Source organism: Oryzisolibacter propanilivorax (assembly GCF_900103645.1).
Lineage (GTDB): Bacteria > Pseudomonadota > Gammaproteobacteria > Burkholderiales > Burkholderiaceae_C > Melaminivora > Melaminivora propanilivorax.
In genome coordinates, this window is sequence record NZ_FNHP01000013.1 from 1 (window position 1) to 55524 (window position 55524).

The window sequence follows — 55524 nt, forward strand, 5'->3', positions numbered from 1 at the left end:
TCCCGTGTGAAAGTAGGTCATCGTCAGGCTACCCCCATTCCGCCAATACCAACGCCCTCCCACTCCCAAAGAGTGGGAGGGCGTTCGGCGTTGGGCGTTGGGCGGGCGCGTTCAGGTGGGCGCTGCTGCAGGAGCAGGGGGAGAGAAAAGCCCTTGTTACGTTTATCTATGGACCATCGTAGCCCAGCAGTGTCTTCGGTGATGCGCCCGTTCAATGGCGCCCCACGGCATCGCCACAGCGGCTGCCATGGGTCTGCAATAGTAATATCGGGAGGCTTTGCTTATGCAAAGCTTACGTGCTGTCGCTTGCGCAGTGCCTGCGGCCTGCCCTGAATCTATTGCGCCCCTCCTGCCATGGCTGCCCCCACTACCACCTACTCCATCACCGACCTGGCGCGAGAGTTCGATCTGACTACCCGCGCCATGCGCTTCTACGAAGACATGGGTCTGCTGCAGCCCGCGCGCACCGGGCCGGGTGGCAGAAGCCGCCTCTACAGCGCCAGGGATAGAACCCGCCTCAAGCTCACGCTCAGGGCCAAGCGCTTGGGCCTGTCGCTGACGGAAGCCAAGGAGATCATCGACCTCTACGACAGTCCCCGCGACACCGAGGTGCAGCTGCGCAGATTCCTGCAAGTGCTAGGGCTGCACCGCCAGCACATCGAACAGCAGATCACGGAACTGCAGGCCAATCTGGACGAGGTGTGCGAGCATGAGCGGGAGGCGCAGGACATGCTGCGAAAAATCGAATCCCAGACGGCGGGAAGTCAGGGATAATTGACGTTTACGTCAACGTCAAAATTCCATCTTCACTGCGGAGCTGTTCCATGACCATTGCCACCGAATTGCCTGGCCTGAACTTCCAGCTGGGCGAGGACATCGACGCCCTGCGCGACGCGGTGCGCGTCTTCGCGCAGGCCGAGATCGCACCCCGGGCAGCCGAGATCGACCACAGCGACCAGTTTCCGATGGACCTGTGGAAGAAGCTGGGCGACCTGGGCGTGCTGGGCATCACCGTGCCCGAGCAGTACGGTGGTGCTGGAATGGGCTACCTGGCGCACATGGTGGCGATGGAGGAAATTTCCCGCGCCAGCGCCTCGGTGGGCCTGTCCTATGGCGCGCACAGCAACCTGTGCGTGAACCAGATCAACCGCAACGGCACCGAAGCGCAAAAGGCCAAATATCTGCCCCCGCTGATCAGCGGCGAGCACGTGGGCGCTTTGGCCATGAGCGAGCCCGGCGCCGGCTCGGACGTGATCAGCATGAAGTTGCGTGCCGAGGACAAGGGCAGCCACTATCTGCTCAACGGCACCAAGATGTGGATCACCAACGGCCCCGACGCCGATACCCTGGTGGTCTATGCCAAGACCGAACCCGAGCTGGGCGCGCGCGGCGTCACGGCCTTCCTGATCGAGAAGGGCATGCCCGGGTTTTCCATCGCGCAAAAGCTCGACAAGCTGGGCATGCGTGGCAGCCACACGGGCGAGCTGGTGTTCGAGAACGTCGAGGTGCCCGCCGCGAACGTGCTCGGCCACGTGAACGGCGGCGCGCGGGTGCTGATGAGCGGCCTGGACTACGAGCGTGCCGTGCTCACCGGCGGCCCACTGGGCATCATGCAGGCCGTCATGGACAACGTGATCCCCTACATCCACGACCGTAAGCAGTTCGGCCAGAGCATCGGCGAGTTCCAGCTGATCCAGGGCAAGGTGGCCGACCTGTACACCGTGCTGCAGGCTGGCCGCTCGTTCGCCTACACGGTGGCCAAGAACTTGGACATGCTCGGCGCCGAGCACGTGCGCCAAGTGCGCAAGGACTGCGCCAGCGTCATCCTGTGGTGCGCCGAAAAAGCCACCTGGATGGCAGGCGAGGGCATCCAGATCTTCGGCGGCAACGGCTACATCAACGAATACCCGCTCGGGCGCCTGTGGCGCGATGCCAAGCTGTACGAGATCGGCGCCGGCACCAGCGAGATCCGCCGCATGCTGATCGGCCGCGAGCTGTTCGCCGAGACCTGCTGACCGCGCACGCCGGCCGCGCTCAGACCGCATTCTTCACTCCTCCAAGGACCTGCCATGACCACTCCCTCCATCGACGAACTGTTCGTACACAACCGCGAATGGGCGCAGCAGATGGAGCGTGATCGACCCGGTTTCTTCACCGAGCTGATGGCGCAGCAAAAGCCCCGGTACATGTGGATCGGCTGCTCGGACAGCCGCGTGCCGGCCAACCAGATCACCGGCCTGGAGCCGGGCGAGGTCTTCGTGCACCGCAACGTCGCCAACGTGGTGGTGCCCAGCGACCTGAATGCCCTGTCCACCATCCAGTATGCCGTCGACCAGCTGCAGGTGAAGCACCTCATGGTCGTCGGCCACTACGGCTGCGGCGGTGTGCGCGCGGCCATGGAGGACATGCGCGTGGGCCTGGCCGACAACTGGATCCGCCACGTGAAGGATGTGCGCGACAAGTACGCCAGCCTGCTCGAAGGCCTGTCGCCGCAGTGGCGCCTGGATGCCCTGTGCGAGCTGAACGTCATCGAGCAGGTGGCCAACGTGGCGCACAGCACCGTAGTGCACGATGCCTGGGCGCGCGGCCAGCAGCTGACGCTGCACGGCTGGTGCTACAGCTTGCAGAACGGCCTGATCACCAACGTCGAGGTCACGGTGCCCGGCGCGGGCGGCCTGGACGAGGTGCGCAGGCGCGCCGTCGAGCACGTCGCCACCCGCCAGCGCGGCTGACGCGGCCTGTGCCCGGCGGGCCGTTCCCCTCACGCTGCCGGGCACCCGTTTTTCGCGCCGCGGGTCGACCATGTTTCCCGAACGCCTCGAAGCCCCCCAGGCCTACGCCATCGCGCAGGCCATGCTGGACGGCTTCAACCGCCACTACCGGCTGTTCCGGGCCGAATCGGCGCGTGCCAAGCACCGCTTCGAGACGGCGGACTGGCACGGCCAGCAGCGCGCGCAGCGCGAGCGCATCGAGTTTTACGACCTGCGCGTGAAGGAGTGCGTGCGCCGGCTGGACAAGGAGTTCGGCGCTGGCGCGCTGCCCATGGCGGTCTGGCACCAGGCCAAGCTGCACTACATCGGCCTGTTGGTGAACCATTTGCAGCCCGAACTGGCCGAGACCTTCTTCAATTCGGTCACCACCAAGATCCTGCACCGCACGCACTTCCAGAACGACTTCATCTTCGTGCGCCCGGCGGTCAGCACCGAATACCTGGAAAGCAATGCCCCCGGCGCCCGGCCCACCTACCGCGCCTACTACCCGCAGGGCGGGGCGCTGGAGGACTGCGTGCACGCCCTGCTACAGGACTGCGCGCTGCAGCGCCCATTCGAGGGCCTGCCGCGCGACGTGGCGCGCGTGGCCGCCGCCATCCGCCAGCAGCTGGGCGGCAGCACGCTGCGCAGCAACTTCCAGCTGCAGGTGCTGTCCAGCCTGTTCTATCGCAACAAGGGCGCCTACCTGGTCGGCAAGCTGATCAACGGCCATGTCGAGCTGCCGCTGGCGCTGCCCATCCTGCATGGCCAGCAGGGTGGCCTGGTGATCGACGCCGCGCTGTTCGGCGAGGACGACCTGCAGATGCTGTTCAGCTTCGCGCGCGCCTACTTCATGGTGGACATGGAGGTGCCCAGCGCCTGGGTGCAGTTCCTGCGCACCCTGATGCCGCGCAAGCCGCGTGGCGAGCTCTACACCGCCCTGGGCCTGGCCAAGCAGGGCAAGACGCTGTTCTACCGAGACTTCCTGCACCACCTGCGCTACTCCAGCGACCGCTTTCGCATCGCCCCGGGCATCAAGGGCATGGTCATGCTGGTGTTCGACCTGCCCAGCTTCCCCTACGTCTTCAAGCTCATCAAGGACCGCTTTCCGGCACCGAAGGACACCACGCGTGCCCAGGTCCAGGCCAAGTACCTGCTGGTCAAGCAGCACGACCGTGTGGGCCGCATGGCCGACACGCTGGAATACAGCCTGGTGGCGTTCCCGCGCGCGCGCTTTTCCGAGGAGCTGATCGCCGAGATCCGGCAGCACGCGCCCAGCCAGATCGAGATCAGCGACCGCGATGGCGATGGACAGGAGGAAGTCATCATCCGCCACCTGTACATCGAGCGGCGCATGATCCCGCTGAACATCCACTTGCAGGAATGCTTCGACGCCGGGCTGGAGCAGCCTGACGCGGCCCAGGCGCTGGAGCACGCCGTGGCCGACTACGGCAACGCCATCAAGGATATGGTTGCGGCCAACATCTTCCCCGGCGACATGCTGTGGAAGAACTTCGGCATGACGCGCCACGGCAAGGTGGTGTTCTACGACTACGACGAGATCGAATACCTCACGGACTGCCACTTCCGCCGCGTGCCGGCGCCGCGCAGCGAGGAAGACGAGCTCTCCGGCGAGGTCTGGTGGCCGGTCGGCCCGCGCGACGTGTATCCCGAAACCTTCGCCCCGTTCCTGCTCGGCCATCCGGCCGTGCGCGACGCCTTCCTGCGCCACCACGCCGACCTGCTGGATCCTGCGTTCTGGCAGTCGCACCAGGAGCGCATCCGCGCCGGGCACGTCTACGACGTTTTTCCATACGACCAAGCGCGGCGATTTGCCGCCGGCAGGACGATTGGCGCACAGGTGTCGTCACTGGCGCCTTCTGTGAGAGTTCTTCCGTGAATAACATTCCCAGCTCTCTGAACCGTAGTTCGGTCAAGGATGCAGAGACAGTGATGTCCGCAGTCTGTCCGGATGCGGAGTTGCGGCGGGCGATGCTTCGCTGCCTTTTAGACTCGATTTCTATTGTTGAGCATGTGGCACCAGAAGCCTGGGCCGTGACTTTGTTCGAGGATGGGTTCCGGCTCAATGTCGGCCAGGTGGAGGCATTGACCTGTGACTGGATACGTTGGCCGTTTCCCGCCGCCTCTGCTGCTGACGGGTCTTTTGCTGTTATGGACAACGACCTGCCGGTGCTCAGGATCCTGACCCAAGGAGGTGTACCGGTTGAACAAGACAGTGAAGACACAACGCTTGAGATCTCACCTTCTGCCTACAAGAGTGTGGCACTGCCGCAGCATGTTGTGTCGCTGCGGGTTGAGACACCTGAGCAGCTTGCGTACTGGTATGAAGAGCTGACCGGCGCCCATCGCCGGTATCTATTGCAAGCCCTGCACACGCCCACTGGAAAAGTGCGCTCAAGCACAGCGTTTAAGCGTACCCATTCGTCCGGATTGATCGACTACGCACGAATGTTTTGCTCTGCGGCACCCAATGGTCAGCCGACCGCGGTACCCAGCATGGACGAGCCGGGCAGGACAGAAGCAAGAGAGTTTTATGAAGGCCGTCCCCTCTCTGTTCAGACGACCCGGTACGAGCGGGATCCGAACGCCAGAGGCGCGAGCTTGGCGCAGCATGGCTACTCATGCGCGGCGTGTGGTTTCAACTTTGGCGCCGTGTATGGTCCGGTCGCCGAACATTACATCCAGGTTCATCACTTGAACCCTGTGTCGTCGCACGGCGCGGCGGTTGCGATCAACCCGATCACAGACATGCGGCCGCTATGCGCCAACTGCCATGCCGTGGCGCATTTCAAAAATCCACCCTACACCGTCGAAGAAATCATTTACTTCATCCACAAGGAGCAAACATCATGAACGACCCCATCGTCATCGTCGGCGCCGCGCGCACGCCCATGGGTGCCTTCCAGGGCGACTTCGCCGACCTGCCCGCCTGGGAGCTGGGCGGCGCCGCCATCCGCGCCGCCGTCGAGCGCGCCGGCATCGCACCGGAAAAGGTCGATGAAGTCCTGTTCGGCAACTGCCTGATGGCCGGCCAGGGCCAGGCACCCGCGCGCCAGGCGGGCCACGCCGGCGGGCTGCCGCGCAGCACGGGCGCCGTGACGCTGTCCAAGATGTGCGGCGCCGGCATGGAGGCGACCATCCTCGCCCACGACCAGCTGGTGGCCGGCAGCCGCGACGTGGTGGTCGCCGGCGGCATGGAGAGCATGACCAACGCGCCCTACCTGCTGAAAAAAGGCCGCGGCGGCTACCGCATGGGCCACGACAAGGTCTACGACCACATGATGCTGGACGGCCTGGAGGACGCCTACGAGAGCGGCCGCTCCATGGGCACCTTTGGCGAGGACTGCGCCGCCAAGTACCAGTTCACGCGCGAGCAGCAGGACCAGTTCGCCATCGAGAGCGTGCAGCGCGCGCAGGAGGCGGCGAAATCCGGCGCCTTCCAGGACGAGATCGCGCCCGTCACCGTCAAGACGCGCAAGGGCAAAGTCACGGTGAGCGAAGACGAGGGTCCGGCCAAGGCGCGCCTGGACAAGGTTGCCAGCCTCAAGCCTGCCTTCAAGAAGGACGGCACGATCACCGCGGCGTCGAGCTCCAGCATCAACGACGGCGCCGCCGCGCTGGTGCTGATGCGCGAGTCCACCGCCAAAGAGCTCGGTGCCAAGCCCCTGGCGCGCATCGTGGCCCACGCCATGCACGCGCAGGAGCCCGAGTGGTTCACCACCGCACCCGTCGGCGCGACCGAGAAGGTGCTGAAAAAAGCCGGCTGGAAGGCCGAGGACGTGGATCTGTGGGAGGTGAATGAGGCCTTTGCCGTCGTGCCCATGGCGCTGATGCACGACCTGCAGGTGCCGCGCGAGAAGGTGAACGTGCATGGCGGCGCCTGCGCGCTCGGTCACCCCATCGGCGCCAGCGGCGCGCGCATCCTGGTCACGCTGATCCATGCGCTGCAACGCCAAGGCAAAAAGAAGGGCCTGGCCACGCTGTGCATCGGCGGCGGCGAGGCCACCGCCATGGCGATCGAGCTGGTCTGATCCCGTCTGATCACTATATTTTCTGTAGCTGAAGGCCCTTGTGTTACATGGGCTTGAGGCCTTTTTGATTGGAAACTCATGCCCACAGCCCTGGTGATTGGTGCATCGCGCGGCATCGGCCTGGAATTCGTGCGCCAGTACCGCGAGGCCGGCTGGCGCGTGCTGGCCACGGTGCGGGGCGATGAGGGCCGTGCGCGCGTGCAGGCGCTGGGCGCGCAGGCTTTGACCGTGGACGTGGCCGACCCGGCCAGCATCAGCGGCCTGACCTGGCAGCTCGACGGCGAGCGTCTGGATGTGGCGCTGTACGTCGCCGGCGTCATGCGCCGCCCCGATGCGCGCACGCCACCCACGCGCGAGGACTTCGATGCCGTCATGCATGCCAACGTGCTCGGCGCCATGCAGGCGCTGCCGCAGGTGGCACCGATGGTCGAGGCGGCGGGCGGCGTGTTCGCCTTCCTGTCCTCGTCCATGTCGCAGATCGGCGCGGTGCCGGCCAGCAACGCCTGGCTGTACCGTACCAGCAAGGCCGCGCTGAACATGGCGGTGGCCGCGGCGCAGCACGACTACCCGGCGGCCACCCTGGTGACCATCGACCCGGGCTGGGTGCAGACCGACATGGGCGGAGGCGAGGCGCCGCTGACCGTGCAAGCCAGCGTGCAGGACATGCGCCAGGTGCTGGCCACACTGGCGCCCGAGGACAAGGGCCGGCTGCTGCACCACGACGGCCGCCGCGCCGCCACCTGGTAGCCGCGCCGGCGCAATGATCTTCTTCATCGCTTTGAATCAGGAGACTCCATGCTGCTGACCCAGGACCAGGACATGATCCGGGACGCCGTGCGCGACTTCGTGCGCGAGCAGATCACCCCGCACGCCGCCCAGTGGGACCGCGACCACACTTTCCCGCGCGAGGCGCACCGCGGCCTGGCGCAGCTCGGCGCCTACGGCATTTGCGTGCCGGAAGGCTACGGCGGCGCCGGGCTCGACTATGTGTCGCTGGCGCTGGTGCTGGAGGAAATCGCGGCCGGCGACGGCGGCACCAGCACGGCTATCAGCGTCACCAACTGCCCCGTCAACGCCATCCTGATGCGCTACGGCAGCGAGCGGCAAAAGCGCGACTGGCTCACCCGCTTGGCCAGCGGCGAGTGGCTCGGCGCGTTCTGCCTGACCGAGCCGCACGTGGGCTCGGACGCCTCGGCGCTGCGCACCACGGCGACCCGGGACGGGGGCGACTACGTGCTGAACGGCGTCAAGCAGTTCATCACCAGCGGCCAGAACGGCCAGGCGGCCATCGTCATCGCCGTGACCGACAAGGCCGCCGGCAAGCGCGGCATGAGCGCCTTCTTCGTGCCCACCGACACGCCGGGCTGGCAGGTGGCGCGGCTGGAGGACAAGCTGGGCCAGCACAGCAGCGACACGGCGCAGATCAACCTCGAGAACTGCCGCATCCCGGCCGCGAACCTGATCGGCGCCGAGGGCGAGGGCTACAAGATCGCCCTGTCGGCGCTGGAGGGCGGGCGCATCGGCATCGCCGCGCAGAGCGTGGGCATGGCACGCGCGGCGTTCGAGGTGGCCTTGCAGTACGCCAAGGAGCGCGAGAGCTTCGGCCAGCCCATCTTCAACCACCAGGCGGTGGGCTTTCGCCTGGCCGACTGCGCCACGCAGATCGAGGCGGCGCGCCAACTCATCTGGCACGCCGCCGCGCTGCGCGACGCCGGCCGGCCCTGCCTGAAGGAGGCCGCCATGGCCAAGCTGTTCGCCAGCGAGATGGCGGAAAAAGTGTGCAGCGCCGCCATCCAGACGCTGGGCGGCTACGGCGTGGTCAATGACTTTCCCGTCGAGCGCATCTACCGCGACGTGCGCGTGTGCCAGATCTACGAGGGCACCAGCGACGTGCAGAAGATCTTGATCCAGCGCGCGCTGGCCTGAACGCGGGGACTTGCCTTCAGCGGTCGCTGCTGCGCGCGCGCAGCACCACCGTGATGTCGCCATTGGCCTCGATGGTGGCGCGCTCCACCTCGTGCAGGTGCAGGCAGCCGCCGGCGCGCAGGGCGGCCATCAGGTCCTCGCGCGTCAGCAACTGGCGGCGCAGCAGCCGCTCGTCCACCTGGCCGTTGCGCACCAGCACCTGCGGGCTGCCGTCCACCAGGCGTTCCAGCCACTTGCAACGGTAAGTCAGGTGCGCCAGCAGCACGTGGCACAACAGCAGCGTGGCTGCCGAGATCAGGCCGCCCACCAGCGAGTTGTCGCCGGCGTTCATCGAGTTCTGCACCGCGTTGGACAGCACCAGCAGCAGCACCAGGTCGAACGGCGCCAGCTGTCCGGTCTGGCGCCGGCCCGTCAGGCGCAGGAACACCAGCAGGAAGACATACACCACCACGCCGCGCAGTACGAACTCCCACCACGGCACGCTCATATCGAACATTGCTGCACCTCTCCCACAACCCTGCCGTCGGGCAGGCCGCAGCCAGTCTAGGCAGCGATCGGCCCGCCCGGATGCAAGACGGCAGGCCGGGGAATTGAAGGCAGGCGCTGGCTGGTGGCGCAGCGGGCAGGCGGTGGACAATCCAGCGTCCGTCTGCTGCCCCACCGCGATGAAACCCCTGCCTTGCCCCTGCGGCCATGCAGCCGCTGGCCGCGTGCTGTCCTATGCCGACTGCTGCGGCCGCTACATCGAGCATGTCACCAGCATGCCCGCGCCCGACGCCGAGCGGCTGATGCGCTCGCGCTACAGCGCCTTCGTGCTGCAGCGCGCCGACTACCTGCTGGCCACCTGGCACGCCAGCGCGCGCCCGGCCCGTCTCGATTTCGAGCCGGGCGCGCGCTGGCTGGGCCTGCAGGTGCGCGTCCAGTGCCAGACCGGACCGGATGCGGCCGAGGTCGAGTTCGTGGCGCGCCAGCGCCTGCCCGGCGGCCGCGCCTGGCGCCTGCACGAGCGCAGCCGCTTCGTGCGCGAGGACGGACGCTGGTATTACGTCGACGGCGATATTTTTGAGTGAAAAAGCCCCACAGCCCTTGTTCGACATGGTCCTGTAGCTATCGAAAGCCTAGCTACAGGCAGGTCGGCACGCGCTTCAATCCCACCACATCGCGCCCACGTCGTGGGCGAAGATGGGGTAGTTCATCCACGCCCCGCGCAGGCCCTTGCGCACCACCGTGACCAGGCTGGGGGTGAAGATCCAGGCGTTGGCCGCGTCCTGGGCCAGGTGGCGCTGCAGCTGGCCAAACAGCTGCTGGCGCTGGCGCGGCGAGGTGGCCAGCGCGTGCTCGTGCGCCAGCACGCGAAACGCCGGGCTGTCGTAGCCAAAGTAGTAGTCGGGGTCGGTGTAGATCAGGTAGTCCAGCGGCTCGACATGGTTGATCAGCGTCATGTCGAAGTGCCCGCGGAACGGCCCCTGCAGCCACTCGCTCCAGCTCAGGCGCTGCAGCTCGGCGACGATGCCGACCTGCGCCAGCTGCCTGGCCAGCACGTCGCCGCCCAGGTGCGCGTAGGGCGCGGGCGGCAGCGCCAGCTTCAGCCGCAGCGGGGTCCGTACCCCGGCCTCGCGCAGCAGCGCGCGGGCGCGCTGCGGGTCGTGCGGGTACAGGCTGTCCAGGTGCAGGAAGCCGCGGTCGGTGGGCGCGAAGTGGCTGCCGATGGCGCTGCCATGGCCGTCCAGCACGCGCTGGATGAACTCTTCGCGGTCGATGGCGTGGGTGATGGCGCGGCGCACACGCACGTCACCCAGCGGCGCGCGGCGATGGTTCAGCGCCAGCATGCCCTTGCCCCCCGACTCGCCCAGCAGCATCTGGTAGCGCACGTCGTCCTGGAAGCGCCGCGCGGTGTTGGTGGCGAACTGGAAGAACAGGTCGATGTCGCCGCTGCGCAGCGCCTCGTCGCGCTGCTGCGGGTCGGACATGAAACGGAACCAGGCCCCATCCGGCCGCGCCTGGCTGGCACCGGCGCGCGCGTGCGGGGCGCGCTCCAGGCGAATGCTGTGGCCGCGCAGCCACTGCGCCACGCGGTAGGGGCCGGTGCCCACCGGCGCATGCGCCAGCTGCCCGGCGCTGGCCGGGTGCACGATGACCGCCGGGCCCTCGCCCAGACGAAAGGGCAGGTCCACATCGGGGTGGTGCAACGTCAGCGCCACGGTATGGGCGTCGGGCGTGGCGATGGCGGCGATGTTGTCGAACAGCGCGCGGCGCGACTTGTTGGTCGAGCCAGGCGCCTGCGCGCGCTCGAAGGAAAAGCGCACCGCCTGCGCGTCCAGCGGGCTGCCGTCGTGGAAGCGCATGCCTTCGCGCAGCCGGAAGACGTAGCTCAGCCCGTCGCGCCCCTGGCGCCAGGAATCGGCCAGCAATGGCACCACGCGGCCGCTTTCCTCGATACGCGTCAGGCCCTCCAGCACGTTGTAGTGCACCACCTCGCCCACCGCGGCGGCGGCGGCCATGGTCGGGTCCAGGCTGTCGGGCGCCAGCGACAGGTTCAGCACCACCGCGCGCTGACCGGCCTTGGCGCCGGACGGGGCCTGCGCGCGTGCCAGTGGCGGCAGCGCGCCGCACAGCGCCAGGGCCTGCGCCAGGCAGGCGCGGCGCGTGGTGCGCGTGGGCGCGTCGGGCGGGGGCAGGGACGCAGGGTGGGGCATGGCGCGTGGGCTGCAAGGGACAGGCGACAATGGTAGTCCCCGCCTGCCACCGGCCTCAACCCCCGCGCTGCCCATGCCGCCGAGTCGCCCTCCCGTACGCCGCCGCCTGCCCGGTGGGCTGCTGCGCGCCGGCTGGCTGGCGCCGCTGGGCCTGTTGCTGTTGGCGCTGCTGCTGGCCTGGGGCGCGCGGCTGCTGTACGCCGAGCGCGAGCAGCACTACCGCCACATCATCGAAAGCAGCCTGGCGGCCATCAACCAGCTGCAGGTGCGCAGCGTCGCCAGCTGGCGCCAGCGCCGCCTGGGCGAGGCCGAGGCGCTGAGCAGCGATGCGGTACTGGCGCGCGCCGTGGCGCTGTGGCAGCAGCAGCCGACCCCGGTGCGCCAGGAGCGCCTGCGCGAGCGCCTGGCCGGCCTGGTCGAGCACATGCAGTACGCCGCCGCCTACCTGGTCGACCTGGAGGGCCGGCTGCTGCTGGACCCGCAGGGCGTGGCCGGCGGCAGCCTGCCGCAGGCCGAGCGGGCGGCGCTGGAGCAGGCGCTGGCGCTGGGCCAGGCACAGGCCACCGAGCTGCAGCAGCACGCGCGCTTCGCCTTTCCCTACGTGGCGCTGGTGGCGCCGCTGTACGACGAGTCCGGCCCGGTCGGCGCGCTGTGGCTGGTATTGGACGCGCGCGTCGCCCTGTACCCGCTGCTGCAGGCCTGGCCTGGGGGCAGCCGCACCAGCGCCGCGTCGATGCTGCTGCGGCGCCAGGGCGACGAGGTGCTGTTCCTGAGCCCGCTGCGCCAGCAGGCCGTGCCGCCGGCCAGCCTGCGCTTGAACCTGTGGCGCTCGCCCGACGCGCCCGTGGTGCGCGCCGCGCAGGGCGCGCGCGGCACGCTGTACGGGCACAACCACCAGGGGACGGCGGTGCTGGCCAGCGCCGGCGCGGTGCCGGGCACCAGCTGGCTGCTGGTGTCCGAGATCGACGCCGCCGAGGCCTTCGCCGAGATCCGCTATGGCGGCTGGCTGTCGCTGACGTTGTACGTCAGCCTGTCGATGCTGCTGCTGGGCACGCTGGCGACGCTGTGGCAGCGCCGCGCCTGGCGGCGCGAGCGCGGCTTCAAGGAGCGGGTGCAGGAGCAGATGCGCTGGCTGGAAGCGGCCCAGCGCGCCGCCAGCGTGGGCTACTTCGTGTACGACGCCGAGCGCAAGCTATTCACCATGTCCGACATGGCCAACACCATCTTCGGCCTGCCGCTGGAGTCGGACATGACGCTCAGGCAATGGATCGAGATGCTGGACGGGCAGGACCGCGAGCCCATGCTGCAGGCGCACGCCCGGGCCATCGCCGAGCACCGGCCGCTGCGCGTGCAGTACCGCATCCATCCGCAGGGCGGGCTGCCGCTGCGCTGGGTCGAGGTACGCGCCGAGTTCGGCGACGGCAAGGGCAGCCCGCGCAGCCGCATGACTGGCACGGTGCAGGACATTACCGAGCGCCGCCAGGCCGAGCTGCAGCTGGAGCACTACCGCGCCGCGCTGGAAGCGCAGGTGCGCATCGACCCGCTGACGCGGCTGGCCAACCGCATGGCGCTGGACGAGCACATGGCACAGGAATGGGAGCGTGCCCAGCGCGGCGCCGCGCCGCTGGCGCTGCTGATGATCGACGTGGACCGCTTCAAGGCCTACAACGACCACTACGGCCATGTCGCCGGCGACCGCTGCCTGCAGTCCGTGGCGCGGGCGCTGGCGCTGGACAGCGGCCGCGCCGGCGACCTGGTGGCGCGTTACGGCGGCGAGGAATTCGCCGTGCTGCTGCCCGGCGCCGACGAGGCGCAGGCGCTGGCGGTGGCCGAACGGCTGCGCCTGGCGGTGCGCGCCCTGGGTCTGGAGCACGCCGCCGGCGCGGGCGAGGACGGCATCGTCACCGTCAGTGTGGGCGTGGCCAGCGTGCTTCCGCACCAGCTGGCGCAGCCGCCGGCCGGCGCCGGCATGGACGCCGCGCAGGTGCTGCTGCGCCGGGCCGACGCCGCGCTGTACCGTGCCAAGCGCTGCGGGCGCGACCAGAGCATGCTTTACGGCCCGCACTGTGACAATGAACTGCATGCGCCGGCCGGGCAGGTCGACGGGGAGAACGTGTGAGATTCGAAGCCATCCTGTTTGATTGCGACGGTGTGCTGGTGGACAGCGAGCCGATCACCAACGGCGTGCTGTGCGCCATGCTGAACGAGGCCGGCTGGCCGATCACGCCCACCGAGTGCCTGGCCACCTTCATAGGCAAGACCGTGCGCAGCGAGGCCGCACGCATCCAGGCGCACACCGGCCGGCCGCTCACCGATGCCTGGATGGCCGAGTTCTACGCCCGGCGCAACGTCCGGCTGGCGGCCGAGCTGGCGCCCATCGACGGCGCCATCGACGCCGTGCACGCCGTGCACGCGCGCCTGGCCGGGCGCATCGCCTGCGCCTCCGGCGCCGATCGGCAGAAGGTGGAGATGCAGCTGGCCCAGGTGGGGCTGGCGCCGCTGTTCGCCGGGCGCGTCTTCAGCGGGCATGAGATGCCAGCGACCAAGCCCGCGCCCGACGTGTACCTGGCCGCCGCCGCCGCTGTCGGCGTGGCGCCCGCGCGCTGCCTGGTGGTCGAGGACACGATCACCGGCGTCACCGCCGGCGTGGCCGCCGGCGCCACCGTGGTCGGCTACAGCCCGGGCGGCGCCGGCCACGGCGCGCCCGAGGCGCTGCGCGCCGCCGGCGCCTGGCACATCATCGAGGACATGCGCCAGCTGCCGGCACTGCTGGACTGAAGCCGAAGCCCGGCCCGAACCTTGCTTGCCCTGGCCCATCGCAAACATCCGATGGAGGCACGGCAATGCTGGATCGCAGGCAATGGTTGTGGGGCGCGCTGGCCGGGGGCTGGGCGGCGCCGGGGCTGGCCGCCGGCGCCGCGCCGGACGAACGCAGCGGCGGCGACCCGCTGGGCTCGCTGCAGTGGCCGACGCTGCGCGCGCAGTACCTGGGCGCGGATGCGCCAGTGCGCTTCACCGACGACGTGCTGGTGCGCACCCCGGCCTTCGCCGACGATGCGCTGAACGTGCCGCTGCAGATCGACGCCCGGCCGCTGGCCGCGCGCGGGCCGGCGCTGCGCCGCATCCTGGTGGTGGTGGACCGCAACCCGGTGCGCGAGGTGCTGCAGTTCGAGCCGCTGCGCGCGCTGCCGGTGCTGGCATTCCGGCTGCGGCTGGAGCAGGCCTCGCCGGTGCGCGCCATGGCGCAGACCGAGGACGGCGCCTGGCATGTCGGCAGCGCCATGGCGCAGGCGCCGGGCGGGGGCTGCACCGTCTCGGGCGCGACGCGCATCGACGGCTCCTGGCGCGCCACGCTGAACCAGGTGCAGGCGCGCATCTTCCCGAACGTGCTGCAGGGCAGCCGGCGCCTGCGCGTGAACGTCATGCACCCCATGGACACCGGTCTGGTGGCCGGCATCCCGGCGTTCTACATCGAGCAGCTGCAGCTGCTCGATGCCGCAGGCGAGGCCTGGTGGCGGCTGCAGCTGCACGAGCCGGTGTCGGAAAACCCGTTCCTGACCTTCGAGCTGCCGCTGGCCGGGCCGGAGCGCTTTCGCCTGACCGGCCAGGACAACAACGGCAACCGCATCGACGCCGAGGTGCGCGCATGACCGGCGCGTCCCGGCCGATGTGGGCCGCGCTGCTGCTGGCGGCGGGCACCCTGGGGGCGGGCGCCGTGCCCGCGGCACCTGCCGCAGCCACGCCCGCCGCCGCCCACGCCCCGCGCCCGGACGCGCAGCGCCTGGACTACGACCTGCAGCCGCGCCGCATCGCCGAGGGCACCTGGGTCATCGAGGGCGCGGTGGCCGATTTCGCGCGCGCCAACGGCTGCAACATCATCAACACCGCGTTCATCGCCACCGGCGACGGGGTGCTGGTCATCAACACCGGCCCGTCGCGCCTGTACGGCGAGCAGCAGCGCCGGGCGATCGCGCGCGTCACCGCCGAGCCGGTGCGCCAGGTGCTGAACCTGAACCTGCACCCCGACTACTTCCTGGGCAACCAGGCCTGGGCCGACACGCCGGTGGCGGCGCTGGCCGGCAGCATCGCCGGCCAGCGCGCCGAGGGCGCGGGCTACGAGGACAACCTGTACCGCGTCTGCGGCGACTGGATGCGCGGCACGCAGGCCGAGCCGGCGCGCGTGGCGCTGGACGGTGCGGCACTGGGCCAACTGGCGCTGGGCGGCGGGCGCTTCACGCTGGCGCGCCTGCACGGCCACACCGGCGACGACCTGGTGCTGCTGGACGGCCGCACCGGCGTGCTGTTTGCCGGCGGGCTGGTGTTCGCCGAGCGCGTGCCGACCACGCCGCACGCCGACCTGGCCGCCTGGCTGGTCAGTCTGGATACCCTGGCGCGCTGGCATGCGCAGGGCCGCTTCACCCAGGTCGTGCCCAGCCACGGCCCGGTGCACGCCGGGCTGGCGGGCGTGGCGCAGACGCGCGACTGGCTGCAGTGGCTGCAGCGGCTGATGGAAGGCAGCGCCGAGCGTGGCGTGGACCTGGCCGAGCTGCTGCGCCAGCCGGTGCCCGAGCGCTTCGCCCACTGGGGCGCGCAGCCGGCCGAGCTGCAGCGCAGCCTGGTGCGCTGGTACCCGCAGTATGAGCGCCAGGCGCTGCGCCGCAGCGCCCCGCGTTGACCGGCCACGGTACAGCTGCGCCAATCTGGAACAGCGCCCCTTGCCAGACGGCCCGGCGCCGGGGCGGTACCGGCAGCGGGCACGGATGTTGCTGACCGGAGGGCTGCCCGGCCGCTTGCGCCGGGTCCGGCTTTCCCACCCACCGCCGGTCGCGCTTTCCGTCCCACCCTCCACGAAGACATTGCCATGCGTACTGCTCACCTTCTCACCTTCGGCTGGCTGCTGGCCGCCGGCGCCCATGCCGGCGCCAACACGGGCGACCTGGCCACCGCCGCCGACCTGGCCAAGGCCAGCGGCTGCTACAGCTGCCACGCCGCCAACGAGAAAATCGTCGGCCCGGCCTTCGCCTCGGTGGCCGAGAAGTACGCCGGCGACAAGGACGCGCCGGCGTCGCTGGCGCAGTCCATCCAGATGGGCTCCAAGGGCAAGTGGGGCCGCGCCGCCATGCCGGCGCATTCCGGCCTCAGCGCCGACGACGTGAAGCTGCTGGCCCAGTGGGTGCTGGCCACCAGGCCATGAGCAGCGCCCCTGGCCCGGCGCCGCAGGCGCACCCATGCACGCTGCTGGGCGCGGCGCGGCTGCTGTTGCTGCAGCGCCAGCAGCAGGGCGCTGGCGCCACTGGCACGCAGGCGCCGCCGCGGCCGGGCGCCGCTGCGCCAGCGTGGGACCGGCTGATGCAAACCCACGGCGGCGCATGCCCGGCGCCGGCGCCAGGGTCATCCCGGTGGGGCGGCCGGGGTTGAAAACGCTCCTGGAATGAGAGCTGCAAGCCCTTGCGGAATATGGGCTGGAGGCCGATTTGCCCGACCATGCAGATGCATCGGATGCTGCGGCACGCCCTCACCCCCGCCCTCTCCCAGGGGGAGAGGGAGCAAGACCGGCGCCATCGATCACGCTCTGCCCAGAGAGGGACGAGGGCGACCGGTCGCGCCGGCTGTCGTGCCCTCTCCGTCCGGGCGAGGGCTGGGGTTGGCAGGCCCGCCCCACGCGCTCCGGTCTGGCTCCCTCTCCCTTGGGGCGAGGGCCTGATTCCCGGCGCGCGGCATGCCGTGGCCGCGGCCGGTCCGGCAGGATGTCGCGGGCGCCGCCTCAGCCGCCCCAGATGTCGGCGCTGATGGCGGCGTACCAGGCGGCGCCGTGGCGTGCCTCGTCGGCGCGCAGGCGGGCGCCGCCGTCCAGCGCGCTGGTGCCCACGGCGTGCGGCAGGGCGACGATGCGCCCGGCGCTGGCGCGGTAAACGCCCGAGACCGAGATGCCGTGGCCCGGCCCCAGCAGGCTGTAGCAGGTATTGGCGTACCAGGCGGCCGGCGGCGCCTGCCCGGTCAGCGCGGCGGCGATGGCCGCGGCCGCCACCCGGCCCTGGTGGCTGGCGGCGAAGCCGGACTTCGGGATGGGCCCGGCCTGCGCCGCGTCGCCCAGCACGTGGATGCCCGGCACCAGGCGCGACTGCAGGTCCTCGCCCTGCACCGGCGCCCAGCCGCTGGCGTCGCACACCCCGGCGCGCTGCGCGATCAGGCCGGCGCGCTGCGGCGGGATGACGTTCAGCACGTCGGCGCGGTGGCGCTCGCCGAACAGCGTCTCGACCTGCAGCGCAGCCGCGTCCACGCGCACCACTTGGCCGTCCTGCGCCAGCGGCACCCACTCGACCATCGCGCCATACAGCTGGCGCCAGCCCTGCAGGAACAGCTCCTTCTTCGAGAAGTTGTTCTTCGCGTCCAGCAGCAGCACCTTGCTGCGCGGCTTGTGCCGCTGCAGGTAATGCGCCACCAGCGCCGCGCGCTCGTACGGCCCGGGCGGGCAGCGGTAGGGGTTGTCGGGAATCGCCATGACGAAGGTGCCGCCGTCGCGCATGGCCTGCAGCTGGCGGCGCAGCAGCAGCGTCTGCGCGCCGGCCTTCCAGGCGTGCGGGGCCCGCTGCGCGGCGGCCGCGTCATAGCCCGCCAGTGCATCCCAGCGCAGGTCCACACCGGGCGACAGCACCAGTCGGTCCCAGGCCAGCGCCTGGCCATCGGACAGGCGCAGGGTGCGCGCGCCGGCGTCCACGTCCTGCGCCGTGGCGTGCAGCACCTGTACGCCGGCGGCGCGCAGGTCGGCGTAGCCGTGGCTGATGCTGTCCAGCGTGCGCAGCCCGGCCAGCACGTGGTTGGAGAACGGGCAGGTGACGAAGCGCGCCGCCGGCTCGACCAGCGTCACCTGCAGGCCGGGCGCATAGCGGCGCAGGTAGCGCGCGGCGGTGGCGCCGCCAAAGCCGCCGCCGACCACCACCACCCGCGCGCTGGCGGCCTGCGCGCGCACCAGCGCCGGAAAGGCCAGCGCCGCCGCGCCGGCGGGCACGGCACCGGCCAGCAGGCGGCGACGCGACAGCGGGGCAAGGGGCGCGGGCATGGCGGTCACGGCAGTCTTCCGGTGGTCAAGGCAGCAGATGCGGCCGGCATTTCAATGACCCGCCCCGGCGCCGGGCGGCAGCGGTGGTTCGGCGAACCACTGCGCCAGCGCCCGCAGCTGCCCGTCGTCGTAGCCCTGCAGCAGCAGCGGCATGACGCTGGCGCCGTCCACCTGCCCGGCGCGCAACGCCCGCAGGCGCTGCAGCAGTTCGGCGGCCGGGCGCCCGCGCAGGCGCGGCAGGCGCTCGGCGGCGCCGGCCGGGGGCTGGCCGTCGGGGCCGTGGCAGGCAAAGCAGGTGCCGGCCAGCAGCTGCAGTTCCAGGCCGCTGGGCGCGACCGTGGCGTCGCGGATGGAGACCGGGGCCGGACCGGGTTCGCCACTCGGCGTGGCGCCGGCCTGCAGCCACGGCGTCAACGCCAGCGGCAGCGCCACAACTATTGTTTTGATAGCTGCAAGCCCATGCATTGCATGGGCTGCAGGCCGATTGGGCCTGAATGTGGCGCGCAACGCCTCAATCCAGCCAGCCACGGCTTGCGCCTTCGTCGATCAGCGCCTGCACCTGTGCCGTGATGCCCTGGGTGTCGAACAGTGTCTCCAGTTCGCTGACGATGCCGGCCACGGTGTGCCGGCCGTCGCATCGGCGCAGGATCTGCGCGGCGCTGTCGTTGAGCTGCACCAGGTCATCCGGGCACAGCAGCACCCAGCGCCCGGGCAAGGGCTGGTACTGCAGGCGCAGCCGGGCGGACAGCAGCGGCAGCGCCGGCGCGGCGCGCGGCAGGCCGGCCGGGGTGGCGGCCAGCGTGGCCTGCGGCGGCGCCGCCGGGTGGGAAAAGGAAATGGGCGTCAGCCGGTGTGAATCCACGGGGAGGTGCTTTGGTTTTGATAGCGAAACAGGCGGGGTTCAGCGCGGCGGCACGCTCTCGATGTAGCTGCGCAGCGCCCAGGCCAGCTCGGGCGCGATCACGCCCTCCCACGGCGGCATGTGGACGATGCCGAATTTCTGCTTGCCGTAGCGCACCGAGTGGATGAAGAACGCATCCGCGTCGCCCTGGCAGCGCTGGCGCAGCGCCGTGTCCTGGATGCGCCGGCAGCTCAGACCCAGGCGGCGCAGGTCGGGCGCGGGTGAGCGCGCGCCATTGGCGTCCTGGCCGTGGCAGCGCGCGCAGCTTTGGTTGAAGGCGCTGTGGCCCAGCGCGATGGCGGCGGCGTCGCCGCGCAGCGGGTTGGGCTCGGCCCAGGTGTGGGCGCTGGCCGGCAGCGCGGCAGTGTCCACCTGCGGCGCGACGCGCTCGATGGCCAGCGCCGGCGCGGCCGCCAGCACCAGCGCCAGCAGCGCCGCCGGCAGCCGGCGCGACAAGGGAAAGACGGGCATGGGCATGGCGGGTTACCTCCAGTCGGGCTGGCAGCCCTGGCAGTCGTCCATGGCCGATTCGGTGAACAGGGTGTAGCGCACGAAGTTGCCCTCGAACAGCGCGTCCTTCAGGTTGGCGGCGACGAATTTCGCCTCCTGCAGGTCGTTGCCGATGAAGCGCGCGCCGACGAACCAGGCGTGGTTCAGCCGCGCCATCTCCAGGTTGGCGCCGCGGAACTCGGCGCCGGAAAAGTCCGAGCGCATCAGCCGCGTGGCCTCCAGGTCGGTGCCGATGAAGCGCGCGCCGCGAAAGTCGGTGTTCGCCGCCGAGGCCTTGGCCATGCGCGCGCCGGTCAGGTCGGCGCCTTCGAGCTGCGCCGCCGACAGGTTGGCGCCGCGCAGGTCGGCGCGCGTCAGGTTGGCGCCGCGCAGGTCGGCGCCGGCCAGGTTCTTGCCGACCAGGTTGGCATGGCGCAGGTCGGCGCCGGGGCAGCGGGTGTAGGGCCAGATGGGGCAGCCGTTGACGACCAGCGGCTCGGCGCCGCTGCTGGCGGCGGCGCTCTCGTCGGCCGGCTGGGCCGTCTGGGCCGGCACCGGCGCGGCGGCCAGCAGGCCGGCCGCCAGCAGGGCGGTGGCGGCCAGCCGGGCGCAGTGCGTGGTGGCGAATGCGGCAGGGGTCATGGCGGGCTTTCGTGGGGCGGGTCTGAAGGCGGGAGGTCCGGGCGGGCGCGCCGCCCGGGTTGCGGTGCACGGCGCCCCGCGGCCGGGGCGCCGGAGCGGGTCAGCGCTTGGCCACGCGCTGCGCCTTGGGCAGCTTGAAGACCCACATCGAGCCGCCCTGCGAGACCTGCTTGGTCAGCGCGGCCATGTCGCCGCCCCACAGCGGCACGGCGCCGCCGTAGCCCGACTGGATGCCGACGTACTGCTCGCCGTCCATCTCCCAGGTCACCGGCACCGAGACCACGCCCGAGCCGGTCTGGAATTTCCACAGCTCCTTGCCGGTCTTGTTGTCGAAGGCCTTGACGAAACCGTCCGAGGTGCCGGTGAACAGCAGCCCGCCGGCGGTGGTCAGCGTGCCGGCCCACAGCGGGAACTGCTCCTTGTGCTCCCAGACGATCTTGCCGGTCTGCGGGTGGATGGCGCGCAGCGTGCCGACGTGGTCGTCGTGCAGCTTCTTGATGCGGAAGCCCTGGCCCAGGTAGGCCGCGCCCGGCTTGTAGGTGATCTGCTCGGACCAGTAGTCCATGGCCCAGTGGTTGGCCGGGATGTAGAACAGGCCGGTGTCCGGGCTGTAGCTCATCGGCATCCAGTTGGTGCCGCCCAGGAACGGTGGCGAGACGAAGATGCTCTCGCCCTTTTCCTCGCCGGCCTTGGGCTCGGGCGGGCGGTTGTCGTTCTCGATCGGCAGGCCGGTCTTCAGGTCGAACCCCTTGGCCCAGGTGATGCCATCGACGAAGGGGTGCGCGCCGATGATGGCGTTCTGCTTCCAGGGGTGGCCGCCGTCGGCGCGGGCGAGCTTCTCGCGGTCGGTCACGAAGAAGAAGCCGTTGCGGTCGGCGTGCGCCGAGGCCTTGACCATCTTGCCGGTCTTCTGGTCCTTGTAGTCGAACAGCAGCACCGAGTTGTTGCCCGAGAAGTCCCAGGCGTCGTTGGGCGTGTGCGAGAAGAAGCCCTTGAGCTCGCCCGTGCCCGGATCGACGTAGGCCTGGCCCGAGGTGTACAGGCTGGGCCAGTTGCGCGGGTCGTCGCCCTTGGCGGTGCGCTTCCAGGTGTTCCAGGGCGCGGGGTTGCCGGTGCCGACGACGATGGTATTGGTCTCCACGTCGAACGACGGCGTCTGCCACGGCGCGCCGCCGCCTTGGCTCCAGGCCTCGGCCTTGCCGGTGGGCGAGTTCGGATCGTCCGGCCAGCTGGGCGCCTTGGCGTCGCCGGTGGGCGTGCTGGGCTGGCCGTTCAGGCGGCCGACGTGGCCCTCTACCATGGGCCGCGCCCAGACTTCCTTGCCGGTGTCCGGGTCGCGCGCGAACAGCCAGCCGACCACGCCGAACTCGTCGCCCGACGAGCCGTGCACCAGCAGCGTCTTGCCGCTCTTTTGGTCCTTGATGATGAAGGGCGCGCCGGTCATGGTGTAGCCCACCTTGTGGTCGCCGAACTTCTCGTTCCACACCACCTTGCCGGTGTTCCTGTCCAGCGCCACGATGCGTGCGTCCAGCGTGCCGAAGTACACCTTGTCGCCGTAGATCGCCGGCCCGCGGTTGACCACGTCGCAGCACGGGCGGATGTCCTCGGGCAGGCGGTGCTCGTAGCTCCACAGGCGCTTGCCGCTGCGCGCGTCCAGCGCCACGAAGCGCGAATACGACGCGGTCACGTAGATCACGCCGTCGTGCACCAGCGCCTGCGCCTCCTGGCCGCGCTGCTTCTCGCCGCCGAACGAGTAGCTCCACACCGGCACCAGGCCGGCGACGTTGGCGGTGTTCAGCGCCTTGGCCGGGCTGTAGCGCTGCGCCGTCAGGCTCAGGCCGTAGGTCAGCACGTCGCCGGTGGTCTTGTGGTCGTTGGCGATGTCCTCCCAGCTGACGGGCTTGACGCTGGCGGCCAGCGCCGGCAGTGCCAGGGCGGCGGCCAGCGCCAGGCACAGCGCGCTGGGGCGCAGGGTGCGAGGGGTGCGGTGGGTCATGGTGAGTCTCCTGGGTTGTGAATCGGATGGCGGCACGGGTGCCCGACCTGCTGGTGCAAGAGCCGTGCCATGTCGCGGCGCCGCAGGGCGGCGGATGGCGCTGGCACGGCATGCACGCCGGCGCGCCGTGCCGGGTGTGCCATGCGCCCGGGACACGCGGCGTTCAAATCTGGAGCGCCCACGGCGCTGCTGTTCAGTTGCGGAGCAGCCGGTCAGGCCATGCGCTGCAGCAGCCGCTCGCGCAGCACGAACTGGTGGTGCGCGAACGCCGCCACGTGCAGCGACACCAGCGCCAGCAGCGCCCAGGCCGACCAGTGGTGCGCGGCCGAGAGCCATTCCTTGGCCGCGTCCCAGCGCGCGCCGGGCAGCGGCAGGCGCAGGCCGAAGAAGCGCACCGGATAGCCCGAAAACACCGAGCCCAGCAGCCCCGCCAGCGGCACCAGCAGCATCAGCGCGTACAGCGCGTGGTGCGCGCCGCGCGCCAGCCGCTGCAGCGCCGGGCGCTGGGGCAGGGCGGCCACGCGCGGGCGCAGCAGCGCCCAGCCCAGGCGCAGCGCCAGCAGCGCCAGCAGCACCAGGCCCAGCGACTTGTGCAGGTTGAACCACCAGGCGCGTGCGCCCGTGCCGTCCTTGGCAATGCCGGTCATCCACCAGCCCAGCGCCCACTGCGCCAGCAGCAGCGCGGCCATCAGCCAGTGCAGCCAGACGGACAGACGGTCGTAGCGGGGGGGGTGCGGCATGGCGGTCTCCAGCTGTGTGGGCGCGCGCGGCACCCACGGCCCGGCGGGCCGGCCGGGGCGGTGGTCAGTCGAGCAGGCCGGGCGGCAGCAGGGCCTTCTTGCGGTAGATGGTGTTGCGCGACACCCCCAGCGCCTTGGCCGCCGCCGACACGTTGCCCTGGTGCAGCCGCAACATCTGTGCCATGGCCTGCAGCGTCACGTCCTGCAGGCTCTGCGCGTCCTCGGGCGTCTCGGGCCAGGGCGGCGGCAGCGCCTCGCCGGGCACGAAGGACATGGGCGGCGCCAGCGCCGCGGCCGGCTGCGCCGTCGCGCCCGCCGGTGGGCGCAGCTCGTCGAAGAAGTCGTCGGGCAGGTGCTCCATGCGGATGGTGCGGTCGTCGTCGACCATGACGCAGGCGGTGCGCAGCAGGTTGTGCAACTGGCGCACGTTGCCCGGCCAGTGGTAGTGCAGCAGCAGCCGCATGACCTCGGGAGCGATGCGCACCGGCGCGGCGTCGTCCTGGCCGTCGCTGCCGTCCAGCGACTTCAGCACCTTGTGCACCACAGCCTCGAAGTCGCTGCGCTCGCGCAGTGCCGGCAGGCGCACCACCAGGCCGTTCAGGCGGTAGTACAGGTCCTCGCGGAAGTCGCCGCGGGCGATCAGCTCCTTCAGGTTCTTGTGCGTGGCGCTGATGACGTGGACATCGACCTCGATCTCCTTGCCCGCGCCCAGCGGGCTGATGCGCCGCTCCTGCAGCACGCGCAGCAGCCGCGCCTGCAGGTGGCGCGGCATGTCGCCGATCTCGTCCAGGAACAGCGTGCCGCCGTGCGCCTGCTGGATCTTGCCGGCCGCGCCCTTCTTGCGCGCGCCGGTGAAGGCACCTTCCTCGTAGCCGAACAGCTCGGCCTCGATCAGCGTGTCCGGGATGGAGGCGCAGTTCACGGCCACGAAGGGCTGGCGCGCGCGCGCCGAGTCGTGGTGGATGGCCTGCGCCAGCAGGTCCTTGCCGGTGCCGGTCTCGCCCAGGATCATCACCGGGATGTCGCGGTCCAGCACCTTGTGCAGCTTGGCGATGACGGCGGCCAGCTGGCCGTCGCCGGTGTTCAGGTACTGCAGCGACGACAGCTGCGGCGCGCGCCGCGCCGCCGGCGCGGCGCGTGGCGCGGCGGGCGGCGCGGCGTCGGCATCGGCCGCCAGCGGCTGCACCAGCGGCGCGGCCCAGGGGCCGGTGGGGCGGATTTCGGTGCGCGCCCAGACGTTCACGCCGCCGCGCAGGCACAGCGCGCGCGGCGCCGGGCTGGGGCCGGCGAACAGCTCGAACAGCGCCGAGATCGGCAGCTCGAACAGCGAGGAAAAGGTGTGCGCCTGCAGCGCGTTCACCGACATGCCGAACTGGAACTGTGCGCTGCGGTTGGCCGAGAGGAAGCGCCCCTCGGGCGTGAACACGGCGATGCCCTCCATCAGCGTGCCCAGGAACTCGGCGCGCGCATGGAAGTGCAGCCGCACCGCCTTCGGGAAGCTGGCGGCGAACATCTGGTTCTCGATCATCTGCGCCGACATGCGCACCAGCGCCAGCGTGTGCTGGTGGTAGCTGCGGTGGTCGCCCGACACGTCCAGCGCGCCGATCAGCTGGCCCTGCGGCGCGAAGATCGGCGCGCACGAGCAGGTCAGCGCCTGGTTGGCCTGCTGGTAGTGCTGGTCGCCATGCACGGTGATGGCCTCCTGCTCGGTCAGCGCGGTGCCGATGGCGTTCGTGCCGCGCGTCTGCTCGGACCAGTCGATGCCGGGCACCAGCGCCACGCGCGAGGCTTTTTCCAGAAAGTCGCTGTCGCCGCGCGCGTGCAGCACCAGCCCGCGCGCCGAGGTCAGCAGCACCATGCTGTGGGTGTTGGCGATCTGCTCGTACAGCGTCTCCATCACCGGCACGGCGTGCTGGAACAAAAAGCGGTTTTCCTCCAGCGCGTCGCTCAGGTCGGCGCGCGGCAGCAGCGCGTAGTCGGGCCTGTCGTCCAGCGCCACGCCGAAGGCCTGCGAGCGCGCATGCGCCTTGTCGATGGGGTCGTCGGGCTGGCCGGCGCCAGCGGGAGGATGGCGTTGCATGGTGGCTGTCTCCTGGCGGAGCGGATGGGTCCGCCCTCTGCTGTGTTCACAGCGCGGCGCGCGGGTCTGTGCCCGCTGCTGCCGCGCCGATGGTGCCGCCCCGCCACGCTGCCGGCAATCGGCATGCGCCCGGGGTGTACGGATTTGAAGCAAGAAACGCGCCCGCTGTCCGGTATGCGACAACGGCGGCGCCGGGGTGTTCCACGCTGCAACACCGCACCCGGCCGCGTGCGCCGCGCCGCCGGGCTGGCCCGCAACTTGCAATGCAGGGCCTGCACCCCATCGGGTCAATGACAGGCCCCCGCATTCCCAGGAGACAACCCCATGCAACGATTCTTCCCTGCCCGTCTTTCACGCAGCTTGCTGCTGGCCGCCGCCGGCGCCTGCCTGGCCGGCGCCGCGCTGGCGCACGGCGACGTGGTGCCGCAGGCCGTGGACACCTCCAGCCTGCCGCAGCTGGGCGCCAAGTGGCGCGAGTCCAACCCCTACGGCGGCGCCGCCGAGGGGCACAAGGAGGCGCTGCGCATCGGCAGCTCGGCCTACAACCAGAACTGCGCGCGCTGCCACGGGCTGGAGGCGGTCTCGGGCGGCATCGCCCCGGACCTGCGCAAGTTCGACGAGGAATGCGCGGGCTACGCCGACCAGGCCAAGCAGAAGGTCTGCTACCAGGAGATGGACGACTACTACGCCGGCACCGTGCGCCGCGGGCGCACGCGCGACGGCCGGGTGTACATGCCGCCGTTTGAGGGCACGCTGAGCCAGGAGGCGGTGTGGGCCATCCGCACCTACCTGGAGGAGCGCCGCGCGCAGCAGTGAGGCGAGGCGCCCGCCGCGCTTGGCTTCAGCGCGCCGGCGGCTCGGCCAGGCGCCGGCCCTGCGAGATGGCGTAGGGCGCGGCGCGCGCGGCCAGCATCGGGTCGGCCGAGGCCACCACGCCGCGCGGCAGCACCAGCGGCACGAAGGTCGGCGCGGCGCAGGGGCCGGCGCCGCTGTCGTCGGCCGCCACCGAGGTGATGGTCAGCCGGCCCAGGTTCACCTTGCGCCGGTCGGCGGGCAGCGGCACCACCGGGCTGTCCAGCCGGTCGCCGGCCTCGGCCAGCTCCAGGTTGAAGTCGAACGCCGCGCGGCCCTGGCGCACGCGCTCGCGCAGGTCGGCGAACAGGAACTGGGCGCCGCGCGCACGCGCTTCCTCGTCGCTCAGGCCCTGCGTGCCGCCGACCGGCTCGAACAGCCACTTGCCCCAGTGCGTGCGGCCCTGTGCATCGACGAAACCGAAGGCGTGCACGCCCCAGTAGTTGACGGCGGCGAAGCTGGCCGGCACCGGCTGCGCCGCCAGGTACTTGGCCTGCAGCAGCACCTCGGGGTTGGCGTCGGCGAAGGCCTTGACGCGCGTCGGGTCCGGCTTGCCGGTGGCCGGGTCGGGTTGCAGCGACTGCAGCCGGCCGAGGAACTGCGCCGGCGTGGCGGCGCCGAACACCGGGCTGGAGATGTTGCCCATCTGCCACTGCTCGCCGCCGGGCAGGTCGAACTGCAGCGCCAGGTTGCGCTGCGTGCGGGTGTTGTCGGGCGCCTTCGGGTTGGCGCCGACCACCGAGAAGCGCGCCAGCACCGGCACTGCCCGGCCGCTGAAGGCCGAGGCCGTGGACAGGGCGCGCGCCTGCTCGCTGCCGATGAACTCGCCCGCTGCGCAGATGCCCTTGGCGCCCGAGCGGCGCTGGCCGGCGAACTTGCCGGTGCTGGCCTCCAGCTGGTTGACCAGGGCGGTGGGATCGGTGTCGTCGCGCGCGGCGGCGCCGCCGCCGGTCTGGGCGCAGCCGGCCAGCAGCAGAGCGGCGGTGGCCGTGGCCATGGCGGTGCCGCGGCGCAGCAGGGTGGGGTGTGGCATCGTGGGTCTCCTCGGATCTTGGTTTTGTGGCGAAAAGTGCCAATAGCCGTTGTTCTTCAATGGCTTGAAGCTATTAAAAAAGTAGCAAAAAAAGGGGCGAAAGCCGGCTGCGCGGGCCGGCCTGGGGTTCAGAACTGGTGCGTCAGGCTCAGCCCCAGCATCCACTGCCGTCCCGGCGCGCCCTCGAAGTAGCGCCCGTTGCTCTCGTTGACGATGACCGAGCCGACGTACTGCCGGTCGGTCAGGTTGTCGATGCGCGCGAAGGTGTCCAGCTTCCAGGCGCCGCGCTGCAGCGTGTGCCCGGCGCTGGCCGCCAGCACGCCGTAGGACGGGGTGAGCACACTGTTGCTGTCGTTGGCGGCGATGCTGCCCAGGTGGCGCCATTCGACGCCGGCGCGCCACTGGCTGTCCGGGCGCCAGTCCAGCGCCAGCCAGGCCTGGCGCCGGGCGGTGCCGGCGATGCGCCGGCCGGCCGGCACGCAGTTGCCCTTGGCGTCGCAGAAACCCTCGCGCAGGGTCGCGTCCAGCAGCGTCAGCGCGCCTTGCAGCTGCCAGGCGCGCGCCAGCTGCAGCGTGCCGGCCAGCTCCAGCCCCTGGCGCCGGGTGCGCCCGGCGTTCTGGTAGGAGGTGCGGCCGCCGGCGTTCTCGGCCGGCACGATCTCGTCCTGGGTGCGGGTGTGGAACAGCGCCGCCGACCAGTCGCCGCGCAGCAAACCGTCGCCCGCGAGGCGCTGGCGCACGCCGACCTCGGCGCTGGTCGAGGTGGCCGGGCGCAGGCCGAAGTTCAGGCCTGCCAAGCCGCCCGGGCGGTAGGAGATCTCGTTGAAGGTGGGCGTCTCCAGCCCGCCGCCGACCGAGGCGTAGAACTGCGTGCGCGCGTCCCAGGCGTGCTGCAGGCTGAGCACCGGCAGCAGCCGGCGGTAGCGTGCGTCGCCGCTGTCGTCGCCGTTGCCCGGGGCGATGTAGTGGTCGCGCGACTCGAAGCGCACGCGGCTGTAGCGCACGCCGGCGTCCAGCCGCCAGCGCGGCGCGAAGGCCCAGCTGGCCTGCGCGTAGGGGTCCAGGTTGCTCAGCGTGTTGCGCTCGTCGCGGCGCAGCGTGCCCTGGACGCCCAGCACGTCGCCCAGGTGGTTGTTGTAGCCCTGGCGGTCCTCGCGCACCACGCTGGCGGCCAGGCCGGCGATGAGCCCCACCTCGCCGTCCTGCGGCTCGGCGTTGTGCGCCCAGCGCAGATCCAGGCCGCCGTAGTCGCGGCCCAGGTCGATCACGCCGCCGGCGCTGGTGGGGGCCTTCTGTGCCGCCACCGGGATGGACTGGTACTGGGTGATGGCGCGCGTGCCGGCATAGAGCGTGGCGCGCACGGCGCTGGCGCCGTCCAGCCGGCGCTCCCAGGTCAGGCCGGCCTGGGTCTGGCGCATGGTCTTGCGCATGTTGAACTGCAGCGGCCCGGCGGCGGTGGCGCGCGGGTCGGCGCGCCACTCGGCCGGGGTCAGTCCGCCGGCGTCCTGGGCGTCGATGGCGGTGTGGTTGGCCACCAGGGTCAGCTGCGTGTCCTCGCGCGGCTGGGTGTCCAGGCGCAGGTTCAGCTGGTTCTTGTCGGCGGCGCTGTGCACGCGCCAGCCGTCGGTGAGAAAGCGGCTGGCGCTGACCACGTAGCCCACGCCGCCAGCCTCGCCCTGCGCCTTCAGGCCCAGGCGCTTCTGGCCGTTGCTGCCCAGGGCGAAGCTGCCCTGCACGCTGGGCCGGCCCTGGCCGCGCTCGGTCCAGGCCTGGATCACGCCGCCCGAGGCGTTGCCGTACAGCGCCGAGTACGGCCCGCGCAGCACCTCGATGCGCTCCAGCGACGACAGGTCGATGTGGTTGGTCTGGCCCTGGCCATCGGGCATGGTCGCCGGGATGCCGTCCACGAACACCTGGATGCCGCGCACGCCGAACGTCGAGCGCGCGCCGTGCCCGCGGATCGACAGCTGCAGGTCCTGCGCGTAGTTCTGCCGGTTCTGCAGCAGCAGGCCGGGTGTGCCGCCCAGGGATTCGGACAGGTTGACCTGCCATTGCCGGTCGCGCAGCTGCTCGCCATCGAGCACGCTGACCGAGGCCGGCGTCTGCTCCACCGGCGACTGCGCCAGCGTGCTGCGCACGGTGACGGCCTGCAGGACGGCGGCCTGTTGCGGCGCGCCCTGCGCCTGCGCCAGCAGGGGCAGCAGCAGGCAGGCGGCGGCCAGCGGGCGCAGCGCGAACGAGGGAATGTGCGGCGGGTGCATGGAGGCTCCTTGCGAAGGCCGGGGCGTGCTCGGCCGGCCAAGTTGATCGTGGAAATTCTGCTGCGGGCGTGCGGCCGGGCGCTGGGGCGCAAGGCGCCGCCAAGGCCCGGCCGGGAGGAAAAACAGACGAAAAAAAGCCGCGCCGGCCCCATGCATGCATGCGGCCCGGCCCGGCTGGCTGGGTCAGGGGCAGGTCAGGCGCCGCGCGCCGGCCCTCGGGCGGGGCCGGGCGCGGGCCGAATGCCGGTCAGAAGAAGCCCAGCGCCTTGGAGCTGTAGCTGACCAGCAGGTTCTTGGTTTGCTGGTAGTTGGCCATGGCCATCTTGTGCGTTTCGCGGCCGATGCCGGACTTCTTGTAGCCGCCGAAGGTGGCGTGCGCCGGGTACAGGTGGTAGCAGTTGGTCCACACCCGGCCGGCCTGGATGGCGCGGCCCATCTTGTAGGCGGTCGAGCCATTGCGGCTCCACACGCCGGCGCCCAGGCCGTACTCGCTGTCGTTGGCGATGCGCAGCGCGTCCTCGGCGTCCTTGAAGGTGGTCACCGAGGCCACGGGGCCGAAGATTTCCTCCTGGAACACGCGCATGTGGTTCTGGCCGTACAGCAGCGTCGGCTTGATGAAGAAGCCGTCGTCGATGTCACCGCCGGCGCGCAGCCGCTCGCCGCCGGTCAGGCACTGCGCGCCCTCGCCCCGGCCGATGTCAATGTAGCCCAGGATGCGGTCCAGCTGCTGCTGCGACACCTGTGCGCCGACCATGGTGCTCTTGTCCAGCGGGTGGCCCTGCTTCATGGCCTCGACGCGCGCCAGGGCGCGCTCGATGAAGCGGTCGTAGATGGACTCCTGCACCAGGATGCGCGACGGGCAGGTGCAGACCTCGCCCTGGTTCAGCGCGAACATGGAAAAACCTTCCAGCGCCTTGTCCAGGAACTCGTCGTCCGCGTCCATCACGTCGGCGAAGAAGATGTTCGGGCTTTTGCCGCCCAGCTCGACGGTGGAGGGGATCAGGTTGTCGGCGGCGGCGTGCAGGATGCGCTGGCCCACCGGGGTGGAGCCGGTGAAGGCGATCTTCGCGATGCGCTTGCTGGTCGCCAGCGCCTCGCCGGCCTCCTTGCCGTAGCCGTTGACGATGTTCACCACGCCCGGCGGCAGCAGGTCGCCGATCAGCTCCATCAGCACCATGATCGAGGCGGGGGTCTGCTCGGCCGGCTTCATCACCACCGTGCAGCCGGCGGCCAGCGCTGGCGCCAGCTTCCAGCAGGCCATCAGGAGCGGGAAGTTCCACGGAATGATCTGGCCGACCACGCCGATGGGCTCCTTGAAGTGGTAGGCCACGGTGTTGGCGTCGATCTCGGAGATCGTGCCCTCCTCGGCGCGCAGGCAGCCGGCGAAGTAGCGGAAGTGGTCGACGCCCAGCGGCAGGTCGGCCGCCATGGTCTCGCGCAGCGGCTTGCCGTTGTCGATGGTCTCGGCAATCGCCAGCAACTCCAGGTTCTCCTCCATGCGGTCGGCGATCTTGAGCAGGATGCGCGAGCGCTCGGCCGGCGCGGTGCTGCCCCACTGGGCCTGCGCGGCGTGCGCCGCGTCCAGCGCGCGGTTCACGTCGGCCGCGTCGGACTGCGCCACCTTGCAAAACGGCTTGCCGGTGATGGGTGAGACGTTGTCGAAGTAGCGCCCGGCCTGCGGCGCCACCCACTTGCCGCCGATGAAGTTGTCGTACTGCTGGCGGTACGGGTAGGCGATGTCGAGGTTGAAGCGCTTGAGTTCGAACATGTCCATGGTGGTCTCCTGGGTGGAAAGGGTGGAAGGCCGAAAGCACGGAAGGAAGGAATCGCGCCGCCGGCTTGCACGAGGTGTATTCAAACTTCGTGCCAGGTGCGGCGCACGCCCGGCGCGCGGCTGCCGGCCGCGCGGCCCGCAACCGGCACGCGGCGGGGCGCGGTCAGATTGCCACAGTCAGCGCGCGCGGGCTGTTCCAAATTGCGCCAGTTGCCCGGCTTTGGAGCAGGCGCCGCCGCCGGTCTAGGGTTTGTCCGGGGGCAGGGGGGCGCCGCCGGCGCGCGCCGCCTGGCGAAAGCGCGCCGGCGCCTGGCCGGTCCAGGCGCGAAAGGCGCGGATGAAGGTCTTCTCGCTGGCAAAGCCCACGGCCTGCGCCACCTGCTTGATTGGCCGGTCGCTGCGCAGCAGCAGCTCGGTGGCGCGCGCGCGGCGTGCCTCGTCCTTCAGGCGCTGCAGCGACGCGCCCTCGGCCGCCAGCTGGCGGTGCAGGGTGCGCGGCGACAGGTGCAGCGCGGCGGCCAAGGCGGCGGCGTCGCCCGGGGCCTCGGGGCCCTGCGCCAGCAGCTGGCGCACGCGCTGCACCAGCAGCCGGTCGCGCCGATAGGGCCGCACCGTCAGCGGCAGTGCGTGCTGCAGCATGCGGTCCATGGCGGCGGCGTCGCGCACCAGCGGCAGCTGCAGGTAGCGTGCGTCGACATGCACGGCGGCGCGCGGCGCATCGAAGCGCACCGGCGCCGGGAACAGCACCGCGTAGGCGCTGGCGTGCGCCGGCGCGGCGAAGGGAAAGTCGGCCTGCAGCAGCGGCAGGCGCGAGTCAATGAACCAGCTGGCCAGCCCGAGCGCGTTGCGCAGCGTCGAGACCAGGCAGAACTCGCGCAGATCGCCCAAGTCGCGCATTTCGTCGATGGCCAACGTGGCCTGGCCGTCCGCTTCCTGCAGCCGCAGCCCGATGGCCTGCGTCAGCAGGCCATGCTGGCGGCACCAGCGCGCCAGCGCCCGGCCCAGCGTCGGCGCGGACAGCGCGGCGCGCGCCAGCATGCCGTAACTGCCCCAGGGCAGGCGGCGCTCGAACCAGCCCAGCGCCTCGTCGTCCAGCTCGCGCATGGCGCCGTCGCACAGCACCTCCATCTGCCAGGCGGTGATGCGCGCCTCAGCGTCGGCCAGCTGCGCTGGCGCGATTTGCGCCCGCGCCAGCACGCCGGCAGCGTCCAGCCTGCGCTGCGCATAGGCCTGCACCACCGCGCGCACGAAGGCCATGGGCGTGGCGGCGACGCCGCCCTGGCGCGGGCCAAGGCGGTGGGCGGGCAGGCTGGGGGTGTACATGGCGTGGCCATTATTGCAACCTCGCTGGCCCCATCCGGGCCACGGCCCGGCGTATGCTGGCCCGTGGCCGGGCGACCCCGCCCGCCTGAGCCGCGCGGATTTCCTGGAGACACCTGCATGCCGGAGCAACACGCCACGACCCCGTCCGCACCGCCCGCCGCGGCGCCCAGCCACGCCTGGGGCGACACGGCGGCGCCGCTGATCGAGCAGACCATCGGCGACTTCTTCGCCGGCGTGGCCGAGTGCCAGCCGGATCGCGAGGCGCTGGTCAGCCGCCACCAGAACCTGCGCTACAGCTACTCCGAACTGCACGCGCAAGCGCGGCGCCTGGCCAGCGCGCTGCTGCGGCTGGGCCTGGCGCCCGGCGACCGCGTCGGCATCTGGTCGCACAACAACGCCGAGTGGGTGCTGATGCAGCTGGCCACGGCGCAGGTCGGACTGATCCTGGTCAACATCAACCCGGCCTACCGCGTGGCCGAGGTCGAGTACGCCCTGACGAAGGTCGGCTGCAAGGCGTTGGTGACCATGGCCCGCTTTAAGACCAGCGACTATGTGGGCATGCTGCGCGAGCTGGCGCCCGAGCTGGCCCTGTGTTTGCCCGGCCGGCTGGCCTCGCGCCGCCTGCCCGAGCTGCGCAGCGTGGTCTGGATCGATGTGGCAGGCGAGGGCGACGAGCAGCCCGGCATGCTGCGCTTTTCCGAGTTGATGCAACGCGGCGACGCGCAGGACGCGCGCATCGACACCATCGGCGTGGGGCTGAGGAACACCGACCCGATCAACATCCAGTTCACCAGCGGCACCACGGGCTTCCCGAAGGGCGCGACGCTGACCCACCGCAACATCTTGAACAACGGCTTCTTCATCGGCGAGTGCATGCGCCTGACGCCCGAGGACCGGCTGTGCATCCCCGTGCCGCTGTACCACTGTTTCGGCATGGTGCTGGGCAACCTGGCGTGCTTCACGCACGGCGCGACCATCGTCTATCCGAACGACGGGTTCGACCCGCTCACGGTGCTGCAGGCGGTGCAGGAGGAGCGCTGCACCGGCTTGCATGGCGTGCCGACCATGTTCATCGCCGAACTGGACCACCCGCGCTTCCCGGAGTTCGACCTCAGCAGCCTGCGCACCGGCATCATGGCCGGATCGCCGTGCCCGATCGAGGTCATGAAGCGCGTGGTGCAGCAGATGCACCTGTCCGAGATCACCATCGCCTACGGCATGACCGAGACCAGTCCGGTCAGCTGCCAGAGCAGCACCGACACCCCCCTGGCCAAACGCGTGTCCACCGTGGGCACGGTGCAGCCGCACCTGGAGGTGAAGATCATCGACCCCGAGAGCGGCCAGATCGTGCCGCGCGGCACCAGCGGCGAGCTGTGCACGCGCGGCTACTCGGTCATGCACGGCTACTGGGGCGATGCCGAGAAAACGCGCGAGGCCATCGACGACGACGGCTTCATGCACACCGGCGATCTGGCGACCATGGACGAGGACGGCTACGTGAACATCGTCGGGCGCATCAAGGACATGGTGATCCGCGGCGGCGAGAACCTGTACCCGCGCGAGATCGAAGAGTTCCTGTACCGCCACCCGCTGGTGCAGGACGTGCAGGTGGTTGGCGTGCCCGACGCGCGACTGGGCGAAGAGCTGTGCGCCTGGATCATTCCGAAGCCCGGCGCCGCGCCCACCGAGGACGATATCCGCGCCTTCTGCAAGGGCCAGATCGCGCATTACAAGGTGCCGCGATACATCCGCTTCGTGGCCGAGTTCCCCATGACCGTCACCGGCAAGATCCAGAAATTCAAGATCCGCGACGCCATGAAGGACGAGCTGGGCCTGCACGAAAGCAAAACGGCCTGACCGGCCCCAAGGAACGAACCGACATGATTCTCGAATCCCGCCTGAACTCCCGCTCGGCCGATTTCCAGGCCAACGCCGCGGCCATGCGCCAGCTGGTCGACGACCTGCGCGCCCAGATCGAGCGCGTGGCCCTGGGCGGCAGCGAGGCCGCGCGCGCCAAGCACGTCGCGCGCGGCAAGCTGCTGCCGCGCGACCGCGTGCACATGCTGCTCGACCCCGGCACGCCGTTCCTGGAGATCGCCCCGCTGGCGGCGCTGAACATGTACGGCGGCGATGCGCCCGGTGCCGGCCTGATCGTCGGCATCGGCCGCGTGGCCGGCACCGACTGCCTGATCGTGTGCAACGACGCCACCGTCAAGGGCGGCACCTATTACCCGATGACAGTGAAGAAGCACCTGCGCGCGCAGGAGATTGCTGAAGCCAACTGCCTGCCGTGCATCTACCTGGTCGACTCGGGCGGCGCCAACCTGCCGAATCAGGACGAGGTCTTCCCGGACCGCGACCACTTCGGCCGTATCTTCTACAACCAGGCCAACATGAGCGCGCAGGGCATCGCGCAGATCGCCGTGGTCATGGGCTCGTGCACGGCGGGCGGCGCCTACGTGCCGGCGATGAGCGACGAGACCATCATCGTCAAGGACCAGGGCACCATCTTTCTGGGCGGGCCGCCGCTGGTGAAGGCTGCGACCGGCGAGGTGGTCTCGGCCGAAGATCTGGGTGGCGGCGAAGTGCACACGCGGCTGTCAGGCGTGGCCGACCATCTGGCGCAGGACGACACGCACGCGCTGGCACTGGCGCGCGCGGCGGTGAAGAATTTGAATCGGAATCGACCTCCAGCCCTTGCGCATCAAGGGCCTAAAGCTCCTAAATTCGCAGCAGAAGAGCTGTACGGCGTGATCCCGACCGACACCCGCAAGCCCTTCGACGTGCGCGAGATCATTGCCCGCATCGTCGATGGCAGCGAGTTCGACGAGTTCAAGGCGCGTTTCGGCTCGACCCTGGTGACGGGCTTTGCCCGCATCGAGGGCATGCCGGTGGGCATCATCGCCAACAACGGCATCCTGTTTTCCGAGTCGGCCGTCAAGGGCGCGCACTTCATCGAGCTGTGCTGCCAGCGCAAGATCCCGCTGGTGTTCCTGCAGAACATCACCGGCTTCATGGTCGGGCGCAAGGTCGAAAACGAGGGCATCGCGCGCCACGGCGCGAAGCTGGTGACGGCGGTGGCCACGGCCAACGTGCCGAAGTTCACCATCATCATCGGCGGCAGTTTCGGCGCCGGTAACTACGGCATGTGCGGGCGTGCGTACTCGCCGCGCTTCCTGTGGATGTGGCCGAATGCGCGCATCTCGGTCATGGGCGGCGAGCAGGCGGCCAGCGTGCTGGCCACGGTCAAGCGCGACGGCATCGAGGGCAGGGGCGGGCAGTGGAGCGCGGAGGAGGAAGAAGCCTTCAAGGCGCCGATCCGCCAGCAGTACGAGGACCAGGGCCACCCCTACTACGCCACCGCGCGTCTGTGGGACGACGGCATCATCGACCCGGCCGACACGCGCCGCGTGCTGGCGCTGGGCCTGGCGGCGGCGCGCAACGCGCCGATCCCCGACGTCAAGTTCGGCGTGTTCCGCATGTAAGCCCTGCAATTCGCAACATCTGCCATGCGCTACACGGCCCCTAACCTCCGCCACCAAATCGCCCGCCTGCTCGCGCTGGGCGCGGCGTGCGCGCAGGTGGCGTGCGCCTCTGGCCCCCAGCGCCCGGCGGCGATGGTGCCAGCGCCCACACCGGTGGCTGCAACGGCCGCTGCGCCCAGCCCGCAATTCGAGCGCATCAGCGTGCCTGGCCCGGCTGGCGTCACGCTCACCGCGTACTGGTTGCCTGCAGCGGGCGAGGGCGCGCACCCGGCGGTGCTGGCCTTGCACGGCTGCGGCGGGCTGTACGCCAAGGGGGGAGCGCTGTCGCAGCGCTTTCGCGAGGCGGCCGCGCGGCTGCACGCGCAGGGCTACGCCGTGCTGCTGCCCGACAGCTTCGGCTCGCGCGGGTTGCACCAGGTCTGCCAGACGCGCTATGCCGAGCGCAGCATGCATGTCGCCGAGCGTGCCCACGACGCACGCGCGGCGCTGGCCTGGCTGGCCGCGCAGCCGCAGGTGGACGCGCAGCGCCTCGGGCTGCTCGGCTGGTCCAACGGTGCGTCCACGGTGCTGGCCGTGCTCGAGCAGCGGCGCGTGCAGCCCGCGCCTGGCGAGCCGCCCATTGCCGGCGCGGCGGTGTTCTACCCCGGCTGCGGCCCGCTCGAGCGGCGGCAGGCGACGCTGGAGCGGGTGCCGCTGCTCATGCAGCTGGGCGCGCTGGACGACTGGACACCGCCGCAGCCGTGCATCGCCCTGGCACAACGCCTGCAGGCGCAAGGGGCAGACGTGTCCCTGCACGTGTATGCGGGCAGCTACCACGGCTTTGATGGCGCGGGGCCGGTGCGCTTGCGCACCGACGTGCCGAATGGCCCGGCGGGCGGCGTGCACCAGGGCGGCAACCCCGAGGCGCGCGTGCAGTCACTGGCCGCGCTCGACATGTTCTGGAGCGGGGTGTTGCGCCCGCGCGAGCGGCCATGACGCTGGACGCCCATGCCCACTTTCGCACCCTGGCGCGCTACAACGCGTGGGCCACGGCGCGGCTGCTCGATGCGGTGGCGGGCGTGCCCGAGCAGGACTATCGCCGCGACGTGGGCCTGTTCTTCCACAGTATCCACGGCACGCTGAACCACCTGCTGGTGGGCGAGCACGGCCTATGGTTTGTGCGTTTCGCCGAGGGTGCGTCGCCGCGTTTGGCGCTCGACACGGAGCTGGAGCCCGACCGTGCCCGCCTGGACGCGCGCCTGCGCGACGGCGCCGCCCGCTGGGAGCCGCTGATCGCGAGCATTCCGGCCGAGCGCTGGAGCGCCACGCTCGACTACATCACCACGCGCGGCGCGCCGGCGTCGCTGCCGTTTGCCGCCACGCTGGCGCACGTCTTCCACCACGGCACGCACCACCGCGGCCAGGTCAGCGCGGCGCTCACGGCGCTGGGCCGGCCCTGCCCAGAGCTGGATCTCGTGTACTACCTGCAAAACCCTGCCATGCCATGAGCCAGAACCTGTCCATCACCCAAGCCGGCGCTGTTGCCCGCATCACGCTGACCCAGCCCGAGGTCCGCAACGCCTTCAGCGATGAGGTCATCGCCGAACTGACGGCCGCGTTCCAGGATGCGGGCGCACGCGGCGACGTGCGTGCCATCGTGCTGGCGGCCGAAGGCCCGGCCTTTTGTGCCGGTGCCAACCTGAACTGGATGCGCCGCATGGCCGACTACACCCGCGAGGAGAACATCGCCGACGCGGGCCAACTGGCCGAGATGCTGCGCGTGATCTACGCGTGCCCGAAGCCGACCATCGCCCGCGTGCAGGGTGATGTGTACGCCGGCGGCATGGGGCTGGTGGCCGCGTGCGACATGGCCGTCGCCGTGGACACGGCGGGCTTCTGCTTGAGCGAGGTCAAGCTGGGGCTGATCCCCGCGACCATTAGCCCCTACGTCATCCGCGCCATGGGCGTGCGTGCGGCGCAGCGCTACTTCCTGACGGCCGAGCGCTTCGATGCGGCCGAGGCGCTGCGCATCGGTTTCGTGCACCAGGTGGTGGCAGCGGAGCAGCTGGATGCGGCGGTGGAGGCCTGGCTGAAGGCGCTGACCGGCGCCGGCCCGAACGCCGTGCGGGCAGCCAAGCGGCTGGTGCAGGACGTGGCCGGGCGCGCGATCGACGCGTCGCTGATCGCCGCCACGGTGGAGGGCATCGCCGACATCCGCGCCAGCGACGAGGGCCGCGAGGGCGTGCAGTCGTTTTTGCAAAAGCGCAAGCCGGGGTGGTTGGCGTGATGAACCTCGTGGGCGCCGCTGTCTTTCCCCCTCTCCCGCCTGCGGGGGAGGGTCGGGGTGAGGGCGTTTGGTTCTCGAGCACTGTGCGCCAGGCCCCGCCCTCTCACCCCCACCCTCTCCCCCACGGGGGAGACGGAGCCGGTCGCCGCCGCTGAGGAGCGCCCATGGACCAGCTCTGGCTCACCTTCGTGCAGTGGCTCCACAGTGTGGGCCTGCACATCGACGCCGGCACCGCGCGCAGCGTGGCCGAGGGCGCGTCGCGTGCCACGCAGCAGCTGGACATGACCGGCCTGCTGGCGCTGGCAGCGGCGCTGGGCTGGGCCAGCGGCTTTCGGCTGTATGCGGTGGTGTTTCTGGTAGGAGTGATGGGCGCGGCCGGCTGGCTGGCGCTGCCGGCCGGGCTGTCAGTTCTGATGCACCCGGCGGTGCTGGCAGCCAGCGGCGGCATGCTGCTGGTCGAATTCTTCGCCGACAAGATCCCGTGGCTGGACAGCGCCTGGGACGCGCTGCACGCCTTCATCCGCGTACCCGCTGGCGCGCTGCTGGCCGCGGGCGTGTTCGGCGCCGACAGCGCCACCATGGCGGTGGTCGCCGGTCTGCTGGGCGGCTCGCTGTCGGCCACGGCGCTGGCCACCAAGATGACCACGCGCGCGGCGGTCAACACCTCGCCCGAGCCGTTTTCCAACTGGGGGCTGTCGTTCTTCGAGGACGGCCTGGTCGTCGCCGTGGTCTGGCTGGCGACGCAGCACCCGGTGCTGTTCGGCGTCGCGCTGCTGGTGATGCTGGTGGTGTCGGTGCTGCTGCTGGTCGTGCTTTTCAAGTTCCTGCGCGCCGTGCTGCGGCGCGTGTCATCCCTGTTGTCCGGTTCTGCCAAGGTGGCCTGAATGTTCCAAAAAATCCTGATTGCCAATAGAGGTGAGATCGCCTGCCGCGTCGCCGCCACCGCGCGCCGCATGGGCGTGCAGACCGTCGCCGTGTATTCCGACGCCGACGCACAGGCCAAGCACGTGGCCGCCTGCGACGAGGCCGTGCACATCGGCGGCAGCGCGCCCAAGGACAGCTACCTGCGCTGGGAACGCATCCTGCAGGCTGCCCGGGACACGGGCGCGCAGGCCATCCACCCCGGCTATGGCTTTCTGTCCGAAAACGAGGACTTCGCGCGCGCCTGCGAAGACGCCGGCCTGGTCTTCATCGGCCCGCCGGCGTCGGCCATCGCCGCCATGGGCCTGAAGGCCGAGTCCAAGCGCCTGATGGAAAAAGCCGGCGTGCCGCTGGTGCCGGGTTATCAGGGTGAGGACCAGGACCCGCATCTGCTGCAGCGCGAGGCCGACCGCATCGGCTACCCGGTGCTGATCAAGGCCAGCGCCGGCGGCGGCGGCAAGGGCATGCGGCTGGTGGAAAAAGGCGAGGACTTCGCCGCCGCGCTCGATTCCTGCAAGCGCGAGGCGATCAACAGCTTCGGCAACGACGCCGTGCTGGTCGAGAAATACGTGCAGCGCCCACGCCACATCGAGATCCAGGTATTCGGCGATACCCAGGGCCACGTGGTCTACCTGTTCGAGCGCGACTGCTCGGTGCAGCGCCGCCACCAAAAGGTGCTGGAGGAATCCCCCGCGCCCGGCATGACGCCGCAGCTGCGCCAGCAGATGGGCGAGGCGGCGGTGGCAGCGGCACAGGCCGTGGGCTACGTCGGCGCCGGCACGGTGGAGTTCATCGTCGAGCAGCCAGGCGGCTATGACGCGCCAGAAGCAATGCGGTTCTATTTCATGGAGATGAACACCCGGCTGCAGGTCGAGCACCCCGTGACCGAGGCGATCACCGGCGAAGACCTGGTGGAGTGGCAATTGCGCGTGGCGGCGGGGCAGCCTCTGCCGAAGCGCCAGGACGAGCTGCAGATCCACGGCCACGCCATCGAGGCACGCATCTGCGCCGAGAACCCCGACAACCAGTTCCTGCCCGCCACCGGCACGCTGCAGGTCTACGCCAAGCCGGCGCACGCCGCATTCAGCGTGGATACGGTGCGCATCGACGACAGCGTGCGGCGCGGCGACGCCATTAGCCCGTTCTACGACAGCATGATCGCCAAGCTGATCGTGCACGGCGACACGCGCGCGCAGGCGCTGGTGCGGCTGGACGAGGCGCTGGCGCAGACGCACATCGTGGGGCTGGCGACCAACGTGCAGTTCCTGCGCCACGTGGTGCGCAGCCCGGCGTTCCGCGAAGCAAAGCTGGACACGGCGCTGATCCCGCGCGAGGCGGCGCTGTTGTTCGACCAAGAGCCGGTCGGGCTGCCGCTGGCCGCCGCCGCCGCCGTTGCCACGGTGCTGGCGCGCGAGCAGGCGCAGGCGCCCGCGGGCGACCCGTTCGGCCAGCGCGACGGCTGGCGCGCGCTGCTGGCGCACCGCCGCCGCTTCGACTTCGAATTCCACGGCCAGCCGGCGCTGGCCTGGCTGACCTACGGCCAGCGCGGCGCCCCCCACCGGCTGGCGGTCGAGCAGGGCGGCAACCCGGTGGCCGAGGGCGAGCTGACGTTCACGCTGGCAGGCGCCGACGCGGCGCAGGGCACGCGCCTGGACCTGCATTTCGCCGGCCAACGCGCGCGCGCCACGGTGTACGCCCACGCCGAGGCGCTGGAGGTCTTCACCCCACAGGGCGCCACGCGCATCGTGCTGGCCGACCCGCTGGCGCATGCCGGCGAGGCGACGGGCGAGGGCGGACGCCTGACGGCGCCCATGCCGGGCAAGGTGGTGTCGTTCGCCGTGCAGGCGGGCGACGCCGTGAAGCAGGGCCAGTCGCTGGCGGTGATGGAGGCCATGAAGATGGAGCACACCATCGCCGCGCCTGCCGACGGCACCGTGGCCGAGCTGCTGTACGCGCCTGGTGACCAAGTGGCGGAAGGCGCCGAGCTGCTGCGGCTGGAGCCGGCGTGAGCCGGGTTCTGCTCGTGCCTCTTCTGGGGTACGGGCAAGAAGCCGCCAGTTTCAGATTTTTTGATAGCAACCCGCCATTGAAAATCAACGGCCAGGGCCATTTTTCATCCTGAATGCACTCGGCCGGCGCAGCTGGCTATCCTCACGCCCATGAAGATCGCCTTTTGCTGTTCCGATACCGCCCCCGGCCCATGGCTGGCGGGGCTGACCGCCGCGCTGCCGCAGGCGCGCATCGAGGTGTGGCCGGACGACGGCACACCGCCCGCCGGCCACGACGGCGAGCCGGCCGACTATGCCGTGGTCTGGAAGCCGCCGCAGCGCTTCCTGAACGCGCAGCCGCGCCTGAAGGCGCTGTTCAACGCCGGCGCCGGCGTCGATGCGCTGCTGCCGCTCACGCTGCCGCCCGGCCTGCCCATCATCCGACTGGAAGACGCCGGCATGGCCGCGCAGATGAGCGAATACGTGCTGCACACCCTGCTGCGCCACTTCCGCGAGTTCGACGCTTTCGAGGCCAGCGCGCGCGCCGGCGTCTGGGCCGACCGGGTGCCGCGCCTGCACCAAGACTGCCCGGTAGGCGTGATGGGCCTGGGCGTGCTGGGCGCGCACGTGGCGCGCGAGGTGGCGCGCTTCGGCTTTCCCGTGCACGGCTGGAGCCGCTCGCCGCGCAGCATCGAGGGCGTGCGGACGTACAGCGGCGCGCAGGGCCTGCAGGAGTTCCTGGGCGCTACCCGGGTGCTGGTCAACCTGCTGCCCCTCACGCCCGAGACCGAGAACCTCTTGAACCGGGGCACCCTGGGCCGCCTGCAGCCGGGTGGCTACCTGATCAACGTGGCGCGCGGCGGGCATGTGGTGGACGACGACCTGCTGGCGCTGCTGGACAGCGGTCATCTCGCCGGCGCGACGCTGGACGTGTTCCGCACCGAGCCGCTGCCGCCCGAGCACCCGTTCTGGCGCCACCCGCGCATCCACGTCACGCCGCACATCTCGGCGCTGACGCTCGAAGACGTGAGCATCACCCAGATCGCCGACAAGCTGGCGCGCTTCGTGCGCGGCGAGCCGGTCAGCGGCGTGGTCGATCCGGCGCGCGGCTACTGACACGTTCCTTCCCCCAACTGCCTTTTGCCGGAGCCCCGTACATGCCGTACCCCACCCGCGTGAACCTCATCGATGTCGGCCCGCGCGACGGGCTGCAAAACGAGAAGCAGCCCGTGCCGGCACAGGTCAAGATCGAGCTGGTGCAGCGCCTGCAGGCCGCGGGCCTGCGCGAGATCGAGGTGACCAGCTACGTCAGCCCGAAGTGGGTGCCGCAGATGGCCGACAACCACGCGGTCATGCAGGGCATCGCGCGCCAGCCCGGCGTGCGCTACTCGGTGCTGACGCCCAACCTGAAGGGCTGGGAGGCGGCCGTGCAGGATGCGCCCGACGAGATCGTGGTCTTCGGCGCCGCCAGCGAGGCGTTCAGCCAGAAGAACATCAACTGCTCGATCGCCGAGAGCATCGAGCGCTTCGCGCCGGTGGTCGAGGCGGCGCTGGCTGCTGGCGTGGCGGTGCGCGGCGCGATGAGCTGCACGGTGGGCTGCCCCTACGAGGGCGAGATCGCGCCGGAGCGGGTGGCGTACCTGGCCGGGCTGATGCGCGGCATCGGCGTGCAGCGCGTGGACGTGGCCGACACCATCGGCGTCGGCACGCCGCTCAAGGTGCAGCGCGCCATCGAGGCGACCCTGCGGCACTACGCGCTGGAAGATGTCTCCGGCCACTTCCACGACACCTACGGCCAGGCGCTGTCCAACACCCTGGCGGCGCTGCAGCTGGGCGTGGCCAACTTCCAGTCGTCCGTCGCCGGCTTAGGGGGCTGCCCGTACGCCAAGGGCGCGACCGGCAACGTGGCCACCGAGGACGTGGTCTATCTGCTGCACGGCATGGGCATCGACACCGGCATCGACCTGGACGCGCTGGTCGATGCTGGCGTCTTCATCAGCGACTTCCTGGGCCGCAAGACCCAGTCGCGTGTCGCCACCGCGCTTTTGAACCGACACGCCGGCTGAGCGCGGGCAAGCACCAACCAGAGGTCGCCCCATGGATGAGATCGTGCGCCAGGCCATGGCCAAGTGGCCGAACGTGCCGCACTGCGTCGGCTGGCTGGGGCTGGATGCGCGCGGGCGCTGGTTCCTGCGCGACGACGCGGCGCAGGCACGCGGCCCGTTCCCGCAATCCAGGGGTGACGAGATCCGCCACGAGGCGCTGCTGGCCTTCATCGCGCGCAACTACGCCGTTGACGCGCGGGGGCAGTGGTTCTTCCAGAACGGCCCGCAGCGCGTGTTCGTCGAGCTGGAGGTCGCGCCCTTCGTCTGGCGCGTGCAGGGCGACGGCAGCGTCCAGACCAGCGCCGTCCAGCAGGCGGGCGCGGTGCGCGAATGCCTGCTGGACGAGCACGGCCGGCTGCTGCTGGCGTGCGACCTGGGCCTGGGCCTGGTGCACAGCCTGGACATGGAGCGCGCCGCCGCGCAGGTCGAGGCCGGGCGCTGGACGCCGGTGGAGGTGCTCTCCCGCACGCTGGAGCAGCGCTTTGGCTACGTGCGCAGCCCGGCGCAGGGCGCGCGGCAGGCGGCGGCACAGCCCTGAAGGTGCGAAGGCGCGCGCTGCGCGCGCCTGTCAGTCCAACGCTCCAGGCCAGCCTCCCCTGCGGCCCGCCAAGCCGGGCCGGCCCGTCATGCCGTGCATGCAGTCCCCGGAGCCCGTGCCGTGCGGGTCGTCTTGCGCGGCAGGATGAAAGGCGTGGCCGCTCCGGGTGTGCTTGGCGTGGTACATGGCCTGGTCGGCCTGCCGCAACAGGGTCTCTAGGCGGTGATCCCCGTCCAGCCCGCAGGCGATACCGATGCTGGCGCCCACCTGCAGGCCCTGGCCCTGGAACCAGACCGGCTCGCACAGGGCCTGGTGCAGGCGCTGCGCCAGATGTTCCAGGGCTGCGTGGTCCGGCGCGTGCGCGAGCAACAGCACGAACTCGTCCCCACCGATCCGCGCCACGACATCGCCGCCGCGCGCGTCATCGCGCAGGCGTGCGGCCACCGCGCGCAGCACGGCGTCGCCGGCGTCGTGGCCGTGGGTGTCGTTGATGGGCTTGAACCCGTCCAGATCGATCAGCAGCAGGGCCGCTCGCGCACCGGGCACCAGCAGCGGCGCCGCGCCGTGCGCCAGCCCGGTGCGGTTGGCCAGCCCGGTCAGCGGATCGGTGGCAGCCGCCTCGGCCAGCAGGTCGGCGCGCAGGCGCAGCGCGATCTGGCTGGTCTGCAGGTGGCTGATGCGGGTGCTCAGGGCAACGGCGAAGATCACCATTTCCAGGGCAATCGCCAGCTGCAGGCCGTTGGCCAGGATGAAAGGCGCCTGCAGCACCTTCCAGTTGACCAGCACCGTGCCCAACGCCGCCAGCAGCAGCCCGCCCTGGCCGGTCAGGTACCAGGCCGCTTCGCGCGCGCCCTGGCGCAGCAGCACCAGCGCCGCTGCCAGCGCCGTCAGCATACCGGCACTGGCGATGAATTCGTTGAGCGACTGCGCCGCCACCAGCTGGCCCGCCAGGCCCAGCAGCGCCGCACCCAGGGCCACCACACCCCAGAACTGCAGCAGCAGGTCCAGGCGGTGCAGCCGGCGGGTGTTCAGAAAGCTGCGCGTGAACAGGGCGCCGGACAGCAGCCACAGGCCCGGCAGCACCACGTTGGCGCGTTCCTGCCACCAGGGCCAATCGCCCCACAGGTAGTGCGCCGCATGGCCGTTGAAGCTGCCCAGCGTCAGCAGCGCACAGGCGCACTGCCCCACGTAGAAGCCATAGCTGGCATCACGCAAGCTGAGCGCCAGCGCCAGGTTGTAGGCCAGCAGCGCCAGCAGGATGCCGTAGCAGATGCCGTCGAACAGCCGCTTGTGCTGGCGCCACTGCAGGTAGTGCGCGGTGTCCCACAGGGACAGCCCCAGCGCCGGCGTGGCGCCGCCCAGCAGGCGCACATACACCGTGTAGCTGCCTGCCTGGCCGGGCTGCAGGCGCATCAGGTAGCGCTCGCTGCCCAGCGGCCGGCTGGTATAGGGCAGGCTCAGCCCGGTATGCACGGGCGGGGCCAGAACCCGGCCGGTGGCGTCGAACGGGCCGTGGAACTGCACCTCCTGCAGGGCCGTGCTCTGCGTGGCCAGCACCCAGTCGCCGGCTGCGGCAGCCTGTTGGAACTGCAGCCTGAACCATTGCGGCCGCAGCCTGGCGCTGCGCGGCAGTACCGCTGGCGCGGCGACGAAATGCGCAGCCTGCGCCGGTTCACTCACCTGCTGCAGCGTCAGGTCGCTACCATCGTGCTCCAGCCAGGCCAGGTGCGGTGTGCCGTTCAGGGACACCTCCCGGGTCTGTTCGGTCAGCACCAAGGGGGCCAGGGACGTGGCCAGCCCCGCTGGCGCCAGCGCCAGCCAGAGCAACACACCAAGGATGAGAGATTTCATGCAACGCGCGCAAGGACAGTGCGCCACTGTAATGCGTGCCGCCGGTTACGCCGCACGGCGCTCTGCCGGCGCAAGGGGCTGTCCATGACCGGGCTGCCCGAGGGCGTGCAGCGCGTCGCCGCCGCGCTGGCCGCGGCCGGCCACCCGCACGCGCCGCGCCTGCTCGATGGCGCCGCGCGCACCGCGCAGCAGGCGGCCGACGCCCTGGGCGTGGCGGTGGGACAGATCGCCAAGAGCATCATCTTCCGGCGTGAAAGCGACGCTGCGGCGGTGCTGGTCATCGCCTCGGGCGACCGGCGCGTGGACGAGGCCAAGGTGGCGGCGCAGGTCGGCGCCATCGGCCGTGCGGACGCGGCCTTCGTCAAGCAGGCGACGGGTTTTTCCATCGGCGGCGTGGCGCCGCTGGCGCATGCGCGCGCGCCGGTGACGCTGATCGACGCCGAGCTTTTTCGTTTCGAGCTGGTGTGGGCGGCGGCTGGCCACCCGCACGGCGTGTTCGCATTGCGGCCGCAGGACCTGGTGCGCCTGACCGGCGCGCCGGTGGCGGACGTGGTGCTGGGTGAGTCTTGATGAATACTATTGATTTGATAGCTGAACGCCTGGATAAAACAAGGGCTGAAGGCCAATTTGACGCAAATTCCGCTGGTCCGGTGCCTTCGCCCTGCGTGTCGGTCTGCCGCATGACGCCCGACCGCAGCCACTGCGAAGGCTGCTTTCGCACCATCGACGAAATCCGCGCCTGGTCGCGCGCGGACGACGCCGAGCGCCGCGCCATCTGGGCGCGGCTGCTGGTACGCGCCGGCGTGCCCCTGCCCGAGGAGCTGAGCGCGCCATGACCGCCAGGCACATCACGTTCTATCTGGACTTCGTCTCGCCCTACGCCTGGCTGGCCTTCGAGCAGCTACCGCAGGCGCTGGAGGGCCTGAGCTGGCACGCCAGCTACCGGCCGGTGCTGCTGGGCGCGTTGCTGCAGCAGCACAACAATCCCGGCCCGGCCGGCATCGCCCCGAAGCGCGACTGGACCTATCGCCACGCCGCCTGGCTGGGCCACAGCCTGGGGTGCGGGCTGGACCTGCCGGCGCGCCACCCGTTTCCGCCGCTGCCGCTGCTGCGCCAGGCGCTGATGTGCAGCCGGGACGGCAGCATCAACCGTTTCGTCGCCGGCACGGTGCTGCGCCACGTCTGGCTGGGCGGGCACGACGCGCTCGATCCCGCGCGCCTGGACGCGCTGGCCGGGGTGCTGGCGCTGCAGGTGCAGGGCGAGCCGGACACGGCGCTGGCGCGCGCCAAGGATCTGCTGCGCGCCAACACCGACGCGGCCGCGGCGCGCGGCGTGTTCGGCGTGCCGGCTTTCGAGGTGGACGGGCGGCTGTTCTGGGGGCTGGACGGTCTGCCCATGCTGCGCGCCTGTCTGCAGGGCGACGCCTGGTTCGACGGCCCGCAGTGGGCAGCGGCCGCAAGCGTGCCGCAAGGCCTGGGTGGTTGAATCGGCGGGGCCAGAGCCTGCCCCATGCCCAACGCCTTCAACTTTGCCGCCTCGCCCTTCGACTGCCTGACCGCCGAGGAGCAGGCACTGGTGCGCGCCGGTGTCGACATCGCCTACTACCCCGAGGGTGCGGCGGTGCTGGAGGTGGGCCAGGCGCCCGAGCACCTGTTCGTCATCATCAAGGGCCACGTCACCCAGCACGACGGCGAGGAGCTGCTGGCCAGCTACGGCCCGGACGACACCTTCGACGGCCGCGCGCTGGTGGCTGGGCGCAGCAGCAGCCGCTTCGTGGTGGCCGAGGAACTGGTGGCCTACCAGCTGGCGCGCGCCACGGTGCAGGAGCTGATCGCGCGCAACGCCACCTTCGGCGCGCTGCTGTTCGCCGACCTGGGGCACAAGCTCGCCACCCTGGCGCAGCGCGCCGAGGCGCACGAGGGCCAGGCGCTGCTGCTGGCGCGCGTCGACCAGGCCTGGCTGCGCCCGGCGCACTGGGTGGATGCGGGCACCGACATCGTCAGCGTGGCGCGGCTGTTCCAGCAGCAGCGCACCACCAGCGTGCTGGTCACCGGCCTGGCGGGCGCGGCGGACGGCCTGGGCATCTTCACCGCCAACTCGCTGCAGCTGGCGATCCTGGACGGGCGGCCCCTGGACCAGCTGCCGGTGGGCGCCTTCGCCAGCCATCCGGTGGTCACCGTGCGCGCCGATGCCACCATCGGCGACGCCATGGCGCTGCTGCTGCGCGCGCGCGTGCACCGGCTGGTGGTGCTGGACGGGCAGGGCGCGGTGCTGGGCCTGCTGCGGGCGCTGGACCTGTTCGGCTTCGTCGCCAACCGCTCGCACCTGGTGGCGCTGCAGATCGAGCAGGCGCAGGACGTGGACGCGCTGGCGCAGGCGGCCGGGCAGATCACCGAGCTGCTGGCCACGCTGCAGCGCGGCGGCATGCGTATCGCGCTGATGGCGCAGTTGGTGCAGCAGCTGAATGCGCGCCTGTTCGAGCGCGCCTGGGCGATGCTCGCGCCGGCCGATCTGCTGGCCAACAGCTGCCTGTTCGTCATGGGCAGCGAGGGGCGCGGCGAGCAGCTGCTGAAAACCGACCAGGACAACGGCCTGCTGCTGCGCGACGGCTATGCGCCGCCGGCCGACCTGCAGACGATCTGCGAGCGCTTTTCCGAAGTGCTGGCGCGCTTCGGCTACCCGGAGTGCCCGGGCGGCATCATGCTGCGCAACCCGGCCTGGCGCGGCAGCGAGACCGAGTGGAGCGCGCGCGTGCAGGGCTGGCTGCTGCGCCCCGAGGGCGAGGCGCTGATGCACCTGGCGATCTTCCTGGACGCGCACGCCGTGGCCGGCGACGCGCGGCTGCTGGCCGGCGTGCGCCGGCGCATGGACGCGCTGGCCGCGGGCGGCGACGCGCTGATGGCGCGCTTTGCCCGCGCCATCGACGCCTTCGGAGGGCCGGCGCAGTGGTGGGAGCGGCTGCTGGGCCTGGGCGCGGCGGCGCCGGTGAACCTGAAAAAAGCCGGCATCTTCCCCATCGTGCATGGCGTGCGCAGCCTGGCGCTGGCGCGCGGCGTGGCCGCCACCGGCACCGCCGAGCGCATCGCCGCGCTGACGGCCGATGGCATGCTGGACGCGGCGCTGGCGCAGGAGCTGCTGCAGAGCCTGCATCTGCTGATGCAGCTGCGCCTGCAGGCCGGGCTGCACCAGCAGCAGCTGCAGCGCCCGGTGACCGGCGAGGTAGACCCGGCGCGCCTGACGTCGCTGGAGCGCGACCTGCTCAAGGACACGCTGGCGGTGGTCAAGCGCTTCAAGGCGCTGCTGCACCAGCGCCTGCACCTGGACGTGGCGTGACGCGGCGGCTGCCGGATTCGCCCTGGCAGCGCCTGCGCCGCTGGTGGCTGATGTACCACCTGGGCGACCCGGCGTTCGCCTTCATGTTCGACCCGCCGCCGCCGAACGAGTGGGTGGCGCTGGACTGCGAGACCACCGGGCTGGACCCGCGCAACGACGAGATCGTCTCCATCGGCGCGGTGCGCATCGTCGGCGAGCGCATCCTGACCAGTCAGCGGCTGGAGCTGCTGGTGCGCCCCACGCGCGCCGTGCCGGGCGAGAGCGTGCGCATCCACCGCCTGCGCGGGCGCGACCTGCAGGACGGCCTGCCGGTGGACGAGGCGCTGCAGCAGCTGATGCGCTTCATCGGCAGCCGGCCGCTGGTGGGCTACTACCTGGAATTCGATCTGGCGATGATCAACCGCGCCGTCTGGCCGCGGCTGGGCATGGGCCTGCCGCAGCCGCGCATCGAGGTCTCGGCGCTGTACTACGACTATTGTTTTCGCCGCCTGCCGCCGCACGCACAGCAGGCGCCCGACATCGATCTGCGCTTCGACCGGATGATGCAGGCGCTGGGCCTGCCGCAGCGCGACGCGCACGACGCGCTGAACGACGCGGTGATGGCGGCGCTGGCGTTCATCAAGCTGCGCCGGCTGCTCGGGCGGCCCTGAGCGGCCACCGGACAGGCGCGAGGCGGGCTGGCGGCTTCCGCATTCCCTGCCTGCCCATGGCGCGCCAGGCAAAAAAAAGCCGGACCCGAAGGTCCGGCCTTTCGGGGCCTGTGCCGGCCCCTTGCTTCTCCCTGGGTCTCTCTCGTCGAGAAGCGGTCAGTGGCCAGAGGCGCCGGATGCGCCCAGGCCGGTCTCCGAGCGCACCTGCTGCGCCGGGAAAGCGGCGCGGTCCTTGGCGGCGCGCGCGCTGTTGTCAGTGATGGAGAACAGCCACACGCCGATGAAGCCGATGGCCATCGAGAACAGCGCCGGCGAGGTGTAGGGGAACAGCGCCGAGCCGGCCGGATTGCCCAGCGTGGCTTCCCACACCGAGGGCGAGACCACCGTCAGGCCGACCGACGAGATCAGGCCCATGAAGCCGCCGGTCACCGCGCCGCGCGTGGTGCAGTTCTTCCACAGGATGGACAGGATCAGCACCGGGAAGTTGGCCGAGGCGGCGATGGCAAACGCCAGCGATACCATGAAGGCGATGTTTTGGCGCTCGAAGGCGATGCCCAGCAGCACGGCAATCACGCCCAGCGCCACGGTGGTGATGCGCGAGACCTTGAGTTCGCTGGCGCTGTCGGCCTTGCCCTTCTTGATGACGGTGGAGTACAGATCGTGCGACACGGCGGAGGCCCCCGACAGCGTCAGGCCGGCGACCACCGCCAGGATGGTGGCGAAGGCCACGGCCGAGATGAAGCCGTAGAAGATGTTGCCACCGACGGCCTTGGCCACCAGCACCGCGGCCATGTTGGCCGTGCCGGCGCCGCCCTTGATGACGCCCTTCACCGTGTCAGCCATGTCGGGGTTGGTGAGCACCATGGTGATGGCGCCGAAGCCGATGATGAAGATCAGGATGTAGAAGTAGCCGATCCACACCGTGGCCCAGCCCACCGACTTGCGCGCCTCCTTGGCGTTGGGCACGGTGAAGAAGCGCATCAGGATGTGCGGCAGGCCGGCGGTGCCGAACATCAGCGCCATGCCGAAGCTGATCGCCGAGATCGGGTCCTTGATGAAACCGCCCGGGCCCATGATGGACAGGCCTGCCTTCGCGGCCTCTTCAGGGGTTTTGCCGGCGTTGGCGGCGATCTGCGTGCGCACCTCGACGCCCTTGGCGAACAGCGCCTCGGGGCTGAAGCCGTAGTTGGCCAGCACCATGAACGCCATGAAGGTCACGCCGCACAGCAGCAGCACGGCCTTGATGATCTGCACCCAGGTGGTGGCGGTCATGCCGCCGAACAGCACGTAGACCATCATCAGCGCGCCGACGATGACCACGGCGACCCAGTACTCCAGGCCGAACAGCAGCTTGATCAGCTGGCCGGCGCCGACCATCTGCGCGATCAGGTAGAAGGCCACCACGATCAGCGTGCCCGAGGCGGCGAACATCCGGATGGGCGCCTGCGCGAAGCGGTAGCCGGCCACGTCGGCGAAGGTGAACTTGCCCAGGTTGCGCAGCCGGTCGGCCATCAGGAAGGTGATGATGGGCCAGCCCACCAGGAAGCCGATGGAGTAGATCAGCCCGTCGTAGCCCGAGGCCATGACGGCCGCCGAGATGCCGAGGAAGGACGCCGCCGACATGTAGTCGCCGGCGATCGCCAGGCCGTTCTGAAAGCCGGTGATACCGCCGCCGGCGGTGTAGAAGTCGGCCGCAGAGCGGGTCTTGGATGCGGCCCACTTGGTGATCCACAGCGTCGCGGCGACGAACACCGCGAACATGATGATGGCCGTCCAGTTGGTGGCCTGCTGGGCCACCTGGCCCATGTCGGCGCCGGCGGCGTGCGCCTGCGAAACGGCCGTCAGGCCGGCCAGGGCCGCCAGAGCGGCGATGGGAGTCTGCGTGCTGCGGCTCATTTCGTCACGTCTTTCAGGATCTGCTCGGTCAGGGCGTCGAAGCGGTTGTTGGCCACGCGCACGTAGTACACGGTGATGGCGATGGTGAAGACGATGACGCCCATGCCGATGGGAATGCCCAGCGAGGTGACGCCGCTGCCGATGGGCTGGGCCAGGAATTCCTTGTCGAAGGCGATGAGCGAGATGTAGCCGTAGTAGACGACCAGCATCAGGATGGTGAGCGTGGCGGCCAGGGGGTTGCGGCGGGCGCGCAACTCCTGGTACTTGGGATGTCGCTGAATCTTTTCCACGACGGGATCGGTCATGTCTGTCTCCTTGTAATTCGGCAGGACCAGCGGCAGGTCCTGCACAGGGAGAGCCATTCTGCGAAGCGCGTCTGACCGCCTGCTTACGCTCAAAGTCGCCAGTGCGTTTTGCGCGCGACTTTCCCAAGGAAATCAACGCCCTAGGGTTGTCACCAAGATTGTCGTTTCAGCCCCGTGAGCGGGCGATTTTTCGCTTGGCAAAGCGTAAGAAAAGCGTAAGTGGTCCGTTTGATAGTGATTCTCGTCCGGCCCCACAGGACCGGCGGATTCACAACGACAGGAGACAACTTCCCATGGCTACCACCACCCTCCCGCTGGCTTCGCGGGCCGTTCCCCGGCCGATGTCGCCGGAAGAAAAGAAGGTCATCTTCGCCTCGTCGCTCGGCACCGTGTTCGAGTGGTACGACTTCTATCTCTACGGCTCGCTGGCGGCCATCATCGCCAAGCAGTTCTTCAGCGGCCTGGACGCCGGCGCGGCCTTCATCTTCGCGCTGCTGGCGTTCGCCGCGGGCTTCCTGGTGCGGCCGTTCGGCGCGCTGGTCTTCGGCCGCCTGGGCGACATGATCGGACGCAAGTACACCTTTTTGGTGACCATCCTGATCATGGGCGTCTCGACGTTCATCGTCGGCATCCTGCCGTCGTATGCCTCTATCGGCATCGCCGCGCCGGTCATTTTGATCGCGCTGCGCATGCTGCAGGGCCTGGCGCTGGGCGGCGAGTACGGCGGTGCCGCCACCTACGTGGCCGAGCATGCGCCCAACGGCCGGCGCGGCGCCTACACCTCCTGGATCCAGACCACCGCCACGCTGGGCCTGTTCCTGTCGCTGTTGGTCATCCTGGGCACGCGCACGCTGATGGGCGAGGCGGTGTTCAACGACTGGGGCTGGCGCATTCCGTTCCTGGTGTCGATCCTGCTGCTGGCGGTGTCGGTGTGGATCCGCCTGTCACTGTCCGAGTCGCCCGCCTTCCAGAAGATGAAGGCCGAGGGCAAGACCTCCAAGGCGCCACTGGCCGAGTCGTTCGGGCAGTGGAAAAACCTGAAGATCGTGATCCTGGCGCTGCTGGGCCTGACGGCCGGCCAGGCGGTGGTCTGGTACACGGGCCAGTTCTACGCGCTGTTCTTCCTGACGCAGCAGCTGAAGGTGGACGCCGTCACCGCCAACCTGATGATCGCCGCGGCACTCCTGATCGGCACGCCGTTCTTCGTGATCTTCGGCACGCTGTCTGACCGGATCGGCCGCAAACCCATCATCATGCTGGGCTGCGTGCTGGCCGTGCTGACCTACTTCCCGGTCTTCAAGGCCCTGACGGGGGCCGCCAACCCGGACCTGGCGCAGGCGCAGGCCACCGCCGGCGTAGTGGTCACGGCCGACCCGGCGACCTGCTCGTTCCAGGGCAACCCGGTGGCGCGTGACATCGACTTCAAGAGCTCGTGCGACATCGCCAAGCGCTACCTGGTGCAGAACTCCGTGAGCTATGACAACGTGGCAGGCCCCGCCGGCTCGCCCGCCGTGGTCAAGATCGGCGACAAGACCGTCACCGCACCCATCGGCAATGTCGCCAACCACAAGTTCGACGCCGATAGCACCGCTGCCATCGCCGCCTTCAAGAAGGAAATGGCCGAGGATTTGCAGCTGGCCGGCTACCCGACCAAGGCCGACCCGGCGAAGATGGACAAGCTGATGATGCTGGTCATCCTGAGCTACCTGGTCATCCTGGTGACCATGGTCTACGGCCCCATCGCCGCCATGCTGGTGGAGCTGTTCCCGACGCGCATCCGCTACACCTCGATGAGCCTGCCCTACCACATCGGCAACGGCTGGTTCGGCGGCCTGCTGCCGACCACCTCATTCGCCCTGGTGGCCTCGGCCGGCAACATGTACAGCGGCCTATGGTATCCCATCGTCATCGCCGGCATGACGGCGGTGATCGGCACGCTGTTCCTGCCCGAGACCAAGGACGTGGACATCTACGCCGATACCTGAGCGGGCACGCTTGCCCGTCTGATGCGCCTGGCTTGTCGGCTGGGCACGAAGGCCTCCGCGGGGGGCTTCGTCCTTTTCTGGCAGGGGGCGCTGCAGTTGTGGTAGCAAAACATCAGGCCGCCCGCGTAGGACGCCTCCACCGGGCCATGTCAGCGGTCTACCACCTAAAATTGCCTCCCTGGATGTCCAGCGTGATTAGCAGGCAGACAGAAGCCATCGCAGCACCTGCCCCATCTGATGAACACAATCAATCAAGGATTCCACATGCAAAAAGCAAACCGCGTGTTGCTCGCCGCTGTCGCCCTGCTGGGTACCTCGGCCGTCTTCGCCCAGAGCAGCGTCACGCTGTATGGCCGCGTGAACACCAGCGTCGAGCACCAGAAGACCGGTGGCGACAGCCGCACCGTGATGCAGAACAACTCCTCGCGCTTTGGCTTCAAGGGCGTGGAAGACCTGGGCGGCGGCCTGAAGGCCGGCTTCCAGCTGGAAAGCGGCTTCAACTCCGACGACGGCACGGCTTCGGGCTGGACGCACAAGACCAACGGCCTGTCCTTCGCCCGTCAGAGCGAAGTCAACCTGTCGGGTGGCTTCGGCATGGTGCGCCTGGGCAACTTCACGCCCGAGTCGTACTATGCGACGGCCGACTACGTGAGCATGCACAACCATGACACGGGCACGTCCTCCGACGCCTTCTACTACGACCCGGTGTGGTTCGGTGGCCTGAGCACCAAGAACAAGATCGGCTACCGCACTCCCAGCTTCGGCGGCTTCACCCTGGACGCGTCGGTGAACCTGCACGAGAAGGAAGGCAACCGCAAGAATGGCTACGACCTGGCCGCCAACTACAACGTCGGCGCGCTGAACCTGGGCGCTGGCTACAGCCAGGTGGACGACAACAAGCAGCTGGGCCTGCGTGCCCTGTTCACCATGGGTCAGTTCGTGGTGGGCGGCTACTACCAGCGTAATGACGAAGACATCCTGGGCACGCGCAACAACTATCGCCTGGCCGGCATGTACACCCTGGGCGCATCCGAGTTCCACCTGAACGTGGGCCGCGCCAGCAAATGGGAAAACGTCGCCAACAGCGCCGCTACCCAGTACACCCTGGGCTACAACTACAACCTGAGCAAGCGCACCAAGGTCTACGCCTTCTACACCAAGGTGGACAACAAGTCGGGCGCCGACTACGCCACTGGCCTGCAGGGCGTGGACTTCCGCTCCATCGCCCTGGGCGTGCGCCACAACTTCTGATCGCGTTCGCAAGAACTTCCAAGGCCGCGCCCGCGCGGCCTGGCCAGGCCCCATACGCAGGTATGGGGCTTTTTTTTGCCTAGGGATTTTGGCCATGGATGGGCGCAGACCGCGAGGTTCTGCTGGAATTGGCGCTCTTCGCCCCCATAACTGCCTCCATGACCCACGGCCTCATCCGCATCCACGGCGCCCGCCAGCACAACCTCAAAAACCTCGACGTCGACATCCGTACGGGTGAGCTCACGGTGGTCACCGGCCCCAGCGGCTCGGGCAAGTCCAGCCTGGTGTTCGACACGCTCTACGCGGAAGGGCAGCGCCGCTACGTCGAGACCTTCAGCGCCTACGCGCGCCAGTTCCTGGACCGCATGGACAAG

At 70.3% G+C, this 55524-nt stretch carries 51 protein-coding genes (1 of these 51 only partly in view); 34 read left to right on the top strand and 17 right to left on the bottom strand.

Features of this window, described 5'->3' with window-relative positions:
* The first annotated feature begins 354 nt into the window (after positions 1-354).
* From BLQ61_RS15990 to BLQ61_RS16025, 8 genes are all read left to right on the top strand, one after another.
* Positions 355-774 carry a MerR family transcriptional regulator gene (locus BLQ61_RS15990; protein WP_091572623.1) on the top strand — a complete coding sequence of 140 codons (420 nt, stop codon included), beginning with the start codon at positions 355-357 and terminating at the stop codon, positions 772-774.
* 50 nt (positions 775-824) lie between these two features.
* Positions 825-2015 carry an isovaleryl-CoA dehydrogenase gene (locus tag BLQ61_RS15995; protein WP_091572626.1) on the top strand — a complete coding sequence of 397 codons (1191 nt, stop codon included), beginning with the start codon at positions 825-827 and terminating at the stop codon, positions 2013-2015.
* A gap of 54 nt (positions 2016-2069) precedes the next feature.
* Complete coding sequence (gene can, locus BLQ61_RS16000) at positions 2070-2732, top strand: carbonate dehydratase (protein WP_091572629.1); 663 nt, start codon at positions 2070-2072, stop codon at positions 2730-2732.
* A gap of 70 nt (positions 2733-2802) precedes the next feature.
* Positions 2803-4650, top strand: a complete 1848-nt coding sequence (gene aceK, locus BLQ61_RS16005; RefSeq protein ID WP_091572631.1) for a bifunctional isocitrate dehydrogenase kinase/phosphatase — start codon at positions 2803-2805, stop codon at positions 4648-4650.
* On the top strand, positions 4647-5624 hold the full coding sequence (locus tag BLQ61_RS17270; protein ID WP_139182767.1) for an HNH endonuclease: 978 nt from the start codon (positions 4647-4649) through the stop codon (positions 5622-5624). The genes aceK and BLQ61_RS17270 overlap by 4 nt, the downstream gene beginning before the upstream one ends.
* Positions 5621-6802: an acetyl-CoA C-acyltransferase gene (locus tag BLQ61_RS16015; protein ID WP_091572635.1), complete on the top strand. Its 1182-nt coding sequence runs from the start codon at positions 5621-5623 to the stop codon at positions 6800-6802. Before BLQ61_RS17270 ends, BLQ61_RS16015 begins: the two co-directional genes overlap by 4 nt.
* Positions 6803-6880: 78 nt before the next feature.
* Positions 6881-7549, top strand: a complete 669-nt coding sequence (locus BLQ61_RS16020) for an SDR family oxidoreductase (RefSeq protein WP_091572638.1) — start codon at positions 6881-6883, stop codon at positions 7547-7549.
* Positions 7550-7597: 48 nt separating this feature from the next.
* Positions 7598-8728 (top strand): acyl-CoA dehydrogenase family protein, encoded by a 1131-nt coding sequence (locus BLQ61_RS16025; protein WP_091572640.1) that lies wholly within the window; start codon positions 7598-7600, stop codon positions 8726-8728.
* A 16-nt stretch (positions 8729-8744) separates the two neighbouring features.
* Here the strand turns inward: BLQ61_RS16025 and BLQ61_RS16030 are convergent, their stop codons facing one another.
* Entirely contained in the window at positions 8745-9224 is a 480-nt protein-coding gene (locus BLQ61_RS16030; protein ID WP_091572642.1) for a DUF421 domain-containing protein, read from the bottom strand.
* Positions 9225-9393: 169 nt separating this feature from the next.
* Between BLQ61_RS16030 and BLQ61_RS16035 the strand changes: the two genes are divergently transcribed.
* Positions 9394-9798 (top strand): YchJ family protein, encoded by a 405-nt coding sequence (locus tag BLQ61_RS16035; RefSeq protein ID WP_091572644.1) that lies wholly within the window; start codon positions 9394-9396, stop codon positions 9796-9798.
* 75 nt (positions 9799-9873) lie between these two features.
* On the opposite strand, the gene BLQ61_RS16040 is transcribed toward BLQ61_RS16035, so the two are convergent.
* Complete coding sequence (locus tag BLQ61_RS16040) at positions 9874-11424, bottom strand: ABC transporter substrate-binding protein (RefSeq protein WP_091572647.1); 1551 nt, start codon at positions 11422-11424, stop codon at positions 9874-9876.
* A gap of 73 nt (positions 11425-11497) precedes the next feature.
* Here BLQ61_RS16040 and BLQ61_RS16045 point away from each other — a divergent pair, with 73 nt between their 5' ends.
* From BLQ61_RS16045 to BLQ61_RS17275, 6 genes are all read left to right on the top strand, one after another.
* The gene (locus BLQ61_RS16045) at positions 11498-13543 is read left to right on the top strand and encodes a sensor domain-containing diguanylate cyclase (RefSeq protein ID WP_091572650.1); all 2046 of its coding nucleotides are present in this window, start codon (positions 11498-11500) and stop codon (positions 13541-13543) included.
* The gene (locus BLQ61_RS16050; protein ID WP_091572652.1) at positions 13540-14202 is read left to right on the top strand and encodes an HAD family hydrolase; all 663 of its coding nucleotides are present in this window, start codon (positions 13540-13542) and stop codon (positions 14200-14202) included. Before BLQ61_RS16045 ends, BLQ61_RS16050 begins: the two co-directional genes overlap by 4 nt.
* A 65-nt stretch (positions 14203-14267) precedes the next feature.
* On the top strand, positions 14268-15074 hold the full coding sequence (locus tag BLQ61_RS16055; protein ID WP_091572655.1) for a quinoprotein dehydrogenase-associated SoxYZ-like carrier: 807 nt from the start codon (positions 14268-14270) through the stop codon (positions 15072-15074).
* On the top strand, positions 15071-16099 hold the full coding sequence (locus BLQ61_RS16060; protein ID WP_245704106.1) for a quinoprotein relay system zinc metallohydrolase 1: 1029 nt from the start codon (positions 15071-15073) through the stop codon (positions 16097-16099). Before BLQ61_RS16055 ends, BLQ61_RS16060 begins: the two co-directional genes overlap by 4 nt.
* A gap of 186 nt (positions 16100-16285) precedes the next feature.
* The gene (locus tag BLQ61_RS16065; RefSeq protein WP_245704107.1) at positions 16286-16618 is read left to right on the top strand and encodes a c-type cytochrome; all 333 of its coding nucleotides are present in this window, start codon (positions 16286-16288) and stop codon (positions 16616-16618) included.
* Positions 16615-16842 (top strand): hypothetical protein, encoded by a 228-nt coding sequence (locus tag BLQ61_RS17275; protein ID WP_139182768.1) that lies wholly within the window; start codon positions 16615-16617, stop codon positions 16840-16842. Before BLQ61_RS16065 ends, BLQ61_RS17275 begins: the two co-directional genes overlap by 4 nt.
* A gap of 346 nt (positions 16843-17188) precedes the next feature.
* Here the strand turns inward: BLQ61_RS17275 and BLQ61_RS16070 are convergent, their stop codons facing one another.
* The 8 genes from BLQ61_RS16070 to BLQ61_RS16105 all read right to left on the bottom strand — a co-directional run bounded on the left by BLQ61_RS16070 (position 17189) and on the right by BLQ61_RS16105 (position 25332).
* Entirely contained in the window at positions 17189-18484 is a 1296-nt protein-coding gene (locus tag BLQ61_RS16070; RefSeq protein WP_091572772.1) for an NAD(P)/FAD-dependent oxidoreductase, read from the bottom strand.
* Positions 18485-18535: 51 nt separating this feature from the next.
* Complete coding sequence (locus tag BLQ61_RS16075; RefSeq protein WP_217629412.1) at positions 18536-18949, bottom strand: c-type cytochrome; 414 nt, start codon at positions 18947-18949, stop codon at positions 18536-18538.
* Positions 18950-18995: 46 nt separating this feature from the next.
* The gene (gene pqqD / locus BLQ61_RS16080; protein WP_245704108.1) at positions 18996-19346 is read right to left on the bottom strand and encodes a pyrroloquinoline quinone biosynthesis peptide chaperone PqqD; all 351 of its coding nucleotides are present in this window, start codon (positions 19344-19346) and stop codon (positions 18996-18998) included.
* A gap of 39 nt (positions 19347-19385) precedes the next feature.
* A complete protein-coding gene (locus tag BLQ61_RS16085; RefSeq protein WP_091572660.1) occupies positions 19386-19862 on the bottom strand; it encodes a c-type cytochrome in 477 nt (158 codons plus the stop codon).
* A 6-nt stretch (positions 19863-19868) separates the two neighbouring features.
* Positions 19869-20516, bottom strand: coding sequence for a pentapeptide repeat-containing protein (locus BLQ61_RS16090; protein ID WP_091572662.1), 648 nt, complete (start codon positions 20514-20516; stop codon positions 19869-19871).
* 100 nt (positions 20517-20616) lie between these two features.
* Positions 20617-22512, bottom strand: a complete 1896-nt coding sequence (locus BLQ61_RS16095; RefSeq protein ID WP_091572664.1) for a methanol/ethanol family PQQ-dependent dehydrogenase — start codon at positions 22510-22512, stop codon at positions 20617-20619.
* A gap of 212 nt (positions 22513-22724) precedes the next feature.
* Positions 22725-23252, bottom strand: a complete 528-nt coding sequence (locus tag BLQ61_RS16100; RefSeq protein ID WP_139182769.1) for a cytochrome b — start codon at positions 23250-23252, stop codon at positions 22725-22727.
* Positions 23253-23316: 64 nt separating this feature from the next.
* Positions 23317-25332, bottom strand: coding sequence for a sigma-54-dependent Fis family transcriptional regulator (locus BLQ61_RS16105; protein WP_091572670.1), 2016 nt, complete (start codon positions 25330-25332; stop codon positions 23317-23319).
* 324 nt (positions 25333-25656) lie between these two features.
* Here BLQ61_RS16105 and pedF point away from each other — a divergent pair, with 324 nt between their 5' ends.
* Complete coding sequence (gene pedF / locus BLQ61_RS16110) at positions 25657-26148, top strand: cytochrome c-550 PedF (protein ID WP_091572672.1); 492 nt, start codon at positions 25657-25659, stop codon at positions 26146-26148.
* Positions 26149-26173: 25 nt separating this feature from the next.
* Here pedF and BLQ61_RS16115 read toward each other — a convergent pair whose 3' ends face one another.
* The 4 genes from BLQ61_RS16115 to BLQ61_RS16130 all read right to left on the bottom strand — a co-directional run bounded on the left by BLQ61_RS16115 (position 26174) and on the right by BLQ61_RS16130 (position 32575).
* Positions 26174-27217, bottom strand: a complete 1044-nt coding sequence (locus BLQ61_RS16115; protein WP_245704109.1) for a catalase family peroxidase — start codon at positions 27215-27217, stop codon at positions 26174-26176.
* A gap of 128 nt (positions 27218-27345) precedes the next feature.
* A complete protein-coding gene (locus BLQ61_RS16120; RefSeq protein ID WP_091572679.1) occupies positions 27346-29478 on the bottom strand; it encodes a TonB-dependent receptor in 2133 nt (710 codons plus the stop codon).
* A gap of 247 nt (positions 29479-29725) precedes the next feature.
* Entirely contained in the window at positions 29726-31252 is a 1527-nt protein-coding gene (locus BLQ61_RS16125) for an aldehyde dehydrogenase family protein (protein ID WP_091572682.1), read from the bottom strand.
* Between the two features lie 243 nt (positions 31253-31495).
* Complete coding sequence (locus tag BLQ61_RS16130; protein ID WP_091572685.1) at positions 31496-32575, bottom strand: AraC family transcriptional regulator; 1080 nt, start codon at positions 32573-32575, stop codon at positions 31496-31498.
* 117 nt (positions 32576-32692) lie between these two features.
* Between BLQ61_RS16130 and BLQ61_RS16135 the strand changes: the two genes are divergently transcribed.
* The 10 genes from BLQ61_RS16135 (at position 32693) to BLQ61_RS16180 (ending at position 43878) form a co-directional block, all read left to right on the top strand.
* Positions 32693-34432, top strand: a complete 1740-nt coding sequence (locus BLQ61_RS16135; RefSeq protein ID WP_091572687.1) for an AMP-binding protein — start codon at positions 32693-32695, stop codon at positions 34430-34432.
* 23 nt (positions 34433-34455) lie between these two features.
* Entirely contained in the window at positions 34456-36060 is a 1605-nt protein-coding gene (locus tag BLQ61_RS16140) for a carboxyl transferase domain-containing protein (protein ID WP_091572690.1), read from the top strand.
* 24 nt (positions 36061-36084) lie between these two features.
* A complete protein-coding gene (locus BLQ61_RS16145) occupies positions 36085-37035 on the top strand; it encodes a dienelactone hydrolase family protein (protein ID WP_091572693.1) in 951 nt (316 codons plus the stop codon).
* Positions 37036-37037: 2 nt separating this feature from the next.
* Positions 37038-37547 carry a DinB family protein gene (locus BLQ61_RS16150; RefSeq protein WP_091572780.1) on the top strand — a complete coding sequence of 170 codons (510 nt, stop codon included), beginning with the start codon at positions 37038-37040 and terminating at the stop codon, positions 37545-37547.
* Positions 37544-38326, top strand: a complete 783-nt coding sequence (locus tag BLQ61_RS16155; protein WP_091572695.1) for an enoyl-CoA hydratase/isomerase family protein — start codon at positions 37544-37546, stop codon at positions 38324-38326. The genes BLQ61_RS16150 and BLQ61_RS16155 overlap by 4 nt, the downstream gene beginning before the upstream one ends.
* Positions 38327-38490: 164 nt before the next feature.
* The gene (locus tag BLQ61_RS16160; RefSeq protein WP_091572698.1) at positions 38491-39210 is read left to right on the top strand and encodes a DUF4126 domain-containing protein; all 720 of its coding nucleotides are present in this window, start codon (positions 38491-38493) and stop codon (positions 39208-39210) included.
* Positions 39211-41256, top strand: a complete 2046-nt coding sequence (locus tag BLQ61_RS16165; protein ID WP_091572700.1) for an acetyl-CoA carboxylase biotin carboxylase subunit — start codon at positions 39211-39213, stop codon at positions 41254-41256. It begins immediately after the preceding gene.
* 150 nt (positions 41257-41406) lie between these two features.
* On the top strand, positions 41407-42351 hold the full coding sequence (locus tag BLQ61_RS16170; protein ID WP_091572703.1) for a 2-hydroxyacid dehydrogenase: 945 nt from the start codon (positions 41407-41409) through the stop codon (positions 42349-42351).
* Between the two features lie 41 nt (positions 42352-42392).
* Positions 42393-43301 (top strand): hydroxymethylglutaryl-CoA lyase, encoded by a 909-nt coding sequence (locus BLQ61_RS16175; RefSeq protein WP_091572706.1) that lies wholly within the window; start codon positions 42393-42395, stop codon positions 43299-43301.
* A gap of 31 nt (positions 43302-43332) precedes the next feature.
* On the top strand, positions 43333-43878 hold the full coding sequence (locus BLQ61_RS16180) for a DUF2946 family protein (protein ID WP_091572708.1): 546 nt from the start codon (positions 43333-43335) through the stop codon (positions 43876-43878).
* Positions 43879-43908: 30 nt separating this feature from the next.
* Here the strand turns inward: BLQ61_RS16180 and BLQ61_RS16185 are convergent, their stop codons facing one another.
* Positions 43909-45729, bottom strand: a complete 1821-nt coding sequence (locus BLQ61_RS16185; protein WP_091572711.1) for a diguanylate cyclase — start codon at positions 45727-45729, stop codon at positions 43909-43911.
* Positions 45730-45813: 84 nt separating this feature from the next.
* Here BLQ61_RS16185 and BLQ61_RS16190 point away from each other — a divergent pair, with 84 nt between their 5' ends.
* Genes BLQ61_RS16190 through BLQ61_RS16210 form a run of 5 tightly spaced genes read left to right on the top strand, consistent with a single transcriptional unit; the run spans position 45814 to position 49713 of the window.
* Positions 45814-46299 (top strand): YbaK/EbsC family protein, encoded by a 486-nt coding sequence (locus tag BLQ61_RS16190; RefSeq protein WP_091572713.1) that lies wholly within the window; start codon positions 45814-45816, stop codon positions 46297-46299.
* On the top strand, positions 46299-46565 hold the full coding sequence (locus BLQ61_RS16195) for a DUF1289 domain-containing protein (RefSeq protein ID WP_091572716.1): 267 nt from the start codon (positions 46299-46301) through the stop codon (positions 46563-46565). Before BLQ61_RS16190 ends, BLQ61_RS16195 begins: the two co-directional genes overlap by 1 nt.
* A complete protein-coding gene (locus tag BLQ61_RS16200) occupies positions 46562-47215 on the top strand; it encodes a 2-hydroxychromene-2-carboxylate isomerase (protein WP_091572719.1) in 654 nt (217 codons plus the stop codon). Before BLQ61_RS16195 ends, BLQ61_RS16200 begins: the two co-directional genes overlap by 4 nt.
* A 24-nt stretch (positions 47216-47239) precedes the next feature.
* A complete protein-coding gene (locus tag BLQ61_RS16205; RefSeq protein ID WP_091572722.1) occupies positions 47240-49063 on the top strand; it encodes a DUF294 nucleotidyltransferase-like domain-containing protein in 1824 nt (607 codons plus the stop codon).
* Positions 49060-49713: a 3'-5' exonuclease gene (locus BLQ61_RS16210; RefSeq protein WP_091572724.1), complete on the top strand. Its 654-nt coding sequence runs from the start codon at positions 49060-49062 to the stop codon at positions 49711-49713. Before BLQ61_RS16205 ends, BLQ61_RS16210 begins: the two co-directional genes overlap by 4 nt.
* A 156-nt stretch (positions 49714-49869) precedes the next feature.
* On the opposite strand, the gene BLQ61_RS16215 is transcribed toward BLQ61_RS16210, so the two are convergent.
* Both BLQ61_RS16215 and BLQ61_RS16220 read right to left on the bottom strand, forming a co-directional pair.
* Entirely contained in the window at positions 49870-51609 is a 1740-nt protein-coding gene (locus BLQ61_RS16215; protein WP_091572727.1) for a cation acetate symporter, read from the bottom strand.
* Positions 51606-51914, bottom strand: coding sequence for a DUF485 domain-containing protein (locus BLQ61_RS16220; RefSeq protein ID WP_091572782.1), 309 nt, complete (start codon positions 51912-51914; stop codon positions 51606-51608). The genes BLQ61_RS16215 and BLQ61_RS16220 overlap by 4 nt, the downstream gene beginning before the upstream one ends.
* A gap of 293 nt (positions 51915-52207) precedes the next feature.
* Here BLQ61_RS16220 and BLQ61_RS16225 point away from each other — a divergent pair, with 293 nt between their 5' ends.
* The 3 genes from BLQ61_RS16225 to BLQ61_RS16235 all read left to right on the top strand — a co-directional run.
* Positions 52208-53899: an MFS transporter gene (locus tag BLQ61_RS16225; protein ID WP_091572729.1), complete on the top strand. Its 1692-nt coding sequence runs from the start codon at positions 52208-52210 to the stop codon at positions 53897-53899.
* A 264-nt stretch (positions 53900-54163) separates the two neighbouring features.
* The gene (locus tag BLQ61_RS16230; protein ID WP_091572732.1) at positions 54164-55150 is read left to right on the top strand and encodes a porin; all 987 of its coding nucleotides are present in this window, start codon (positions 54164-54166) and stop codon (positions 55148-55150) included.
* A gap of 158 nt (positions 55151-55308) precedes the next feature.
* On the top strand, positions 55309-55524 hold the beginning of the coding sequence (locus BLQ61_RS16235; RefSeq protein ID WP_091572785.1) for an excinuclease ABC subunit UvrA. The gene runs 5937 nt beyond the window's last position; 216 of the gene's 6153 nt are visible here — the first part of the coding sequence; its start codon is at positions 55309-55311; its stop codon lies off the right edge, out of view.

Bases quoted from the DNA above. Each gene is read 5' to 3' on its own strand.
- BLQ61_RS15990 (WP_091572623.1), top strand. From the start codon at position 355: ATGGCTGCCCCCACTACCACCTACTCCATCACCGACCTGGCGCGAGAG.
- BLQ61_RS15995 (WP_091572626.1), top strand. From the start codon at position 825: ATGACCATTGCCACCGAATTGCCTGGCCTGAACTTCCAGCTGGGCGAG.
- can (WP_091572629.1), top strand. From the start codon at position 2,070: ATGACCACTCCCTCCATCGACGAACTGTTCGTACACAACCGCGAATGG.
- aceK (WP_091572631.1), top strand. From the start codon at position 2,803: ATGTTTCCCGAACGCCTCGAAGCCCCCCAGGCCTACGCCATCGCGCAG.
- BLQ61_RS16015 (WP_091572635.1), top strand. From the start codon at position 5,621: ATGAACGACCCCATCGTCATCGTCGGCGCCGCGCGCACGCCCATGGGT.
- BLQ61_RS16020 (WP_091572638.1), top strand. From the start codon at position 6,881: ATGCCCACAGCCCTGGTGATTGGTGCATCGCGCGGCATCGGCCTGGAA.
- BLQ61_RS16025 (WP_091572640.1), top strand. From the start codon at position 7,598: ATGCTGCTGACCCAGGACCAGGACATGATCCGGGACGCCGTGCGCGAC.
- BLQ61_RS16030 (WP_091572642.1), bottom strand. From the start codon at position 9,224: ATGTTCGATATGAGCGTGCCGTGGTGGGAGTTCGTACTGCGCGGCGTG.
- BLQ61_RS16035 (WP_091572644.1), top strand. From the start codon at position 9,394: ATGAAACCCCTGCCTTGCCCCTGCGGCCATGCAGCCGCTGGCCGCGTG.
- BLQ61_RS16040 (WP_091572647.1), bottom strand. From the start codon at position 11,424: ATGCCCCACCCTGCGTCCCTGCCCCCGCCCGACGCGCCCACGCGCACC.
- BLQ61_RS16045 (WP_091572650.1), top strand. From the start codon at position 11,498: ATGCCGCCGAGTCGCCCTCCCGTACGCCGCCGCCTGCCCGGTGGGCTG.
- BLQ61_RS16055 (WP_091572655.1), top strand. From the start codon at position 14,268: ATGCTGGATCGCAGGCAATGGTTGTGGGGCGCGCTGGCCGGGGGCTGG.
- BLQ61_RS16060 (WP_245704106.1), top strand. From the start codon at position 15,071: ATGACCGGCGCGTCCCGGCCGATGTGGGCCGCGCTGCTGCTGGCGGCG.
- BLQ61_RS16065 (WP_245704107.1), top strand. From the start codon at position 16,286: ATGCGTACTGCTCACCTTCTCACCTTCGGCTGGCTGCTGGCCGCCGGC.
- BLQ61_RS17275 (WP_139182768.1), top strand. From the start codon at position 16,615: ATGAGCAGCGCCCCTGGCCCGGCGCCGCAGGCGCACCCATGCACGCTG.
- BLQ61_RS16070 (WP_091572772.1), bottom strand. From the start codon at position 18,484: ATGCCCGCGCCCCTTGCCCCGCTGTCGCGTCGCCGCCTGCTGGCCGGT.
- BLQ61_RS16075 (WP_217629412.1), bottom strand. From the start codon at position 18,949: ATGCATGGGCTTGCAGCTATCAAAACAATAGTTGTGGCGCTGCCGCTG.
- BLQ61_RS16085 (WP_091572660.1), bottom strand. From the start codon at position 19,862: ATGCCCATGCCCGTCTTTCCCTTGTCGCGCCGGCTGCCGGCGGCGCTG.
- BLQ61_RS16090 (WP_091572662.1), bottom strand. From the start codon at position 20,516: ATGACCCCTGCCGCATTCGCCACCACGCACTGCGCCCGGCTGGCCGCC.
- BLQ61_RS16095 (WP_091572664.1), bottom strand. From the start codon at position 22,512: ATGACCCACCGCACCCCTCGCACCCTGCGCCCCAGCGCGCTGTGCCTG.
- BLQ61_RS16100 (WP_139182769.1), bottom strand. From the start codon at position 23,252: ATGCCGCACCCCCCCCGCTACGACCGTCTGTCCGTCTGGCTGCACTGG.
- BLQ61_RS16105 (WP_091572670.1), bottom strand. From the start codon at position 25,332: ATGCAACGCCATCCTCCCGCTGGCGCCGGCCAGCCCGACGACCCCATC.
- pedF (WP_091572672.1), top strand. From the start codon at position 25,657: ATGCAACGATTCTTCCCTGCCCGTCTTTCACGCAGCTTGCTGCTGGCC.
- BLQ61_RS16115 (WP_245704109.1), bottom strand. From the start codon at position 27,217: ATGCCACACCCCACCCTGCTGCGCCGCGGCACCGCCATGGCCACGGCC.
- BLQ61_RS16120 (WP_091572679.1), bottom strand. From the start codon at position 29,478: ATGCACCCGCCGCACATTCCCTCGTTCGCGCTGCGCCCGCTGGCCGCC.
- BLQ61_RS16125 (WP_091572682.1), bottom strand. From the start codon at position 31,252: ATGGACATGTTCGAACTCAAGCGCTTCAACCTCGACATCGCCTACCCG.
- BLQ61_RS16130 (WP_091572685.1), bottom strand. From the start codon at position 32,575: ATGTACACCCCCAGCCTGCCCGCCCACCGCCTTGGCCCGCGCCAGGGC.
- BLQ61_RS16135 (WP_091572687.1), top strand. From the start codon at position 32,693: ATGCCGGAGCAACACGCCACGACCCCGTCCGCACCGCCCGCCGCGGCG.
- BLQ61_RS16140 (WP_091572690.1), top strand. From the start codon at position 34,456: ATGATTCTCGAATCCCGCCTGAACTCCCGCTCGGCCGATTTCCAGGCC.
- BLQ61_RS16145 (WP_091572693.1), top strand. From the start codon at position 36,085: ATGCGCTACACGGCCCCTAACCTCCGCCACCAAATCGCCCGCCTGCTC.
- BLQ61_RS16155 (WP_091572695.1), top strand. From the start codon at position 37,544: ATGAGCCAGAACCTGTCCATCACCCAAGCCGGCGCTGTTGCCCGCATC.
- BLQ61_RS16160 (WP_091572698.1), top strand. From the start codon at position 38,491: ATGGACCAGCTCTGGCTCACCTTCGTGCAGTGGCTCCACAGTGTGGGC.
- BLQ61_RS16165 (WP_091572700.1), top strand. From the start codon at position 39,211: ATGTTCCAAAAAATCCTGATTGCCAATAGAGGTGAGATCGCCTGCCGC.
- BLQ61_RS16170 (WP_091572703.1), top strand. From the start codon at position 41,407: ATGAAGATCGCCTTTTGCTGTTCCGATACCGCCCCCGGCCCATGGCTG.
- BLQ61_RS16175 (WP_091572706.1), top strand. From the start codon at position 42,393: ATGCCGTACCCCACCCGCGTGAACCTCATCGATGTCGGCCCGCGCGAC.
- BLQ61_RS16180 (WP_091572708.1), top strand. From the start codon at position 43,333: ATGGATGAGATCGTGCGCCAGGCCATGGCCAAGTGGCCGAACGTGCCG.
- BLQ61_RS16185 (WP_091572711.1), bottom strand. From the start codon at position 45,729: ATGAAATCTCTCATCCTTGGTGTGTTGCTCTGGCTGGCGCTGGCGCCA.
- BLQ61_RS16190 (WP_091572713.1), top strand. From the start codon at position 45,814: ATGACCGGGCTGCCCGAGGGCGTGCAGCGCGTCGCCGCCGCGCTGGCC.
- BLQ61_RS16195 (WP_091572716.1), top strand. From the start codon at position 46,299: ATGAATACTATTGATTTGATAGCTGAACGCCTGGATAAAACAAGGGCT.
- BLQ61_RS16200 (WP_091572719.1), top strand. From the start codon at position 46,562: ATGACCGCCAGGCACATCACGTTCTATCTGGACTTCGTCTCGCCCTAC.
- BLQ61_RS16205 (WP_091572722.1), top strand. From the start codon at position 47,240: ATGCCCAACGCCTTCAACTTTGCCGCCTCGCCCTTCGACTGCCTGACC.
- BLQ61_RS16215 (WP_091572727.1), bottom strand. From the start codon at position 51,609: ATGAGCCGCAGCACGCAGACTCCCATCGCCGCTCTGGCGGCCCTGGCC.
- BLQ61_RS16220 (WP_091572782.1), bottom strand. From the start codon at position 51,914: ATGACCGATCCCGTCGTGGAAAAGATTCAGCGACATCCCAAGTACCAG.
- BLQ61_RS16225 (WP_091572729.1), top strand. From the start codon at position 52,208: ATGGCTACCACCACCCTCCCGCTGGCTTCGCGGGCCGTTCCCCGGCCG.
- BLQ61_RS16230 (WP_091572732.1), top strand. From the start codon at position 54,164: ATGCAAAAAGCAAACCGCGTGTTGCTCGCCGCTGTCGCCCTGCTGGGT.